Here is a 57,671-nt window from a genome sequence, read left to right as displayed (position 1 = left end):
GGAGCAAGGGTAAAAAGCTGACAAACCTCGGAAAAACAGGCTTTACACTCGGGCTACCAGTCGCAGAAGACGCAAGCGAAAAGCTTCAAGCCTACGTGTTCCGAAGCAATATGTGGAGACCAGCTATGGGACTTAAGGGAAAACCGATCAAAGTGGTAAAAGAAGACGATGTAGGAATCTTTACAGTGGCGACGGCTTCCTCTTATGTTGTCGGTGAGACTGCCCTGAAAAGGATCGAGATCAAACCGAAGTCTCTCAAACTAGCACAGGGTGAGGAAGCACAGCTCGAGGTTACAGCTATTCTCGGAAACGATGCAGAAGAAGACGTTACGGATGCAGAAGGAATCGAGTTCACATCGAGCAAGCCCGATCAGGTAGAGGTAGATGAAACAGGCCGGATTCTCGTTTTGGAGGATGCCAAACCAAAGACGAGAGTAACCATCACGATCAGCTATGCTGGCAAGACGGCCAAGGTAACCGTTACAGTTAAGTAGCAACGAGTAAAAAACGGGGTGGGAGATAAGCTTCCCAGCCCGTTTTGTTGTGGAAATGGATTAGATACGTGCCATCCCCATCGCTTTTTCAACCTTGTACAGCATCTCGTTCGCGACCTTATTCGCTTTGTCTGCCCCGGCAGTCAGGATATCATCCAGCTCAGAGGAGTGGAATAGCTGCTCGAAGCGTTCTTGAATCGGACGGAGTGTTTCTACCACAACTTCAGCCAGCTCGGTTTTGAATGCGCCGTAGCCCTTACCCTCATACATCGCTTCGATCTCATCCAGTGTTTTTCCGGAGCAGAGGGAGTAGATGGTCATGAGGTTAGAGACAGCAGGCTTTTCTGCTTTGTCATATCGCACAACGCTGTCGGAATCCGTTTGCGCGCGCTTGATTTTTTTCGTGATGGTGTCTGCGTCATCCAGCATGGAGATGAAGGCGCCTTGGTTTGGATCGGATTTGCTCATTTTCTTGGTGCCTTCAGCAAGAGACATGATGCGTGCGCCAGTCTCCGGCAGGCGAACTTCTGGAATGGTGAAAATATCGCCATAACGGTTGTTAAAACGAGCGGCTAAATCACGAGTCAGCTCCAGATGCTGCTTCTGGTCCTCACCTACAGGGACGAAATCAGTGCCATACAGCAAAATATCAGCAGCCATCAATGGAGGATAAGCCAGCAGACCGCCTGGAATGGATTCGCCGCGACCATCGGATTTGTCCTTGAATTGAGTCATGCGCTCCAATTCACCCAAGTAAGAGGTACACAGCATGATCCAGCCGAGCTTGGCATGGGCCGGTACTTCCGATTGGACGAACAGCGTCATTTTGTTCGGATCGAGGCCAACGGACAAATAGAGAGCCGCGAGACGACGGATGTTCTCGCGCAGGACAGCAGGCTCCTGTGGAACGGTGATCGCATGCTGGTCTACGATGCAGTAAAAGCAGTTGAACTGATCTTGAAGCGGAACGAAGTGCTTCATTGCGCCCAAGTAGTTGCCGAGTGTCATAATGCCGCTCGGTTGAATGCCGGAAAAGATGGTTTTCATGAGAAAGCTGCTCCTTTCAATCGTGAAATATGAATCTTGAATGTCCGCTTTAAAATACAAAAAGGTCCATCCGCCCTGGACAGGGACGAATGAACCGTGGTGCCACCCTTGTTATTTCACGCAAGGAATCATCCATACGCAAAATCTCTTTGATCCGTACCGTTTCTGTGTAAGACAGCTTGATACGGTGTCCATTGTAACGTACGGACGTAACGCCAAAGCCTACTGCCGCCATGAGAGCGGGTTCGGTTTGGAGCTCGGAAGCCCATTCATCATTTCCTTAACACTGATTCGCACCAACCATCAGCTCTCTGAAGTCTCGCAAAATGACTACTCTTCTTCCTCATTGCCATCAAATGATACCCTTTGAGCAAACATTTTACCCACTGTCGAAAGAAAAAGCAAGTGGGTCTTGACAAGAAAAACCAAAAGTTGTAAAAGTAACTCAATAGTTATATAACTGATGAGTTACTTTTGGGGTGAAAAAATGACCAATGACAAATTGTCAAAAGGGGAGCTGAGTCGCAGTCGGTTGCTTGCGGCGGCAGCTTCTGAGTTCGCGGCAAAAGGCTTTCATCGTACGCGGGTGAGTGACATCGTGAAAGCAGCAGGCCTGACACAGGCGTCGTTTTATCAGTACTTCGACAGCAAGGAAGGTCTGTACCAGCAGTTGACGGACACATTCGTCACCAAGCTGTGGGAATTGGCGGACAGCGGTCAAAAGGTAACGGCTTTGACGAAGGCAGATGCCTTCCATCAGGTACGGGAGAATCTGCTCGCTTTGTTCCGATTTTTTCAGGAACAGCCTGACTTGACCCGGATCGTGCTGTATCAGGCAGAAAAGGGCGAAGAGCTGCATCGTAAGCTGGCTTCGATTGTTGCTGTCAACTTGCGACAAAATCAGAATGCCGGGCATGTCCGTATCGAGTTGTCTGTGGAGGTGGCGGCAGAGGCAATGATCGCAGTCGTAGACCGTATGACGACGCGGTATTTGCTGACGGGGGAGAAAACGGCGGAGCAGCTTGCGGACGATGCAGTATCTTTTTTGGCATATGGAATTTTGCAGGCAAACGAATAGGAGGAGGGTGCGTGTATGCTGGAGTTGTCCCATCTGATTTGGCTGTTTTTAGTCGTTTTCATGTTTCATGATTTCGAGGAGATCGTGATGGTCGAAGGGTGGGTGCGAGCTAAAAAAGACATCATTAGACAGACCGTGCCAGAACGGCTTATAAAGCTCATAGAGCCGTCACTTTCGATGAACACGGCGCAATTTGCCGTCGCAGTCTCTTGTATTTTCGCGGTTTTATCGGCAGCGGTCATTCTGACTGTCACGACACTTTCGGCTGGAACGTACCTCCCGTTTTTTCTGGTTTGTCTGCACGTGATGTTTCTCCATGTGTTCATGCATGTTGGGCATACCGTTGTCCTTCGCATGTACACACCAGGTGTAGTGACGGCTGTGACATTGGTTTTGCCGTATAGTTTGTATACGTATGATCGATTGCTTGAGGCTGGGATTGTGACGTGGTCGATGCTATGGAGCACGTTGCCGTACAGCTTGCTGATCGTACCTGTTTTGTACGTGGCACACCGGATTGGGGAGGCAGCAGGTAATATGATCCCTCGATGAGAAAAAGAGAGGGAGTATGTTATCCTAGTAGGAAGAGATTGGTGTGAAAGAGGGAATTTTGTTGAAGCTGCGACTAGGCGTAATAGGCGCGGATGATTCACTTGCCATCATCGAATCAGTCATGCGAGAGTTTCCCGAAATTGAATACTTGCCGATTGTCTATTGGAAAGAAGAAGAAATCCTCGATCTGATCTTGCCGCATGTGGATGAGGTGGACATGTGGCTTTTCTCCGGACAGGTCCCTTATGCCATGGTGAGCGAGTCAGGCAAGGTCCAAGTGCCGATGGCTTATGTGCCTCATCTCGGTGCGAGCTTGTACAGAACCTTGCTTCACCTGTCTCATCAATTGGGAATCCGGGTGGATGAAGTGAGCTTTGATACATTTTCACCAGAAGAACTGGAGCATTTTATGGACGAGGCGGGTATCGCTGGTGGATACAAATGGCTCAAGCATTACGAGGGAGCAATTTCAGCCGATGAACTGGCCGATTACCACGAACAGCTTTGGAGGGCAGGCAAGACAAAGATGGCTGTCACCTGCTTGCGGACAGCAGATGTAGAACTGGCACGGAGAGGTGTCCCTGTACATCGGGTCGTGCCAACACGTGCAGGCGTGATTTCGGTCATTCACATGCTTTTGCGAACGCACGAAATGCTTCACTTCAAAGATACCCAAATTGCCGTGCAGATGATGGAGATCGATCCATTTCGCGAGCTTGCCGGTGGCAACTTTTCCACAGATGAATGGCAAAATGCCGAGATCAAGACGATGGAAAAGCTGTTGCGCTACGCGAAGCATTTGCAAGGCTCACTGAAGACAGCGGGTCCCGGACGCTACGTCATTTTTACAACGCGGGGCAACCTGCAAGAAGTGACCCGTGACTATGTGACCATGCCGAATTTGGAAGAGCTGTTTGGCATTCGCGCTGATCTGGTGACGTGCGGAATCGGGATCGGCAAGACCGCTTATGAAGCAGAAATCCACGGTGGCGCGGCTTTGCTGCACGCCAAAGAGCGCGGGACAGGTAATTGGATGGTCTTCTTTGATGACAAAAGCGTCGTAGGGCCGCTTGGTCGTGATGAACAGATCACCTATCGGTACGACTCAGAAAAGCTGCAAGAGCTCAGCCAGCTAACCTCTTTGAGTGTCATGACGCTCGCCAAGCTTTACTCCATACTCAAAAAGCGAGGCTCTCAGGAAATTCATGCGACAGAATTAGCCTCATATCTGCAAATTCTGCCACGAAGCGCCAGACGAATCCTGATTGAACTGGAGTCAAAGGGACTAGCGCAAGTGATCAGAGAAGAAAACCCGCACCCGCGCGGGAGACCGCGAAAGGTGTATCGGATCGTATGGCAATCGCAATTGTAATAAATTTACCAATTAATCATTTCTTTCGGGAAATGATTTTTTTGTCGTTAAAAAATTGTTCTCAAATTCACATTTATGACAAATAATAAGAGATGTAAACAACTATGAACTTACATAAAAAACAATATTTTCCAAGGAGGAGTTAACGAGTATGAAGAAATCGGTTTTTGCAGTAACACTCAGCTTCGCATTGGGTACTTCTACATTCCTGCCGCTTGCTGCGCAGGCAGAATCCGAAAGCATCGTCTATAGCGCTGAGTGGGATACCCCCGAATTTATCGGAGAAGAGTTCGAGGCAGAAGACCTGGATGGCGAAGACAAAGTTTGGGGATTCCTGGAGCAACATCAAGATTCCTTCCGCATTGATGGAGATGTGAAAGATCACTTTAAAGTGCTAGATGAAGTGACAGACAAAGAGACAGACATGACTCACTACCGCGTACAAGAAATGTACGAGGGCATCCCGGTCTATGGTTATCAGCAGACGATTCACGTAAATGAGGATGGAAATGTAACAGCATTCCTCGGAAACTACGCGCCTGACCTGTCAGACAATGATAAGCTGACGAAAAAACCAAAACTCAAGGCAGATAAGGCGGTCAAAGAGGCCATCAAGGATTTGGAGGATGAGATTGACGAAAAAGTGGAGAAGTTCGAGGTGAAGCCAAAAGGGAACCTCTACGTATACATCCACGAAGATGAATCGTACTTGGCTTACGAAGTGGAGCTGAATTTCCTCGATCCGCTGCCAGGCCGTTGGAAGTATTTCATCGATGCTAATTCTGGTGACGTGATCAACAAATACAATATGCTCCATGAGATTACAGGAACTGGTACGGGGGTACTTGGTGACTCTAAGTCCTTCGAAGTAACGAAAGTAAGCAATACAAACTACACGGCGAAAGATACGACGCGCGGTAAGGGAATTGAGACGTACACGGCACGGAACAGATATACCCTCCCAGGCACTCTTGGCTCTGATACAGATAACAAATGGACAGATGGCGCACTTGTTGACGCGCATGCCTATGCACAGAAAACCTACGATTACTACAAAAACGCACATAACCGCAACAGCTATGACAACAACGGTGCGAAATTGATCTCCACTGTCCATTACGGTAGCAACTATAACAACGCATTCTGGAACGGCGTACAAATGGTATACGGTGATGGAGATGGAAGCGTATTCCGTCCACTGTCTGCTGGCTTGGATGTCGTCGCACATGAATTAACACATGCTGTTACAGAAAAAACTGCCAATCTGATCTATCAAAATGAGTCCGGTGCGCTAAATGAATCCATCTCTGATATCTTCGGGGCAATGATTGACGACGACGATTGGCTCATGGGTGAAGATGTATACACGCCAGGAACTCCAGGAGATGCTCTGCGCTCTCTCGAAGATCCAACCATTGCTGGTGATCCTGACCACTACAGCGATCGATATACAGGTCCAAATGACAACGGAGGCGTACACACGAACAGCGGTATCAACAACAAAGCGGCATACCTCCTCGCAGAGGGTGGCTCACACCACGGTGTAACGGTTACAGGCATTGGTCGCAATGACACAGCAAAAATCTACTACTACGCTCTAACTAACTACCTCAATCCAAACTCTAATTTCTCCGCTATGCGACAAGCAGCTATTCAATCCGCAACAGTTCTTTTCGGTGCTAATTCCCAACAAGTAGAATCTGTAAGAGATGCGTATGATGCAATTGGTGTGCAATAATCACTAAGATATTTCGTGTCACGAAATATTTGTCATACTATTAAAAATTGTCTTGCTCCTATTGTGGGGCAAGGCAATTTTTTGTATGTTGATGGTTAACCGCGTGTATATATGAAGTTAGAAAGGGAGTACCCCATGGATCATTTCAAAACCATATTGAGACACCAGTATGATATAGAGGCTGTTGATGTTATTCCTCAGCAAGGAGGATGGTCGGCGCTTGCTTATAAAGTCAACAGCGACCAGCATTCCTATTTCTTGAAAGTCTATGAAAAAAGCAGAGCATCTACGCCCAAGTGGACAGCGTTGATTGAGAAGTATGTTCCCATTATTCAGTGGCTATCACGCGAGACCAGACTACAAGGCAAACTTCCAGTTCCACTACTGACTAGAAACGCAGCGTATAAACATGAAGACGACATGGGCATCTACCAACTGTTTGCATATATTGAGGGAAAAACCATTGGGAGCCAACCGTTAAACTCGATGCAAGTTCGCCAGCTAGCAGAAATCATAGCGGAGTTGCATTTGTACGGGGAAGAAATACCGGTTAGTACGTCTGCAATCAAGGAAGACTTCCTCATTCCATTTGCCGAGCAGTTTAGAGAAATGCTGAATGACGATATCCATCGTCTGCCTGATGATGTGAATGAAATCGTCAAACCTTTTGCCAATATACTGGCTACCCGCATGAATGATTTGGAGATGATTGCCGAGGAATTGCGAGGCAGTGAGGTTATAATGAAGCTTTGCCATACGGACATTCACAACTGGAACCTGATGCAATCTGGTCAAGAGCTCATTCTCATAGATTGGGAAGGGTTGAAGCTGGCGCCGGTAGAAGCCGATCTGATGTTCTTGGTAGAGCAGCCTTTTTTGGAGGAGTTTATGGCTACCTATCGGAAGACACATATAAATTATGTGGTCAATCGACGAGCGCTGGAATTCTATCAAATCCGGCGTAGGCTGGAAGATATATGTGAACTGTTAGAGCAGCTTTTGTTTGATGAGCAAGAGGAGAAGGATCGAGTAGAGACGATCGGGCATTTGAAAGGGGAATTGAGTAAGTTGATAGGAGGTTAACATGATCGACGTTGCTTACCTGAAAGGGTTATTCCTAAATAGAAGGGAAGATCTACATCTCAGATTGGGTGATATTGGTGATTTGCTCGAGTATGGAAATCCTAATCGGAATGACGTTATAACATTTACAAAGTATGCCCTAGAACTTGCGATTGCAGAAGAAAACTTTGATATAAAGGAAAGTTTGTTTTATCTACTCATGAATGCAGTAACATTTCAAGGAGTCGCAAGAAATGTAGAATGGGATCCATTAGCAGATGTTCTGCCAACACTAGACGACGCTATCCTTGACTATGCATTAACTATCCTCGGGTGTTCAAAAAACCGAAAATTTATAAAAGTAATTGAGCCGTACTTACAATCTCCGAACGATTCTATTAGGGAAACTGCGGAGGAAGCATTGGAGGAAATCAATGATAACGTAGAAGGATCTTCATAAGGAAATCAGCGAAGTAGACGAGTAAATCTGAACCTAAAATCGAACAGCTCTTGAGAGAAGCTGGCTTTACGAATATAGGCAGGTTTCAGTCTACGGGACTTTTTGGGGGATGGATTTGCCATGTGGAATGAATGGCGGCGGCAGTCTTGGACTTTATTTCGGGGTCCGTGGTTGCCGCCTTTTCAAAATAGACAGACTATTATACAATTAAGGACATAACCGTTAATCAACCGATATTGGCTCTGCATAGAAGGAGGAGTGGCGCGTCATGATCAATTCGGATCGATTGTGGGATCGATTGGGACAGCTTGGCAACATTGGGAAGCAAGAGGCGGGCGGCATCACGCGGTTGTCTTTTACGCCTGAGGAACGTGCGGCAAAAGATCTCGTCACAGGCTTTATGAAGGAAGCGGGTCTCTCCGTTCGCGAAGATGAGGTTGGGAACTTGATTGGGCGAAAAGAAGGGAAAAATCCGGCCGCTCCTGTCGTTTTGGTTGGCTCGCATATCGACTCTGTACCAAATGGCGGCGATTATGACGGCCCACTTGGCGTACTGGCTGGCGTAGAAGTTTTACAGACGATGCAGGAACTTGGGATCGAAACAGAGCATTCGATCGAAGTGATCGCGTTCACGGATGAAGAAGGAACGCGTTTTGGTTACGGGATGATCGGGAGTCGTGGTATCGCGGGTCTGATCAAGCGGGATGAGCTGGAACAAGCAGACAAGAATGGGGTCTCGATTGCCGAAGCAATGCGGCAAACGGGGCTTGATCCGGACCGCACCAGTCTCGCCGCGAGAACTCCTGGAAGTGTGAAGGCATATGTGGAGCTACATATCGAGCAAGGCAAGGTACTGGAGAGCCGCGGGCTATCTGTTGGGATCGTGACAGGCGTGGCGGGCCCACTCTGGTTAAATTTCGTGCTAGAGGGAGAAGCCGGTCATGCCGGGGCAACGCCGATGAATTTGCGCCGTGATCCGATGGCAGCAGCCGCTCAGGTGATGCTCGCCATTGAGGAAGAAGCCGGACGGACAGGAACCAGTGTAGGGACGGTTGGAAGGCTGCAAGCATTCCCAGGCGGAGTGAACGTCATCCCTGGACGAGTCGAGTTTTCTCTTGATTTGCGTGACGTGGACGAAGCGATCCGCGATGAAGTGGAACATCGCATTTACGAACGGGCAAAAGCGATTTGTGCCCAGCGCAATGTGAGGTTGAAAGTAGAGCTGCTGCAACGCATAGCTCCTGCTGTATGCTCGGATGATATCCAGAATGCAGTAGCCGAAGCGTGTGAGGCAGAAGGCTTGGAAGCATTTAGACTGCCGAGTGGGGCAGGGCATGATTGCATGCAGCTAGTTGAGCTGTGCCCGGTTGGCATGATTTTCGCTCGATCCAAGGATGGCATTAGTCACAACCCGGCAGAATTCACGACAAAAGAGGATTGTGCGAACGGAGCGCAAGTACTGTACCGCACCGTTTTATCCTTAGCAAAATAGGCATAAGAGATAGTAAGTGGGGGAGCCACGTAAATCAGGAGGAGAGCGGCATGACAGCAACGGCGGTGGTAACGCTTAATAAGGCGGTCGAAGAAATCAAGGATCAGGTAATCGCGTGGAGACGTTATTTGCACGAGAACCCTGAATTATCCTTCCATGAAGAAAAAACAGCACAGTTTGTGTATGAGACACTGCTTACCTTTGGGAATCTGGAAGTGTCCAGACCGACGAAAAACAGTGTAATGGCCAGATTGATTGGTTCCGAGCCTGGGAAAGTGCTCGCCATGCGCGCTGACATGGATGCATTGCCGATTACAGAAGAGAATACGTTTGAATTCGTATCGAAAAATCCGGGCGTTATGCATGCGTGCGGACACGACGGACATACTTCCATGCTGCTCGGAACGGCAAAGCTGCTGTCCGGGATGAAGGATCAGATCAAGGGAGAGGTTCGTTTCTTCTTCCAGCACGCAGAGGAAGTATACCCAGGCGGAGCGGAGGAAATGGTACAGGCAGGCGTCATGGACGGCGTAGACATGGTGATTGGTACACATCTGTGGTCGACGATGGAGTTTGGGACAGTGGGTATCTGCCCAGGTCCAATGATGGCAGCGCCTGATACATTCTGGATCACCGTTCTTGGAAAAGGCGGACATGCGGCGCTCCCGCATGAAACGATCGACAGCATCGCGATTGCGGCACAAGTGGTGACTAATCTCCAGCACGTCGTATCCCGCAATGCCGATCCGCTCGATAATCTGGTTCTCTCTGTCACACAATTTGTGGGAGGAACGACACATAATGTCATTCCGGGTGCTGTAGAGATTTGCGGGACAGTCCGCAGCTTTGACAAAAATCTGCGCGAGTCCGTTCCGGGACTCATGGAACGCGTGATCAAAGGCATTACAGAAGCACACGGCGCGGGGTACAAGTTCAAGTACGAATTTGGTTATCGCCCGGTTATCAACGATGCCGAAGTGACGAAGTTGATGGAAGAGGTCGTGGAAGAATCACTGGGAGCAGAGTGGGTAGAGCATATGCGTCCAACCATGGGTGGCGAGGATTTCTCCGCCTTCCAGCAAAAAGCACCAGGCTGCTTCTTCTATGTCGCTGCCGGAAACAAAGAAAAAGGCATCACATATCCGCACCACCATCCACGCTTTACGATCGACGAGGATGCGCTCGAAGTTGGCGTAAAAATGTTCGTCAACGCAGCAAGAAAAATCGTGATGTAACCAGAGTGGCACACATGCAAAAAGAGCTTCCAGTCAAGAGAGACGGGAAGCTCTTTTTGGTGTGCGAAAGGCGGTATCAGACCTTAGTGGGTGAGCTCTTTTTCTTTGGTGTGAAATGATTTTTGAATCTGCGAAATTTGTCCGGCATGGATACCCGTGTGATACATGAGGCGACCCAATGCTTCTAATGGAGTAGAAGACCCCAATGGCGTTTCAACGGGCTTGTGCCAAGCGCCCTCAGGTAAGTCACGCATCGCATCGATCAAGTGTTGGTTGGAAGCGGTCATAAAATCAGCGAGCTCTTGCACGTTGGTAAAGGCAACTTTGGTTCCGGCAGGACCGTTTTTCGTCAACAGCTCTACGTCCGCTGGGATGCTCCGACCGAAAAACCATTCGGCAAACATGTACTCGACCTCAGCGCTATGGCGCAGCATATACCCGATGGAGACTGCATTCATGCTCAAATGCAAATCTTGTTCGGGCAAGTTTTTCGCAGTCTTGTGAAAACGTTCCTGGATGGTGAGCCAAAGTGTCAATGCGGCTGAATAGGTCATGAAAGATGCCCCTCCGTTAAGTGAAAAACGTCTCGACGTTTTTCATAGAAATTGGATGTGACCGCTTGCGGTCAGACAAACCGGTCAAGACCGGTTTGTTGATGTGTGACCATCTCGGTTAACGTGGACAAATTTATCGGCTGTCAGGTCAATGTCGTAAGCCTGACCGAACCCAGCTACATAGCGTCCCTCTGATGGTGTCAATTCGAACAAGGAAAAATCAAGGCCGCGCAGCATATCCATCATGCTTTTTCCAAATGACTGTGCAAACAGCTCGAAAATCTCATCGTAACCGGCGTTACCCAAATTCAGGGCTGAACACACGAAGCGAGCGCGTTGGCGAGCAAATAGATTGGTGGCTTTCGACTCGTCTTCAATGAGCATGACATAGACTGCTGGATTTTCTTCCATGTAGCGATAGTGATTCGCAATTTTACTAATGTAGATGTAGAACTTTCCATCGTATTTGACGAACGGGGCGTAGGAGAGAAACGGTTTTCCATGCTCGTCGATCGTGCTTAACATGAGTGTCTTCATGTTCGCAGCAAACGATTGGTACTGGGCCTTCATCGCTTCCTTATCCATCGCTTTCATACGAGCACCTCACTTGTTTAATTTGCTTTTTTCAAAATGTGAATCCGCGGGCTACCGCTGTCTGACGTGTACTGAATCTCGGTTTCGACACCGTACACGCTTCGAATCATCTCCATCGTTAGCACATCTTGAGGTTTTCCGAAAACACGCAGGCCTCCGTCTTTGATCACACAAATTTTATCGCTGTAGGCGCTGGCGTGATTCAAATCATGCAGCACCATGACAACCGTCAGCTTCAAATCATGATTCAGCTTACGAACGAGCTCAAGCACATCCAGTTGATGGGCGATGTCCAAATAGGTAGTTGGCTCATCAAGTAACAAGATTTTCGGTTTTTGAGCCAAAGCCATCGTGATCCAGGCACGCTGTGCTTCCCCGCCAGACAGAGAGACGAGGTAGCGGTCCTTGTAGCTGAGCATACCGGTTTGTTCCAAAGCCCACCTAACGATCTCATAGTCTTCGCCACTCAGGCGCTCAAACCATTTTTTATGGGGAACGCGGCCGTATCCGACTAGCTCTCCTACGGTTACGTCTGACGGGCACGTGTTGGATTGGCAAAGCATGCACATGATGCGAGAGATTTGCTTCATACTCAGGCTATTCAATTCTTGATCCGCAATACATACACGGCCGCTTTCACAAGGAATCAGCCGTGAAATCGCTTTGAGAATCGATGATTTTCCTGAACCATTTGGACCAATGATCGAAACAACCTCTCCTTCTTGGATATCGAGAGAAAAGTCATGGACGATTGTACGTGAACCGTAGCTGATGTTCAACGATTGCACCTGTAACATGTCACATGCCCCCTTTTCGCATTAAGTAAAGGAAATAAGGTCCTCCCACGATTGCCATCACAATCCCGGCAGGAATCTCCAAAGGAGCGAATGCCGTTCGACCAAACGTATCGGCCACAAGCAAGACAAGAGAGCCAAGCACGAGGCTAAATGGCAAGCCCAGACGGTAATCAGAGCCGACGAGCATGCGAGCCATGTGCGGCACGACTAGTCCGATAAACCCAACAAGGCCGACAGTCGATACCGAAACGGCTGCCAGATAGACCGCGATGATCGAAAGAGAGAGGCGCAAGCGATGCAAGTTCTGCCCTAAATTGTGAGCGACTTGTTCTCCAAGGCGTAAAATGTTTGCCTGCCTGATCGATAACAGCGCTGCGATCCACCCGACGATCGAGTAGGGAAGCATCATCATGACATCGCCCATGCCTTTTCCAGACAGACTGCCATTCATCCATTGCAGCGCACTAGGCAGCTTGTCACTGTACAGGATGGACCATAACCCGATTGCTCCACCGAAGACAGCGTTGACGGCAACCCCCGATAATATGATGCGCACAGGTGTTAATCCGCCCTGTTTTTTCCAAGCCATGGAGTAGACCATGCCTGCGGCTACTCCGCCGCCAATGATGGCAGCTAAGGGTATCAAGTAAGAATAGTCGGGCACGACCAGCATGATGAACAACACCGTAACGGCTGCCCCGCTGGATACCCCCGTCAAACCTGGATCGGCAAGCGGATTTTGCATGACTGCTTGCAGCAGGGCACCCGATGCAGCGAGATTGGCCCCAATCAATAGAGCAAGAAAAACACGCGGAATCCGGATATCCCACAGGATGGTTTGACTTGCGGCATCGCCGTGTCCGAGGATGGTTTCTATTGTTTCGGCAAGCGTGAGGCGTACGCTCCCCAGACCAATGGAGAGCAGTACAGCTACACCGAGCATGATGCAAGCTGTCACCAAGAGAGCTGCTTTCCTGTTCGGAATGTGCTGGGTCACAGAAAAAACTCCTTAATCGTTATACAGGATGTTTGCGAGCTCCTCGTAGGCAGCCGGAACTTTTACCAGTGAGGCGATCCCGAATGTGCTGTAATCGAGTGCTTTCATTTTGCCATTTTTGAATGCGCTCAGCTTTTCCCATGCGCCGTTTTTCTTCACGTCTTCTTCGAACTTTTTGGTCACTGCGCTCGGATCGCCATGCGCTACCAGTAAAATGACATCGGGATTGGCAGCTACGATCGATTCCATGTTGAGCGGCACGTATGTTTCGGTTTGTTTCAGAACATCGGAAGCGACGTTGGATGCGCCGAGATTACGGGCAAGGCTTCCGACAAATGTATTTTCATTCATGACCATAAGGGCTTCGGCAGAACCGAACAAGAACAATACTTTGGGGGCGGGCTTCCCTTTGGTTGCGTCTATAATCGTTTGTTCTTTTTCCATGATGGATTGGAGAAACGCTGTTGCTTTCTCTTCCTGCTTGAACAGGCGTCCGAGTGCGACAGTAGACAGTTTGAGCTCGTCGATTGAGTCTACAGGCAAGTACGCGGTAGGCAGTGCTGCGGGTTTTAATTTTTTATCGATGCTCGCTTGGATTGAGGTAGGACCGAGAATCACGTCAGGCTGAAGCTTCGCGACCTGCTCCAAATCAGGCTGGTGAGAAGTGCCGATACGCGGAACATTGTCAAGGGAGGCTGGCAGCTTGCTGCTTGTCGTCGGTACGCCTACCGGAGTGACACCCAGTTCGTTCAGTAACTCGGTAATCGCTACGGAAACGGTCACGACTTTTGTAGGTGGCTGGGCTTTGAATTGGGTGAGTAGCTCTTCTACCTTTTTTTCATCTACGCTGATTGTATGGACGGCTTGTTTGCTTGATGTCGACGAGTCCGACTGTGAGCTGCTAGCAGCTTGTTGTGTGACAGCTTCAGGGGACGCGGAATTGCTGCATCCAACTACACCTGTCAATAGCAAAGCAATCATCCCGGTTTTCCATCCTGCATGTTTCAATGTACGAAGCCTCCTGAGAATTTATGATAATGAGAATCAATCTCTTTTGAGTCGATTATGATTATATAGAGAATGATTACTATTATCAATAAAAAATTTCCATAGAAAGGAATGGCGAAAACAGGAGGAAAACCGGGGGAAAAAGAGGAAAGTAGAGGTGTTTTGTGCTAAGAGAGAAGGTTGCCCGGAGTAATTGAATGGAGCGTATATCATGCGGAAGTGGCCATTTCGTAAGCGAGGCGTCCGGGCATCCCAAGTCGCTGGCTGCGAGAAAAAAGAAGGCAACAATGTAAATCTTGCAGCCGTCTAGCGAATCCGAAAAAGCTTCTGCCAGATCGAAGTTTTCCGTTCAGCGTCCCTGATTTTGGCTAACTCGATTTTGGCATCCATAATGTCATTCATTGCCTTGGTCAAGCGGCGATCACGTTCCTTCAGGTTGTTGGTAATATAGGTTTCCTGCTTTTCTACACGAGCTAGCAGCGCTAAGTAGGCGGCGTCTTGTTGCTGGACATGAGAAGCCAAGGCATGCAGCTTTTCATCCAGCTCTTCAAGGGCAGCAGTATGATTCAAAGCCGGATGTGAGGAAACAGGGGGGAATGCAACCGCAACGGCCGTTTCCTTACGAGCGGGTTCAGGGGAGCTTTGCGTAGCCACCATTTGGGCAGCTTCATCTTGCGGAATGAGTTGATCTTTTGTTAAACTATAAAACCGCTGAAGACACGTAATATCTGTCTGCCTGTACTCCCGACGATTCTGATTATCCCGCAAAAACCAGTAGCCGTGCTGTTCCAAGAGCATGCTCCACTTGCGCAAGGTGCTCGCTCCGATGCCTAACAGTCCCGCAACTTCTCTGCCACTGTATGTTCTCTCCCGTGCCAATAACTCGATAACTTCTCCCATGGAAATCCCTCCTCTGGCGTAAGTCCGCTCATCTCTTGCTATACCGTTTCTGTACGTGAAAATGGTTTTCCTCTTGGAATCGTGCGACAAAATCTCACAGTGTTCGTAAGCAGTGTGCTGATTTGGCGTCAATTTGTCACCAGACGACAAAGTTGTTGGCAAAATGAGGACAAATGACGGACGGGTACAAGTACATTTTCTCTTTAACTCCGCATGTGCTCAGTAGGGCTATGCCAAATGTTCATAGGATGCATGAGAAGGAGGGATTAACCATGGCATTCAAAGATCAGGTAAAAAAATTCGAAGGAAGAAATGTTAGGGTTGCCACTGTAGACGGCACTTTTTTTGGTCGTCTAGTACAAGTAAAATCGACCACCATTATTTTGGAAGAGCGCAATGGTAATCGCCGCACCATTATTCGTGATTCGAAAATTGTTGCCGTTACAGAGCATGACGGCGACGATTGCTAAGTACTGATTGTAGAAAAATAGGATTTGTTTCTCAGGCTGTCGAGTGATCGACGGCCTTTTCTATTCTTTACACCCTGCGGCGTGGTAACATTAAAGGGACTGAAAAAACGCTGCGAATAGAGGAGGTACCACTATGTTGGATATTCGGTATCACGGACATTCTTCCGTGCAGGTAACGAGTGAAGGGCATTCGATCATGATTGATCCATTTATTTCAGGAAGCCCAGTGGCAGCAACCAAGCTGGAAGACATCTCTGTTCAGTACATTCTTCTAACACATGGACACCAGGATCATATTTTGGATGCGGTAGAGTTGGCCAAGAAAAACGATGCGACAATCGTTGCAACCCATGAGCTTGCTACCTATTTGAGCTGGCAGGGAGTCAAGACCATCTCGATGAATCTGGGAGGCTCTATCAAACTGCCATTTGGAAAAGTGAAAATGACACAGGCGTTCCACAGCTCCGGTGTCGTGCTGGATGATGAGAAACAAATCGTGTACATGGGAATGCCAGGGGGCTTTGTGATCGAGCTAGGTGGAAAAACGCTCTATCACGCAGGGGATACAGGACTGTTCGGTGACATGAAGCTAATCGGAGAGCGTCATAACATCGATTTGGCGTTCCTGCCGATTGGAGATGTGTTCACAATGGGACCTGAGGATGCACTCGTTGCTGCCGAGTGGGTACAAGCCGATTTTGTTGTCCCAATTCATTACGATACATTCCCGCCGATCAAACAGGATGGGGAAGCGTTCGTAGCCGAGCTGGCTGAAAAAGACATCAGAGGCAAGGCATTGAAGCCAGGGGAGACATTGCGTTTGCCATAACACGATCTTGATACATAGAACCGCTAATCTACCGAGGGTGAGATTAGCGGTTTTTTTATGGGGGTTCTAGGTATGTGGCTGCGGTGGGGAGAAGAATATTTCCAGACTAGGCTCCAGGCTCCGTCCCGCTGGGGGTTGGGACTGTCCGCTCCGAAGGGATTTGCGGGGAAACGCAAAAGTGGTAGCCGCTTCGTCCTATGGGCACGTTGCGTTTCTTTTGCCCGCAAATCCCTTCTCCGCTAGGTCAGGACTCCACAAGTCGCTACGTCTGGAAATATTCTTCTCTGTCGGAACTGATTATGTTCTTCCATCTTTTAAAAAATCGGATCACACGGAAAGCTCGTAGAGGAAACAGGAGAAAAAAGCGAAGATCTTAGGGACACCGACCGAGGCGCAATGAAAAAAAGAGAAACAAGCTCTTAGCGTCCACCTCTGAGACGCCTCCTGAACGGACGACTTTGGACGCGGGTTTCGCTTTTTTTCATGGAGCCGGGCAGTCAATCCCACAGGGGGTGGACCTAGAAGCTGAGCGTTTTCTCCTGTTTCCTCCCCAGCACTACAGCAACGTACCAAAAAGTTTTTTATACCAAAAAAGAAATCTCTGAAACTAGCATGAAAAGAACAGGACCACTCATAGATATAAAAGAGTAACGAAGAGTAAAGAAGAAAGGGTGACTTCCTGGATGAGATTGGTGCACAATAGTCTTCTATTTCTTGCGGGAGTGGTCCTCTATTCACTGGGTGGTCTTGCTTTTCCATACGGTGGGGACTGGTATAATTCCCTGGCCAAGCCCGATGGGACACCGCCAATTTACTTGTTCCGTATCATCTGGCTCATTTTATATGCACTCATAGCATGGTCGCTCCTGATCTTGATTCGAACCAGGCAGATAGACCGCGAGCTTTTGCTTCTATATGGAATCAATTGGTTTTTTCATCAACTTTTTTTCGTATTGTTTATCGGCTATCAACTGCTCGTGTTGGCTGCGCTGGATACCATTCTGGTGATGTATTCCACATGGGTGCTGATTCGCGCCATTCGTCCCCACCACAAAATTGCATCCTCACTGCTCATTCCCTCTTTCATGTGGAGCTTGTTTGCGATGTGTCTCGCGGTTGGCTTCTGCCTGCTCAACCTGTGAGAGCACAAAATAATTACAGGCCCTCTACGAGTCGGCTGGCTCGCGCTGTCGCTTCTCTCTTTATTTCCTCCCAATGAAGAGTTTGGAATTGGCGCTGATGCATCAAAATTTCTCCGTTCACAATAGTTGTATCCACATCGGCTCCTGTTGCGCTGTATGCAAGCAGGGCAGGGATGTCATGGACAGGCTGCAGGTGCGGTTTATCCAGATCGATCAGGATGAGATCAGCTCTCTTCCCGGCTTCCAGAGTTCCGACCTCGTGATCGATCGCAAGCAGCTTTGCACTTTCGATGGTAGCCATGCGCAAGGCTGCTTGGGCAGGAAGAACCGTCGGATCGCCGTGCTTGAGCTTTTGCATCCAAGTTGCGGCTTTGATCTCGGCAAACATATCGAGAGTCGTAGCACTGCCAGCACCATCTGTTCCCATCCCGACAGTGACCCCAGCCTCGATCAGCTCTCTGACAGGGGCGATGCCGCAGCCGAGCTTCAAATTGCTAACAGGATTATGTGCGACACCGCCTCTCATCCTGCGAAGAAGTGAGACATCGGATTCATTCAGATGAACAGCATGCGCGAGCAAGACGTGGGTGTCGTGGAACATGCCCAGTTCATGCAAATACTCCGTGGGAGTCTGATTGTACTTGGTCCGGATTTTTTCTCCTTCCTCAATCGTTTCAGCCAGATGGATGTGGAGCGGGATTTTGCGCTTGCGGGCAAGCTCGATGACTCCTTGCAAAGGCTTCGGAGGGCACGTATAAGGAGCGTGCGGACCGAGCATCGTCGTGATTCTGCCATCGCCGGCCCCCGTCCAGTTGTCGATGAGGTCTAAGGCTTCAGCCATTCGTCGTCCTCCGTCATCCTCTAAAAAGACCATGCCGCGAGTCAAGGAAGCGCGTATCCCGGAATCAAGTACCGCTTGGGCAACCGCATCCATATGCACGTACATATCGGCAAAAGCTGTCGTGCCAGAAGCGATCATTTCCGCGATTCCCAGTGTCGTTCCCCAGTAGACATCTTCTCTTGTCATCCGGGCTTCAGCAGGAAGCATCTTTTTGTCCAACCAATCCATCAGCTTGAGGTCATCGGAAAAAGCACGTAGCAAGGACATGCTGGCATGGTTGTGCGCGTTGATGAGACCAGGTATTGCTACCTTATTTTTAGCCAGTATGACACGGTCTGCTTCCTCTTCAAGGGATGGCCCGATTTTGGCGATTCGACCATCCACGATCCAAATATCCCCGAGAAATGGCTTCTCTCCCTCAACCATCGTCAATAACATGCAGTCTTTAATCAGTAACGTTTTCATGGGAAAATCCTCCTTTTTATTCCTGGTAGCGATGCAAGCGTAAAGCTTGACGCCGCGAGAAAGTCAAGGAGGGAATTTTTAGAAAAGGAGAGAACAAATTCAGAAGAGTTGTGCTGAGCTTCGTGATTTTGAAATATTGTTTATTAGATAACAATTGACTAGAGAAATAATGCTACATAAAATGTAGATAAGATTTGGGGGAAGAAAGCGATGTCACATATGTTAAATGGAGGGCTTGTCGGCCTACAAGCAATCTTGGATCAATTGAAGCCTTCAGAGCGAAAAGTCGCTGATTATATCCTGGCTCACCCGGAAGATGTCGTGAAGCTTTCTGTCCAAAAACTGGCGGAATATAGTGGGGTTTCCGAGGCGACGATTATCCGTTTGGCTCGCTCTCTTAATATGAAGGGATATCAGGAGCTGAAGCTGCGCGTCGCGGGAGATTTGACGAAACAGACGGCGATGGGCAGCTATCAGGAGATTATGATGGAGGGTTCAGTTGAATCGATTATGCAAGCGGTCAGTTGGAACAACATTCAATCCATCCAGGATACGCTCTCCGTCTTGTCCAACGAAGAAGTAAAGAAAGCAGTCGACGTGTTGTCGGTAGCCAGGAAGATCGATGTCTACGGGGTCGGTGCATCCGCAGTCATTGCTGACGATATCCGGCAAAAATTTTCGCGGATTAACTTGTGGTGTGAGGCTTATTCGGATTTTCACGCACAATTGACGTCGGCAGTCACTTTAACGGAAAAAGACGTGGTTATCGGCATATCTTATTCAGGACAGACCGAAGACATTATTCAATCGCTGACGGAGGCCAAGCAGCAGGGAGCGACCATCATTACCCTGACCAAATTCGGACCCTCGCCAGTAGCCGAACTAGCCAACATTCGGCTGTTCACCAGCTCGGTAGAAAAAAGCATTCGCAGCGGAGCCATGGCTTCACGCATTGCTCAATTGAACGTCATCGATATTTTATTTATTACCATGATCAGCAGGATGCAAGAGCAAGTCATTCCCCTGTTGGAAAAATCAAGGCTTGCTGTCAGCCGAACGAAACGCTCATCGACGTAGGAGAAGGGAGGGAAGACGTGGACGATTTGGAGCTGCTATTGCAAGGATGGGTGGACAACGGTTTGCTGCCGGGAGCTGCCTTGCGAATCGTGCGTGATCGTCGTATCTGGTATGCGTGTGATGTCGGAACGACGAGTATTGCCAAAGACCAGCGGGTGACGCCGGATACCATGTTTGACCTGGCGTCGCTCACCAAAGTGACGGCGACGCTGCCGGCTATCCTTTTGCTCGTGCAGGAGAGAGTGATAGCGCTAGATGATCAGATTGGTCGATTTTTCCCCGATTGTCCCGCTGATAAAAAGCGGATCACACTCGCACAACTGCTCGCACATACCTCAGGAATGCCGGCAGATTTGGCAGAGAGAAGGCGCGATAGCGAGATCGATTTGCCAGAGCTATTGTATGCGCAAGAATTGATTCACGAGCCAGGGGCCCAGGTAGTTTACAGTGATTTGGGCATGATCTGGTTGGGCCTCGTTATCGAACAAGTAACCGGAGAGCGCTTGGACCAGTTTGTTACCCGGCGCCTCTTCACCCCATTGGGCATGGCACAAACCGTTTACTGTCCAAATCAGCAAATTTATCGGAATATTGCGTCTACTGAGTATTGCCGTCTCACTCACTCCTACATTACAGGCGAGGTTCATGATGAGAAAGCATTTGCGATGGGAGGGGTTGCCGGACATGCTGGACTATTTTCAACGGCTGACGATCTGTGCCGATACGCGATGAGCTGGTTGTACCAAGATCCTCGAATACTTGCGAGCGAATGGTATGAACTGGCGATTCGTAACCATACAGAGCAAGCAGGGGGGAATAGAGGGTATGGCTGGGAGCTCAATCAAGCTTCGACCACCTTGAGCTGTGGAAACGGCTTGCATCGTAAGAGCTTCGGGCATACGGGCTTTACTGGAACCAGTATGTGGATCGACCCGGAGCAACAGTTTGCTGTCATCTTTCTTACCAACGCCGTTCATCTAGGCCGCAATCATCAGCTTCGGCAATTACGACCAATTTTGCACGATGCGGTTACGGCTCAGCTTTTGCAGACCTAAGGGAAGAAAAAGGGGAGGGTTTCGCATGAAGCAATTTCGTTTTCGCTATGTAGCTTCAATCGTGTTGGCTGCAGTTATGGTAGTGACTGGATGTAGCAGTGGAGGAACCGAAACAGAGTCTGGCGGCGGGCAGGGTGGAGGACAGCAGGTAACACTCTCGATGCATAGCTGGCGTGTAGAAGACACAGAGGGCTACAAAGCCATCATCAAAGCTTTTGAGGCAGACAATCCGAATATCAAGATCGACTTCAAACCATTCAAAGCAACGGAGTACAATACCATCCTGAACACGGCGCTCCAAAGCGACAGTGGTCCAGATATTTTGCAACTGCGTCCCTACGCTCCAGGGATTACTCTGGCTGAAGCTGGACATCTGGAGCCTCTCGACAATGTGCCAGGTATATCTACCATACCAAAAGACGTGCTCGCAGCAGCCACAGGTAAAGACGGTAAAGTCTACGGTGTCCCACTATCCCTGAACTCCACGCAATTTTACTACAACAAGAAAATCTTCGAGCAAAATGGTCTCCAGGCACCGAAAAGCTGGGATGAGTTGATCGCGACAGCCAAAGCATTGAAAGAGAAAGGAATCGTCCCGATCTCTTTCGGAGCAAAGGAAGGCTGGCTCCTCTCTCTCAGTCATGGTGTGATTGCCCCTGCTAGCTACAGCGGAACGGATTATCTCGACAAGCTGCTAAAAGGAGAAAGTGACCTGAAAAGCGCCGAGTTCCTCCAATCTGTGCAGCGTATGCAAGAACTTATTCCTTATTTCCCGGAAAATTATGTAGGTCTCGAATTGAATGATATGCGGACGTTGTTCGCCACGGAAAAAGCAGCGATGTTCATCAATGGCAGCTTTGAACTGGAAGGAATCAAAAAGCTCAACCCCGATTTGCCACTTGATTTCTTTCCAATGCCAACCAATGACGGAAAACAAGTCCTGACAACCTGGGTCGATGGTTCCTATGCCGTCAATGCCAAGTCCAAACACAAAGCAGAGGCATTGAAGTTCATGGAATTCATGGCGACGAAAAAGTTCGGGGAGCTATTCGCAAATCAGTTCAAACGAATCAGCGCGGTGCCAGGTGTATCGACTGACGATCCGTTGGTAAACAAGATGGCAGAGCTGTCCCAATCAAGCGCCACGCCCTACTTGATGGTCGTCAGCTTCGCGGAAGGAAAACCGACCACGAAGCAAACATTAGAAAATGCCCTCCAAGGCATGTATTTAGGCAAGCTCACCCCTGAGCAGGTCGTAGAAGAAGTCCAAAAGTCGGCGGCTACCTGGTTCGCTCCCTTTAAAAAGTAGAAAATAGCAAACGAAAAGGGGAGTGGACCTGAGTTGGGTTCACTCCCGGCTTCTAAACAGACCGCGATGATTTTCATAAGAAGGGGTGGGTATCATCGAGACGGTAAACCGGAAAAGCATTCGAACAAAGGGGCAGGTGCGCTGGCTGATTCACTTGTTTCCGCTGCCCGCGCTTGTTATTTATACGTTGTTTGTCGTGTACCCGATCTTTTCGGCATTTTTGTACAGTCTGTACGACTGGAATGGCATCAAGCGCGGGGTTTTTGTCGGACTGCAAAATTTCATTACGTTGTTTACGGTAGAGCCTTTCAACGAAATGTTCTGGAATGCTTTACGGCATAACGTCTTCTACTTTGTGGTCGAAATGATTGTGCAAAATGGGATTGCCTTCGGACTGGCTTTTCTCATCTATCGCAAAATACGAGGTTCCGGGTTTCTCAAGATCGCTTATTTCATGCCAAGGCTGTTGTCTGTCATTGTGATTGGGTTTTTATGGAAATTGATTTTAAATCCGAATTACGGTGCACTCAATACCGTTTTGGGGAAAATTGGTCTCGAAGAGTGGGCCAGACCATGGCTCGGTGATCCGGATACAGCGCTTCTCGCGATTATTTTGATTAACTGCTGGTTTGGCATAGGCTTTGCCATGCTGATCTTTTTGGCGGGACTTCAGTCGATCCCGGAGGATTTGATCGAGGCGGCGAGGTTGGATGGGGCAACAGGCTGGCGGATGTTGTGGAAAATGATTTTGCCGCTGTGCATGCCAGCAATCACGATTATGACCATATTCACGTTCATTCAGGCCTTTGAAGCGTTCGAGCTCGTCTACGCCATGCAAGGCTCGATGGGTGAGCCGTTTTATTCGACGGATACGCTGGCTGTTTACTTTTATCGCATGGCATTTAGCAGCGGAGCTGGGGATGTCACACTTGGACTCGGTTCGGCATTGGCTGTCGTGTTGTTTTTCATCGTCGGATCTGTGTCGGCGCTGTCACTCTATTTGATGAGGAAACGAGAAGTCCAACACTAGTTGCGTGTTCCTGAGTGGAAAGGAGGATGCGATGTGAAGATGACTATGGGTGGGAGAGCTGTATCTTATGTGCTGGCGTATTTCTTTGCGTTAATCGCGTTATATCCGATCGTACTGATGATTTCTTCTTCCCTGAAAACGAATATGGAGATTTTTGCGAGTCCGCTCTCCCTTCCGAAGACGTTTAGCCTGGATACGTATAAAAAGCTATGGGAAGCGGTGCCTTTTGCTGACTTTTTGTGGAACAGTGTATTCGTCAGTGCCATGTCTGTCTTGTTGATTACGGTTTTTTCAGCGATGGCGGCCTTTTACCTGTCGCGCTTTTCCTTTAAATGGACAGGAGGGTTATACTTCTTTTTCATTGTTGGCCTGATGATTCCGATCAAGCTGGGGATCGTTCCCTTGTTTCTGCTGATGAAGAATCTCGGGCTCTTGAATTCACTGTGGTCGCTGATTTTGATTTATACGGCGAGTGGCATTCCGATCTCCGTTTTTATTTTGACGGGCTTCTTTCGGACGTTGCCGATTGAGCTGGAGGAAGCGGCGCGGATCGATGGGTGCAGCCATTTTCAGGTGTTTTGGCGTGTGCTTTTGCCACTGATTCGTCCGGCCTTGGCTACGGTGATTATTATTAATTTCATCCATGCGTGGAACGACTTTTTCTTCCCGTTGATTTTCATTCAAGAGGAAGCGCTCAAGACGATTCCGGTAGGCATGATGGTGCTTTTTGGAGAATATGAAACAGACTGGAGCCTGTTGTTTGCTGGGCTCACGTTGTCTGCCTTACCGATGATCGTCGTGTTTTTGATGGCATCGAGGCAGTTTATGGAGGGGTTGACGGCAGGTGCAGTCAAGTAATGGGGAAAAGTGGTTCATCGGGATCGATGGAGGCGGAAGCAAAACCAGAGCAGCGATCTGCAATGAGACGGGACAGGTTCGAGCAATTGTGGTGGGCGAATCATCCAACCCGCTCTCCAGGAGCTGGGGAGACGTGGAAGCTACTCTGCGCCAACTCATTGAGGCTGTAAGGATAAAAGCAGGTGCCAAAGAAGAGGAAGTAGCCAGCCTGTTTATCGGGCTTGGCGGTGCAGATCGTCCGCAGATCAGGGAGAGAATTCAGCATGCCTTTGTCGAAGAGTGGGGAGAACGGCTGTTGATTGATAACGATGTCATCGCAGCTCTTTACGCGGGAACATGGGGGCAGCCAGGCGTCGTTCTGCTTGCTGGTACGGGCTCGATTGCCTGTGCTTTTTCAAAAGAGGGGGCGCGGCACCGTGTAGGCGGATGGGGGTATCTGGTAGGAGATGAGGGCAGCGGGTTTGATTTGGGTAAAAAAGCGGCAATCGCCGTATTGCGCGAATACGATGGGCGCGGTGAATCGACCGTACTGACGGGACTGTTTATGGACCACTATGGCGTAGAACGTCCTGATGAGCTGATCAACCTGATCTACGGGGGAAGTAATCCGCGAATGGAGCTGGCAAAAACGAGCCAACTCGTGGAACAAGCCGCAACACTAGGCGATCCTGTGGCAAATGCATTGATCATGCAAGCAGTGGAGGATTTGCTAGAATTGGCCGATGCTTGCTTAAAACAGGTCCAGGAGCCTGTACCGGTCGTTTTGGCAGGAGGATTGTTAACTGCCGGTACAATCCTTCGGGAACAACTGGTTGCGAGCGCTTCGTTTCAAACGGTGATTCCCACAGTTTCACCTGTCGTCGGAGCACTTGTCGCGGCAATTACGAGGCTAGGCTTGGCTGTTGACGAAAAAATGGCTGAGCAATTGCGTGTCAGCGCAGCGATACTGGAAAAATCGCACATTTAAATTTTTCGGGGGATGGAAACAACAGAGCGAATAGGGTAAAATTGGGTGAGAATAGGATTTGAGAACGTTGCAGGCTATTTCCGTAATTTGGAGTAGCCGTTTTCTCGTCCCAGGAGGGAGGGGCACGATGAAAAACTTATTGGACAGTGGATGGAGAAGTGGTCATCTCTATCGTTCCTTCTTTGATCAAATGATTCAGGCTACTTTTCTGCTCGATCAATTTGGTAGAGTTTTTAAAGGCAATCCTGCCTGCCAAGTGTTGAATGGGTATGCCGTAGAAGAATGGGAAGGGTCCTCATTTTGGAAGCTGGCTGTTTCGGAAGAACAGGAAATGGTACGCCTTCAAACACAATTTGCGATGAATGGCGATCCGAGACCTTATTACTCCGCTTTTCGTCATAAGGATGGGGCAAGTATTCCCGTGTATATTACATATGGAACCTTTTGGGAGGAAGGCACGTCTATTGGGTATTATGCGATGGTGCAGAAGCTTCCGGCCTCGTTTGGGAACAGCTATGGTTCCGAACAGTGCAGAGTATTGGATATTTCGGGTGAAGGTGCGTTCGTCTACCATGCTGGGGAGCTTCAATACGTCAATCAAGCAGGGATGCAACTAGTTGGGGCTTCCGGCTTGGACGAGCTGTTATGGTATCCTTTTCAGTCGTTTTTCCATCCCCGTGATGTACCGAAGATCAAGGGGCTACTCCGCATTTTGGAGGAAGGGGAAACGGCCGCGCAGATTGAGGTTGAGCTGATCCGCTTGGATGGCAGTCGGACGGAGGTAGAAGTGTGTGGAACATCCGTGCCGATGCAGGACAAGCCCTCCATATACATACTGATCCGAGATATTACGGAACGCAAACGGGCGCAAGAATTTTTGCAAAACTCGGAAAAACTCGCGCTCGTCGGGCAATTGGCGGCAGGGATCGCACATGAGATACGCAATCCGCTTACCTCGTTAAAAGGCTTTGTGCAATTAATGCAAAAGGATGGCATGAGGAAGCCAGAATACTTCTCGATCATGAGCTCGGAATTGGCGCGGATCGAGATGATTGTTACAGAGCTGTTGGTCTTGGCGAAGCCGCATACGGCAGTGTTTGAAGCCCGCGATCTGTCCAACCTGATCACGCATGTGGTGACTCTCTTGGAGACGGAGGCAATTTTGAAAAAGGTCATGATTCAGGTCGTTTTCGAATCGGAAGTCCCCATGATCCATTGCGATGAGAACCAGTTGAAACAAGCCTTCATTAACTTTTTGAAAAATGGGATCGAAGCGACCTCAGGGAATGGAGAAATTGTGATTCGGCTGCGGTGTGAAGATGACCGAGTCGTCATTCGGTTCGAAGATAATGGAGTAGGTATCCCGGCTCATCAGTTGGCGAGATTGGGAGAGGCTTTTTTCACGACGAAGGAAACGGGGACGGGCCTGGGATTGATGGTGAGCCGCAAAATCATCGAGAACCATCGGGGGACTCTGCGGTTGATAAGCACCCCAGGTAACGGAACGGCAGTCGAGGTATGCTTGCCGATCAGCAGCTAGGAGGACGACTGGATGAACAAAAATACGGTACTGACAGCAGGCTTCGCCCAAATCCCCAAGGGAACTACCTTGTACGAGGTTTCTACCATGGTTGGCTGTGTACTCATCATTGATGTAGACGCCGAAGTGATTTGCGACGCCAGCTTTACCTTTGTCATGGACAAGACGAGCGAGTTTTTGGTGAGCTTGCTGGTAGGCAAGACAGTTGCAGATGGCATGCAGGAGATCACAAAGGCGATCCAAGAACGTTTTTTAGCACCTGGTCAGGGAGCTGTCTTGCAAGCCATCCGTGCAGCTATTGAGCGATATCATGAAAAAAAAGCGTAAAGCTACCCAATAGCCGGAGGGTTAAATATGCATGAGAAGCAAGACGTTAGAGAAGCGTATGCAAGACAGTTGTTGGAGCGTTATAGCCAATGGCTCGGCAACATAGAAGCAGTCGAGCTTGGCGAGGTCGAAGCGTTTTCTCGTGAGGTGGACAGTATGCTGGCGGAGCAGGACAGTGTCTTGCATGCAGAACTGCTGAAGCAGATTGTGGAGCTGCGAAATAAGGTAACCGAAATGATGTGGATCTCCGAGCACATGAAGATTTTACATGACCTCAGCCACATTTTTGCGAAAACGTTTGAGGAAAGTAAAATTTTGTGGAAAGCATTCGAGCTGGTCTCGCGCGTGATGCGTGCAGATGCTTTCTTTATTGCCTTTTATGATGAAGGCGACAGTGAGATCAAAATTCCGATCAGCATCGATAATGGGGTCAATTACGGTCCGCTCACGATTCCCTATGGGCAAGCAATGGTATCCAAAGTGATTGATACGCGGGAAACTATCCACATCAAGACGATGAAGAACGAGCCAAGCGAGCCAGAAATGATTCGCTGGGGAAGCCCGGAAATTGATACGAATACATGCATTTTCGTTCCACTCATGCTGGGGAATCAGATCAAGGGCGTTATTTCTGCCCAGTCTTATCGCGAATTCGCTTATAAAAAAGAGCACGAGGAACTACTGAAAATCATTGGTTTTCAGGTAGCAAGTGCTATCGAAACGGCGCGTTTGTATGAGCGAATGTACCAGATGTCGTTTCAGGATGAGCTGACAGGGATTGCGAACTATCGTGCATTCCATCGTGATTTGGAAAAGCTGCTGAGTGAAGAGGATGCGTCTGTCTCTTTGATCATGCTGGATTCCGACAGCTTAAAAGCGGTGAACGACCATTATGGTCATCATGCAGGGGACGCACTGATTAAGCAAATTGCCGAAGCGATGAAAGAAGTGGCCGGGCCGGAGGATACTGCGTATCGTTATGCGGGAGACGAGTTCATGCTGCTCTGCCCAGGATCGTCCAAGGAGATGGCGGAGGAAAAAGCGCATGCCATTCGGGAGTATTTGCGCTTGCGCCCCTTAACACAGGACGATTGCTGCATCTTGATTGCGGTCAGTGTTGGAATTGCGCGCTACCCTCAAGACGCAAACACGGCTGATGGCTTGAAGCGGGCAGCAGATGAGGCACTGTACCGCTCCAAGCGCAAAGGAAAAAACTGTACGACCGTGTATGCAGCCGGCTAAGCTTTCTGCTGACGCATGGCGAATAGAAACGTCAAAATTGGCGAGATCCACAGGTAGATGACATAAGGTAAGTATTCCAGTGTAGATACATGCAAGGTGGCGGTAAAGAATGCACCGCTTACCCCCCATGGAATGAGTGGGTTGACGAGTGTCCCGCAGTCTTCTAGAGTACGAGACAGTCGTCTGCCCGCCATTCCGCGAGCTGCAAATGCTTCACGAAACATCTGTCCAGGGAGCAGGATGGACAAGTATTGTTCTCCTGTCAGCAGATTCACGAGTATAGAAGAAGATCCGGCAAGACCGACCATCTCGGCGTCTCGTTTGATTCGATTGATGAATCCGGAAAAGAGAGAATGAAACACACCGCTGTATTGCAGGATGCCCCCTAAAGACAGGGCAATCAAAATCAAGGCGAGGGACCAGGTCATCGACAACAGTCCACCGCGGTCCACAATGGATGCAACGGCTTCATTGGCGATATTGCTGACGAAGCCTTTTTGCATGACAGTCATCCATTCGACCGGAGAAGTAACTCCTTCGGAAAGAGCAGCAGTAACAATCCCGCTCAAAATCCCGAATACCAATGTAGGCAAAATTGGTTTTCGCAGCGCAGAGCATAACAGGACGACGAATGCTGGCAGTAGCGATAAAAGGCCAAGCGAGAAGTTTTGTTCCAAAGCAAGCTGGATTTCTTGAATCGCATCTAGATTCACATTGGCACTTTGTCCTTGAATTCCGAAGAAAATCGCGGTAATGACAAGGGCAGGAACGGCAGTGCGTGACATGAACTTGACGTGCTCCGACAAGGAAACGCCTGCAATAGCTGCCGCAAAGTTGGTCGTGTCGGAGAGCGGCGACATTTTATCCCCGAAGCATGCTCCACAAATAATGGCTCCGGCTGTAATCAATGGATCAAGTCCGAGAGCAGTCGAGACCCCCATCATAGCGACCCCTACCGTACTGATCGTGGTAAAAGAGCTTCCTGTAACAGTCGAGACGATCACCGTCAGAAACAGGGCGGAGAGTGTGAAGTACTCCGGTGAGATGAGCGAAATGCCGAGGTGCAAAATCATCGGTACGGTTCCACTCATCATCCATACCCCGATCAAAATGCCGATTAAGGAAAGAATCAGCATGGGGGCGATCGCGGTTTGAATGCCTTTGATCAAGCCCTCCTCCATTTGCTTCCACGGAACGCCGAACAGAAAGAGAAGAGTGGCAGCGCCAATGGTTGCGAGGAAGAGCGGCATATGCGGCTCAACTTTGCCCCAGAAAAGGGCAGGAAACAAGATTCCGAATACGGTGACAAGCACCCAAATACTTTGCGAAAAAGATAATGGCTTGTTCATAATGGCAACTCCTTGTTAAATCAGGCTGAAGCAGTGAGAAGGGACGTTTTTACTTTCGTACTTTTGTGCTTTCTTGCTTCTTTGCTTTTGTGCGTTCAAGTGTTAGTGGTACTTTATCCTGAATTACTTGTTTCGTCAACGAAATCGGGTGAATTCGGAATCGTAAAATAATTCAGGGCAGCGAGATGCAAAAATAGGTTGTCTAAACGGCAGTGATCAGTCACGTCCGCTACTCCTCAGAGGGGCGGACTTTTTCGTGCGCTTTTTTATAATAAGACCTTATTTAAAATTATTATAAAAAGATATTGACTTTCAAATTATATCAAGTACAATGATAATTGTTCCTAGTTGATAATAATTATAATTTGATAATAAGGAAAGGGGGAGCCGCCCATGTATGATGTCATCATCATCGGTGGAGGACCAGCTGGTGCTTCCGCTGCCATTTATACAGCTCGTGGAAATCTAAAGACGCTCGTCATTGATAAGGCACCCGGAACCGGGGCGCTTGCCCTGACACATAAAATCGCCAACTACCCAGGGGTGGAGGGCGAGATGACTGGGAAAGAACTGTTGGATAAAATGCGCAGACAAGCGGAGGGCTTCGGTGCAGAATTCATTCAGACTACGATTTCTGCGGTAGATGTAGAGGATGAGGAAAAAAGCATCTTCACGGCTCATGGTACTTTCCAAGCGAAGGCAGTGATCGTAGCGACTGGTTCCAAAGGACGTAACCGTATGCTCCCAGGCGAAGAGCAATTACTCGGGCGAGGCGTGAGCACTTGCGCGACATGCGACGGAGCTTTTTATGAAGGCAAGCACGTTGCAGTCATCGGTGATACGGAGGAAGCATTGGAAGAAGCGCATGCACTGACCAAATTTACAGACAAAATCACTTTCTTGGTGCCTCGCGCTGATCTTCAAGGGGTAGAAGGACTACCAGAGCTGCCAAACACGGAAATGCGTTTCCGTACACGCCCATTGGAAATCGTGGGAGAGAAGGCGGTCGAAGGGTTACGCATTCGCACGGCAGAAGGAACAGAAGAAATGCTGTCCGTTGATGGAGTCTTCGTCTTCCTTTCTGGCAGCAAGCCGGGTACCGATTTCTTGGATGGACAAGTTCCCCTCGATGAGGAAGGATTTATGATTCTGGATGAGTTCATGCAGTCTTCTGTTCCAGGCGTATTTGGAGCGGGTGAGGTACGCAAAACACCTGTGAAGCAAGCAGTAGTCGCTGCGGCAGACGGTGCCATTGCAGCTATGGCTGTAGACAAATACATCAACAAGCGTTCCAAAGTTGTCCCCCAATACAAATAGAAGAAAAGGAGAGAAACAAACATGGCACAAGCAATCGTATACTCCAGCACAAATTGCAACTTCTGCAAGCAATTAAAGTCGTATTTGACAGAACAAAACATTTCTTTCGAAGAGCGCAACATTGATGAAAAAGACGAGTATGGCCAGGAGCTGAGCCGTTTAGGCGTGATGTCTGTTCCTTTGACAGTCATTGGTGAAAAGCAAATTTTGGGCTTCAACCCGACACGTATCAAAAAAGCACTGGCAGCATTGGAAGAGGCTGCGAAGTAATTTTTATCAGACACCATATAAAAGGAGAGATTTATCATGACAATACAGCAAACGATTCAGCTTCAAGTAGGAAAACCAGCACCTGACTTTAACATGCTTACAACGAAAAACATCGAGACACTGGAAGAACGTGTGTCGCTGGCTGATTACAAAGGAAAATGGCTGATTTTGTTCTTCTGGCCGTTCGACTTTACATTCGTTTGCCCGACAGAAGTAACTTCGTTTAGTGACAACATGGAAGAGTTCGAGGATTTGGATTGCGAAGTGCTGGGCGTATCCACGGATAGTGTACATACGCACCGGGCATGGATCAAAACACCACGCGATGAAAACGGCATCGGGGAAGTAAACTTTCCGCTCGCGAGCGACTTCAAAAAAGAGACGGCACGCGCTTATGGTGTCCTGGACGAAGAGACCGGTGCAGCTCACCGTGGTTTGTTCATCATCGATCCAGACGGCATTCTGCGCTACCAAGTGGTAACAGACATGAACGTAGGTCGCAGCGTGGCAGAGACGACTCGTATTTTGCAAGCCCTGCAAGCTGGCGGTCTGTGCCCGGCGAACTGGAAGCCAGGGCAGAAGACGCTGTAATCAATTGCTTCTATATATAAAAGAAGAGGGACAATCCCCAGTCTTTTGCACAGACGGAGGGATTGTCCTTTTTCAATGGAAGGAACACGATGGAGCTAACGTTGACGATTCCATTCCTCTACAAGCAGTTCGTTGTTGATACTCATGCCAGCGGCAGAGCCAAGAGCCGCGGCAGTAATCACTTGGTAGTGTGTAGATGCTGCATCGCCTGCACTGTAGACGCCCGGTACGCTCGTTTTCCCAAAGCTGTCGACAATGACCGTACCTGCTTCCGTTACCTGGCAGCCTAATGCTTGCGGCAAGTCAGATCCAGCCACGAGCTTGGGAGCAAAAAAGATCCCTGTGCACGAAATGCTGTTGCCATCTGTAAGCGCAACGTGCTGAACCATCCCATCGGCAGATGCAATTCGCTCGATCGGAGAGTCAAAGACAGGAACGCGATGCTGCAACAGCTCCAACCTTTGTTCTTCCGTGAATTCATCTGGTCCATTGGTGCAGATTGTGTATTGATTGGTCCAACCAGACAACATTTTTGCCAAGTGCAATGCCTTCTCTCCATTGGCGATTAAGACGAGTGGCTGGTCACGTAATTCCCATCCATCGCAATAAGGGCAGACAAAAGCACTTTTTCCATAGACTTTCTCTAATCCGTTAACAGGCAACGGGAGGTCCTTCATTCCCACTGCGAATAGCAGCTTTTTGCTTTGATAGGTTGTTCCCTGTGCAGTCGTAATGAGAAAATTTCCATCGTGTCCCGTGATTGTTGCCGCTGTATCCTCCACGAAATGGACGGAGGGATAGGCGCTGATTTGCTCCCTGGCAATATGACGAAATTCGCCCGGAGTGATGCCGTCTCTCGTAAGAAAGCCATGCGACTCACGAGTAACACGATTCCGTGGACGGCCTTCATCGATAACGACCACACTTTTTCTTGCCCTGCCAAGAGCGAGAGCGGCACTCATACCTGCTGGTCCTCCACCAATAATCCCTACATCGATAAGTTGATTCATGTTTGTATACCACCTTTATAGATTATTTATATCTGTAATATCATATTAAAACATCTATTATAGACCTTTAATATCTATTATAAACGAACCTTCCTGATAATCAAGCCGAGAAACCCTTTGTATTCTTTTTGTAAATAATCCCTTATATCGGCAAAATCCAACGCCTTCCAAATAGTAGCAACCTACCATTTTCACAAGCGAAAAGGAAAAAAAAGGAAGAGTAAATATACCTAATTGAGAAAATGTGTGGGCCAGAAGACCGTCCCGGTTGCAGGACTTCCCTCCAAAAAACGTAGGACGATGGAGGCGAATCCGTCCCAACATTACAATTTCATGACAAATCTGAAAAAGACACAATAGTGAATTTTGTCTATGGGAACGATTTGCTCCCTATGTTTACAATGACTGTGACGTGGCAACATATCGGAGGTTGACGAGGAATGGAGCCAACAAAAAAGAGAAGATGGCGCTGGATGAGCCTGACCATGCTGATCGTGGTGGGGGCAAGTGCCTTCTGGTGGTTTTGGGCAGCAGACCGTGTCGAAAGCATGGAGACGACTACAGGTGCCCAATTAAAATTTCGCGCGAATGGCGAGCTGTTCGAAGTCTATCAGAATCAAAAATGGCAGCCCTTTTTCGCGAAAGGGGTCAATCTGGGGGCATCGTTACCGGGTCATTATCCGGGTGAGCTTCCCATCACAAGAGAGGATTACATGCGCTGGTTCGCGATGATCGACGAGATGGGAGCGAACGTCATTCGTGTGTATACCATCCATGCTCCTGTCTTTTATGAAGCGCTGGTCGACTACAATCAGCGAAAAGAAGGGGACCCTCTCTACTTGATGCAAGGCATTTGGAGTCCAGAAGAGCTGTTGATTGAAAAGAAAGACGCCTATTTGCCAGAGATTCGCGAGGAGTTTCGACAGGAAATCAAAGATGCAGTCGGCGCTGTCTACGGGGATATCACCCTGCCGGAAAAATCGGGAAAGGCAAGTGGTACATACCGTGCCAATGCGGGCAAATACTTGATCGGCTGGCACACAGGGACTGAGTGGGACCCTGTAATGGTGCGCAACACCAACCGCCTGCATCAAAAAGTTGCACCCTATCAAGGGAAGTACTTCCACGCGACATCGAATGCAACTGCTTTTGAAACATGGATTGCTGAAATGGTGGATACCGTCGCAATGGAGGAGAGCAAATACGGTTGGCAGCATCCGATGACTTTCACCAATTGGGTGACAACAGACCCCTTATCGCATCCAGGAGAGCCGATTCATCATGAGGATTTGGTCAGTGTCGATCCTACCCATATAGAGCCAACGCAGTGGGAGGCAGGCTACTTCGCTTCCTATCACGTGTACCCGTATTATCCGGATTTCTTCCGCTACGACACTACCCTGCAACAGTTGAAGAACGATGCAGGGCAGATCGATACGTACAAAGCGTATTTACGACAACTGAAGCAGTATCACAAAAACATGCCGATCATGGTGACGGAATTCGGGGTCCCGGCATCGGTGGGAGTCGCCCATCTGGGAAATTTGGGGCGCAATCAAGGTGGTCATTCAGAAAAGCAGCAGGGAGAGATCGATGTCGAGCTTTTGCAAGAAATTCATCAGGAAGGGTATGCGGGAGCAATTGTATTCGTTTGGCAGGACGAGTGGTTCAAAAAAACGTGGAACACGATGCGCTTTGAGTTGCCGGAAGATCGGCGCTCCCTGTGGATCAACGTGTTGACCAATGAGTCTCTGTTTGGAGTCCTCGGCATGTACCCGAACAAAGAAGGCGTGCTGACCATCGATGGGAATCGTACAGATTGGGATCAGCTCGTGCCAGAAGAGAAGCAACGCCTCGATGTTCAAGTCCCGGGTGTTGACGAAATCTGGATGACACATGATGAAGGGTACGTTTATTTCCTTGCTCAGTTGAAGGAAGAGTTTGACCCGGCTAAACAACAGCTTTATGTGGGCGTTGATACACTTCCTGGCGGGAACAAGCATGCGGCACAGCTTCCCGGCCTGACACTGGATGAGGGGCTAGAGACGCTGATCGCGTTGGGAAAAGCAGACGAGAGCCAGATTCAAATCGCCGCCAATTACGATTTTCATGCACGCTTATACGGAAAACGCTACGGCATGCTTACGGTTAAAGAAGCGGAGAAAAAAGACAATTCCGGGATATTCAAGCCGTGGAAGCTGGCCGTTAGCCTGGAGATGGAGCCGCCAGACAGCAAGAAGTACTATCCGTTGGAGGAAGTCGAGGTCGGCAAGCTGATCCGGGGAACGACAAATGCCCAAGACCCGCAGTACGACTCACGAACCGCATGGCAAGCGAAGGGCAAAGTGGTAGAGCTGAGAGTACCGTGGATGCTGCTTGGATTTACAGACCCGAGCTCCTTGTCCGTCATGAGCTATGAGGATGATGGCAAAAGCTTCACGACGAAGACGACGAAAGGCATTCGCATCCTGCCGCTCCTGGTGGATACAGCGACGAAACAAATCGTCGGGCAAAACGCTTATGCAGTGACACAGCTCCCGATGTATACATGGCAAGGCTGGGAGCAGGTCGGCTATCACGAACGCAAAAAACAGAGCTATTCCATACTAAAAAAAGCATTCCATGAGATTGAGGCTCCGGTGAAGGTCGGGACTCAGCCTTAATTGGATAGGAGAGTGGCAAACGTGCAAACACCATTGGCGACGGCAATTGTTTTTCTGTACGCGCTATGTGGATTGACAGTACTAGGCTTGCTTGTCTTGTTCGCACTGAAGCTGCGCAACATTTCGGTGGAGAAACAGACCATGCGTTGTCTGGAAAAATATCGCGACTACTTCGTTTACCTGCAAGCACACGGGGAAGAGGAGGAGCGCTTGCAAGTGCCTTATGGCGATGTGACGCAAAAAGAAAAGCAAATCATTCAGAAAAAGCTGTTTGAGCTGATGGAGCGAGTCACAGGCATTCATCGGGACAAGCTGATCTGGCTCTGCGAGGATATGGGACTCGTAGAGCTGGACATGCAAAGACTAAATGGCTGGTGGAAATGGACGAGAGTGGATGCCGCTTACAATTTGGGGATCATGCGCTCCAAGCTGGCCGTGCCTGCTCTCTTAACACTCCTGCATAAAAACACGAATGACATCAGTGTTTTTATCATTGCGCGCTCCGTCGCCAAATGTGCACGCAACACAGAAGATTTGCGGGAAATGGTGACCCACGTTGTCAGAGCGAAGAAAAATGTCCATCAGCTTATCGTGGACATCATCAGTGATTCGCAGGTGGATACGGCACCTCTTTTTGCACAATTTTTACAAGAATCCGATGCTGAACTGGTCCAAATCGGACTGATTGGCTATGCCGTGCATGTCCAGCCTGGCATTGAGCCTGCGCTATACCAGCTCATTCAATCGCCTGACAAGGAAGTCCGAATTAAGGCAGTCAAGCTCATGTGCCGGGATATCCGCTATATGAATGAGCAGACAGTCACTGATTTTATGAATCACAAGGATTGGGAAATTCGGGCAATGGCAGCGAAGGCAATTGGCTCACTGAAATTGCATTCGTACATTTCCTCGCTGAAAAAGGCGGTGGGTGATGCGAACTGGTGGGTTCGTCATCACAGTGCACGCAGCCTGGCGCAGCTAGAGGTCGAAGGCTTTGCTGCCCTGTGTGAAATTTTGCAGGAAGAGAGAAACGGTCATAAGAGCGAGATGGCTCATCAAGTGATCCAGGAGGAGCTGGAAAAAGAGAAGCTTGTTCTACAGGGTGCGACAGCGACAGAGAAGCTCGTGCAATACAACGAAAAGCTGCATCTGTATCGCAAGTCGTATCGCAAAACGATCTCCACGGTTCAGGCACTGGAAAGATAGAGCGAAAGGAGGCTGCCATGAGAGAGTTTCTACTTTACTACGGAGTATTTGCGGTCTATTACGTCATTGCGATCAACTCTTTGTACTTCATCATCATGCTGTTCTCGTTCAAGAGCATCATGGGAATCTTAAAAAGCTCCATCTATTCGAGATTCCAGACACTTTCAGGCTCTGAGCACGTTCCGCCGATTTCGATTCTCGTGCCAGCATACAACGAGGAGCTGACGATTATTGAAAATGTAAGGTCGCTCTTATCCTTGAACTATCCACGCTATGAGGTACTCGTGGTCAACGATGGATCGAAGGATGCTACCTTGCAGGTATTGATTAACGAGTTTTCACTGGTTTACTCCGAGCACATGCCAGTACAGCCGCTTCTTCATACGTCGAAGATCAGGGGAGTCTACCACAATCCGGCTTTTCCGAATCTGTATTTGATCGACAAAGAGAACGGAGGAAAAGCTGACTCGCTCAATGCGGGGATCAACCTCTCCCACTATCCGTTGATCGCTTCTATCGATGCAGATTCCTTGCTGGAAAAAGACGCGCTGATTCGCATTGCGAAGGTGTATATGGAAAACCCGGATGAAACAGTAGCCATCGGTGGAGATATCCGCATTGCCAACGGCTGCAAGATCGAAGACGGTGTCGTGAAAGACATTCGTTTGCCAGATAAGTTTTTGCCGATGATGCAATCCGTCGAATACCTCAAGGCGTTTCTCGGGGGACGGATCGGCTGGAGCGCGATCAACGGATTGATTATCGTCTCAGGCGCGTTCGGTGTTTTTCGCAAGGATTACATCATCAAGGTAGGCGGCTATCGCGAGGGGTATCCGGGTGAAGACATGAACATCATCATCAAGTTGCACAAGTACATGCTGGAAAACAAGCTGCCCTACCGTGTGGCATTTTGCCCCGATGCGGTCTGCTGGACGCAAGCGCCGGATACACTCAAAATTTTGGGCAGTCAACGGCGCAGATGGGGACGCGGGAATCTGAAGAACATGATTGAGTACGGCAGACACATGGCGTTTCGCCCCAAGTACAAGCTGTTCGGGATGCTCACGCTGCCGTTCAATATCTTGTTTGAAACCTTGAATCCGTACTTCCGCATCACGGGTCTATTGGCCCTCATCGGTTACACCATGCTGGATATGACCAATGGCTACGTCCTTTTCATCTACGGCTTGCTCAATGTGCTGTATGGCATGCTGCTTGGCATTGGCTCCTTATTGCTGGAGGAAATCGCGTTTCGACGGTATCCGCGTTTTCGGGACATCGTCAAAATGCTTTTCTATACGATTCTGATGTTCTTCGGCTATCGGCAAATCGGTGTCATCTGGAGATTCCTCGGTCATATTGAATATTTACGCAACAACAACTCTTGGGGAACGATGACGCGGACGAGCTGGCAGACGAAGGGCAGCGAAAACATTTCAAGTTTGGAGGCTAGATCATGAGTAATCTCGTACCTGTTTTTTACGAGCATCTGAGCAAGATGGAAGAGAAACAATTGGCGTGTGGGGTTATTCTTGCGGCTTGCAAAACCCTAACGAAAGAGTCAATGGAGCTGATCAAGCAAGACCTGGGCACTCGTTCAGGAGACGGCTCCGAGATGGCTTTACATTACGCGTATGACAAAAACAAGCAGCTTTTCGGAATACTGCTCGAAGGACAGAAGCTTTCGAGTACCCATTTCTATGCTTTGCGTGTAAAAGACTATTTGCAAGAGCATAAACTGCTAGCAGGTAGCCTCTTCATTGCGAGTTTTCCCGAAAGCTCTCGCTCGTCCGGTCAAATGCTGATGCGGATGATCCAAGAGATGAGAGAGCCAGGCACGCATGGGGAGATCAAGATTTACGAGCAGAATCCCGCTCAAAAAGAGGAGCCGGCAAGTATTTTGCTGGTTAACCATGATGAGACTGTCAACGAATTTTTGAGCATCTACTTTCAACGCAAAGGGTATCTCGTTACGGTAGCCAATGACGGGATGGACGGCATGGAAAAATATCAGGAGGTCGCCCCTGATCTTGTCATTACCGACCTGAATCTCCCTATCCTCAATGGATACCAGCTCATGGAAAAAATCAAGCATATCAGCGCTTCCATGAGCAAGATTATGGTGCTCACTGACAAACGACTGGAAGAAGATGTGCAAAAATCGTTTGCGATGGGAGCATCTGACTACATTACCAAACCATTCTCCCCGGTAGAACTGGAAGCCAGGGTGAAAAGGCTGATTTCATAATTCTAGAAAGAGAAAGGGAGAGAAACGAGGATGGCGAGATACGAGGAACTGCAACAGAAGATTCAACGAAAGACAGCAAAAGTGGGTGTCATTGGGCTTGGGTATGTAGGGCTGCCGCTGGCGGTAGAGACGATCAAGAGCGGTTATACCGTAATCGGAATCGATCTGCATGGCGGAAAAATCGAGAGCCTGAAAAGAGGGGAGTCTTACGTTCAGGATATTTCCAATGAAACCTTGCAGGAATGCCTCGCGACCAACCGCTTTTTTCCGACGACCGATTATAGCGTAATCGAGGAGCTGGATGCGATCAGCATTTGCGTTCCGACGCCACTCAGTCCCAATCAGGACCCGGACACCTCTTACATTACAAACGTTGTCGAGCAAATCAAGCGATTCATGAAAAGAGGAATGCTCATTACGCTGGAGAGTACAACCTATCCGGGAACGACGGAAGAGCTGATCCAGCGGGAATTTGAAAAGCTAGGTTATCGGGCTGGCATCGACTTTTTCCTCTGCTACTCGCCGGAGAGGGTCGATCCGGGCAATCGCAAATACAGTACGTACAATACGCCAAAGGTGATCGGCGGAACGACAGAACGTTGCATAGAGTTAGGCACACTCTTGTACGGTAGCCTGGTCAAAACCGTCGTGCCGGTCTCTTCGCCAAAGGTGGCGGAGATGTCCAAGCTTTTGGAAAACACCTTCCGTAGCGTCAATATTGCCTTCATGAATGAGATGGCGATGATGTGCGACAGAATGGGCATCAATGTTTGGGAAGTAATCAAGGCCGCATCGACCAAGCCTTTCGGGTTCATGCCGTTTTACCCGGGACCCGGAATCGGTGGGCATTGCATACCGCTCGATCCGATGTATTTGTCGTGGAAGGCCAAGGGCTTTCGTTTTCACAGCCAATTTATTGAGATCGCCCAATCGATTAATGACAACATGCCGGACTATGTGCGCAATAAGACAGCACAGGTGCTCAACATTTACGCAAAAGCGATCAACAGCTCGCGCATCTTGATTCTCGGCATGGCCTACAAGCCGGAAGTTGATGACCTGCGTGAATCACCAGGTCTGGAAATTTACGAGCTGTTCACCAATAGCGGAGCAACTGTCGACTATTACGACCCGTATGCGCAGAGCTTTGTGAATAAAAAAGGCGAGATCGTCCATTCCATCGCCAATGACTACGAGGCGTTCAAGACTTACGATTGCATGGTGCTCATTACGAATCACCAATGCTTTGCTTATCAGGAGCTGGCGGATTTGGGAGTGGCCATTATCGATACGCGAAATGCGTTTGAGGGCATCACGAATCCGAATGTATATCGCATCGGAACCTCCGTCGCTATCAGGCAGGAGAAGGAAGTCGTTAGCTTGCTCGCATAATACAAAGTCCGAACAGTATACGCAACAAGGGAGGAACCGATGATATGTGCGGAATTATGGGATATATCGGGAACAAGGAAGCGCAGCCGATTCTAATCAATGGGCTGCGAAAGCTGGAATACAGAGGCTATGATTCGGCTGGCATTGCGATTTGTGACGGAGCAACCATCGGCATTCGCAAAGCAAAAGGCAGAATTGACGTACTGGAGAGCCAAACCCAAAAGTCCGGCTTGCAGGGCTCCATCGGCATTGGTCATACGCGCTGGGCGACCCACGGACGACCGTCTGATGAAAACTCTCATCCTCATTTTGATCAATCCGGCAAGTTCTCGATCGTGCATAACGGCATTATCGAGAACTATCTGGATCTCAAGCAGGAGTTGATTGAAAAAGGCGTGACGTTTACTTCGGAGACGGATACGGAGGTCATCGTGCACCTTTTGGCGCAGGAATACGATGACAACCTGGTTGCGGCAGTGCAGAAGGTCGCTGGCAAAATTCGCGGAGCATTTGCTCTCGGTGTGATAACAGAGCATGAGCCTGACAAGCTGATTGCAGTTCGTATGGCAAGCCCGTTGATTATCGGGGTAGGGGAGAATGAGAATTTTATCGGTTCTGATATCCCGGCGATCCTGGAGCATACGCGCGATGTGTACGTTCTCGAAGACGGAGACCTGGCGATTCTGACCAAAGATTCAGTTCACCTCATGCGTCTGGATACGACTGAGCCAATCGAGCGAGAGCTGGTGCGTATTGAGTGGGACAAGGAGCAAGCGGAAAAAGACGGCTTTGCTCACTATATGCAAAAGGAAATTTACGAGCAGCCGCGAGCCCTGCGCAATACCATGACAGGTCGAATCGATGCTACCCAGCAAAAGGTTGTTTTCCCCAATCTTCAGCTATCGGAAGCGAGTGCCAAGAATGTGGAGAAAATCTACATTGTCGCATGCGGTACCGCTTATCATGCTGGCTTGATCGGCAAGCATGTGATCGAACGACTGGCACAGATTCCGGTAGAAGTAGATGTAGCGTCGGAGTTTCGTTACCGTCGCCCGCTCTTTCAGCCCAATACGCTTACGATTGCCGTCAGTCAATCAGGGGAGACAGCAGATACATTGGCAGCCATGCGGGAAGCCAAACGAAACGGCTCAGCAGTACTCGCTATTACGAATGTAGTCGGTAGCTCGATTGCCCGTGATGCCGATGATGTGATTACGACAAATGCAGGTCCGGAAATCGCGGTTGCTTCGACGAAGGCATATACCTCGCAGCTGATTGCGTTTTACTTGTTCGGCATTTATTTGGCACAAGCGAAGGGGACGCTGGACGCTGACACCCGTGCTTCACTGCTTCACCAACTGACCAGTCTTCCGGATCAAGTCGAGCATATACTCGCGCATGCAGATGAGATACGTCATTTTGCTGAATCGATCAAGGACGAGCAGCATCTGTTTTTCATCGGACGAGGACTCGATCATGCGGTATCTATGGAAGGCTCGCTCAAGCTGAAGGAAATCTCGTATATTCACTCGGAGGCGTATGCGGCAGGAGAGCTAAAGCACGGCACGCTGGCGCTGATCGAAGAGGGAACGAGAGTCATCGCCCTGGCTACACAGGATGAGCTGCATGAAAAAATGATCAGTAATATTACAGAAGTGAAAGCCCGTGGAGCAAAAGTTCTCGGTATTACCTTGGAAGGACATGTAGAGCTGCATCGCTCGGTTGATGATGTTTGCCTGATTCCGCAGACAGATGCCTTGCTTACACCTGTTCTAGCCGTTATCCCCCTTCAGCTCATTTCCTATTACACTTCTGTTGCGCTCGGCAATGACGTAGATCGTCCACGAAATTTGGCCAAAAGTGTAACAGTTGAGTAAACACAAACGTCAGTCGTAAAGAAAGGTAGAGCATTCAAGAAGGGGGAAAGATGAATGAACACCTCGAATCGGACGTTGAATCAGGAGAAATTACTGGAGATTATGCTTCAGGCCTATCAGCTGGGCGTGCAGAGGAAAGACATTAATTTGACCATGATGATTGACACACTGACCTACGAATTGAAACCATACTTCGATCAGCAAATCCAACAAGGTCAGCTTGCAAAAGGGGAGCTGACCAAGACGGAGGCGATAGGATGAACATACATGCAGTAGTACTCGCAGCAGGAAAAGGAACCAGAATGAAATCTTCGCTCTACAAGGTCATGCATCCAATTTGCGGGAAGCCGATGATTGAACATGTCGTAGAGACATTGGAAGCATTGTCACTTCGCCACTTGGTCGTCGTTGTCGGCCACGGAGCCGAAGTGGTCAAAGAGCAGTTGAAAAACCGCGTTCAGTATGCGTATCAACCGGAACAACTCGGTACTGCTCATGCTGTTTGGATGAGCCAGGAAATTCTTGGAGCGCAGGATGGCGTGACGATTGTCATGAATGGCGATACCCCGCTCGTACAAGAACAGACGCTGCGTAGTTTGCTCGAATATCACCAGTTGAAACAGGCAGCAGCCACGGTTTTGACCGCCATTGTGGACGAGCCTACAGGCTATGGCAGGATCATTCGCGACGAGAACGGCGATGTCCGTAAAATTATCGAGGAAAAAGACGCGACCTTGGGCCAAAAAAAGGTGAACGAGATCAGCACCGGAATCTTTTGCTTCGACAATCAAAAGCTGTTTTCAATGCTGCCGATGGTCTCCAACGAAAACGCGCAAGGGGAGTTTTACTTGCCGGACGTTCTGGGGCTTTTGCAAGAGCAAGGTCATTTGGTAACGGCGTTTGCAACGGATGATCCCGAAGAAGGCAATGGCGTCAATGATCGTGTGCAGCTCGCTGATTTGGAACAGCTGATGCGCAAGCGAATCAACGATTTCCATATGCGAAACGGAGTTACGATGATAGACCCGAACTCGACTTACATCGATGCGGGCGTAATGATCGGGCGTGATACGGTGCTCTATCCGGGAACCTGCCTTTTTGGCGACACACAGATCGGTGAAGGCTGCCAGATCGGGCCACACGCGCTGGTCAAAAACAAGAGTATCGAGGATTATACCAGAATTCAGCCGTTTTCAGCGGTTGACGGCAGTACGTTTGGTGAGCGGGCTTTTGCTAGAGTGGGAGCGACGACACAACTGTACGGTATCGACCAGCGCTGATGCAGGTAATTCGTCGATATAGCTGGCTTTGGATAGCGCTGCTCCTTGTGACAGTGGCTTCGATCATCATGCTGTCGTTGGCAAACACCCGCTCCGCCCTGACAAAAGCAACCTGGATATGGGATGCCAAGCAAATAGAGACCCAAACCGAGGAAATGATCGCGTTTGCCGAGAAAAACGATATCAACCTGATCTATCTTCACGTTGAACCAGCAGCTGTTGCGCCTCAGACGTATCGTACCTTCATTGAAAAAGCCAACCAGGCAGGTATTAAGGTAGAGGCGCTTGGCGGTGACCCCAATTGGGCGTTAACAGCGAATCGCCAGAGCATCGACGATCTGATCTCCTGGGTGAAGGCGTTCAATCGCAGTGCCAAGTCAGATGAACAATTCTCGGGGATTCACGTCGATATCGAGCCGTATCTGTTGCCTGCATGGAAGGAAGACCAGGGAGAAATCGTCCGGCAATGGCTGGAAAACGTCAGCTATCTGGCGGCAGAGACGAAGAAGGATACGGATCTCGCTGTCGGTGCCGACTTGCCTTTTTGGATCGACTCCGTAAACGTTCCTGACAGTGATGAAAAAGTGAGCAACTGGATGGTGCAGCGACTCGACAGTATTACGTTAATGGCCTACCGCAATCAAGCCCTTGGGCAAAATGGGATCGTCGAAATCGTAGAAAAGATCGTCGATGATGCCAATGTACGCAAAAAAGGGTCGGTCATCGTAGGCGTCAACATCATGGAAACGATGGAAGGCGCTCATGTGAGCTTTTATGAAGAAGGCACAAAAGAGATGAACAACCAGTTGGCCATTTTACAGGAGGAGCTGTCTAGCAATCCGGCGTTTGCAGGAAGTGCGATCCATGATTACGAGAGCTGGAAGCACGCAAGTCAACGAGAGGAGCAACTTTGACGAATGAAAGCTGCGCGCATCTATTTGAGTGTTCTCTGCCTGACGGTCGGCTTTCTGTTCGGCTTTTCCCCCGCGGAGAAGAAGAGTAAAGCAACGTGGATCTGGCAGTCCGAAATGATCGGGAGAGAGAAACAAGAGATTCTCGATTTCTGCAAAAGTAACGATATTAATCTCGTCTACTTGCGAATCGAAATGAACAAGCCCTATGATTACTACCGCGATTTTATCCGCGAAGCGACAGAGATGGGGATCGAAGTTCATGCGGTTGCTGGCCATCCGGCATGGGCACTCAAAAGCAATGAAAAGCGGATGATGAATATCGTCCACTGGGTAAAAAGCTACAACCGTGAAGCGCAGAAGAATGAGCGAATTCGCGGGATTCAGTTAGACATCGAGCCGTATCTCCTGCCTTTTTGGGAGGCCGATCAGAAGCGGATTATCCGTGAATGGCAAGCCAATGTGCAGGCGTTCACAGCCGAGGTGTCAAAAGATGAGGATTTGGTTGCCAGTGCAGCCATTCCATTTTGGCTGGACGATATTCCCGTTCCGGGACAAGAAGAGATGTCCTTGTCCAAATGGATGATCAGCCAGTTTGATACGGTATGTATCATGGCGTATCGTGACACACTTTCCGGTCAGAACGGCATTCTGAATTTGATTGATCAGGAAATGAAGGAAGCGGATGAATTAGAGTCGCGTGTCTTGGTTGCTGTGAATATGAAGCCGCTGGATGAAGACCACACTTCTTTTGCAGAGGAAGGTCCGGCTCTCATGAAACAGCAAGTAGAGCAATTGCCTGCACATTTGGCACAGCATCCGTCCTTCTCTGGTGTCGCGATTCATGATTATCGCAACTGGAAGGAGGCGATTCCACTGCCCCCGGAAACGAAGCAACGCTACAAAGGCACCTACATATGGCGTGCAGAATTGCTTGGCACGGAAAAGGAGGAAATTCTCTCCTTTGCGGAACAAAACGGGGTGAATCTCCTCTATGTTCGTCTCGATTTGGAGCAGCCGATTTCCTATTACCGCGATTTTGTGAGAGAGGCCCGTGAAGCGGGGATCGAAGTTCATGCGATGGGCGGTCATCCGATTTGGGCGATGTCTGAAAGTCGGAGCAAGATCATAAAGCTCGTGAATTGGGTGAAAGCCTACAATGAGTCTGTCTCGACAAAAGAGCAATTTCACGGCATTCACTTAGATATTGAGCCGTACGTCCTTCCTGCCTGGCGTGAGGATAAAGAGGCAGTTTTACGCCAGTGGATGGGTAACATCGAAGCTTTTGTCGAAGAGACCAAGAACGGAACTTCCTTGGAAGCAAGCGTCGACCTCGCGGCGTGGCTGGACAAGACACCGACTCCAGGTCAGCCCGAGTTGCCGTTTTCGCACTGGATGATCAAACAGCTTGATCATACGACTTTGATGGCTTTTCGTGATCGAGCTCCCGGCATCATCGGCTTGGTCGAAAATCAGATGAAGTACGCAGAGAGCCTCCAGAAAAAGCTGGTCGTCGCTGTGGAGACGAAAGAGAGCCACGAAGGGAACGGGATCACCTTTTACGAGGAAGGTATGGGCGAAATGGATCGACAGCTAGATCTGGTGACAAAAGTGCTGGATCGATACTCCTCTTATTGGGGGATCGCCATTCATGCGTATGACTACTGGAAAAACGGGAAAGAGTAGGCTGCCTGGATCGTGCACCTTTGTTGTAAAATAGAAGAAAACGAGCGTCGGAAAGAGGAGAACAAGCCATGCGAGATGTGCAAAACCGACATCGAAATCTTCCGCAGCGTACGCCAGAGATGCTGTACAACGTGGTGCGCAAGTTTTACCGTGGAGCAGTCAGTCATTTTGACCTGATTCAGGAGAAAAAACAGGAAGCACGTGCAGCCTTGGAAGCTGGTGACCACGACAAAATCCGTGCAGCCGTGCACACGTTATTCTTGGAGTTCCATTTTTATGTGACCTGCTGGCTCCAGATTGAGCTTGCCCTGTATCGGCTGGCGCGTCAGGATGAGCGTCTTGCACAAGTGATGGAAAGATATCGATCATCGATGGAAAAGCATGTAGCGGTACGGCAACTGCTGGAACAGACGGAGGCGTGTGTGGAGGCGCAGTTTCAACCAAACGGGGATGGATGGTCCTGCGTGCAGAAGGATGCCTACGTGTTTGGCAGCATCATTTTTACAGTGGATGAAGAGAGTCTGCAAGATTTGCATGCTGTGTATCAGGCGATTTGGGGAAATGTAGACTGCTAAACGATCACTCATAACAAAAAGCGTGACCGTCGCGATGGATGGTCACGCTTTTTGCATTTAGAAAGTTCCTGGGAAGATTGACCCTGTGTGTGGAGCAGCCTGACCTGGAGCGTTCAATTGGCGCACCTCTTGCACATTCGTGCCAGCAAAACCCGGATTGAAGACAGATTGTGCTCCCATGCCGAGTGTATTAGCATAAGCCTGCTGTTGCTGTAGAGGCTGCTGTTGCTGTAGAGGCTGCTGTGCTTGCAGACCGAAGCCCGTGTTGTTCAATTGGCGTACTTCTTGAACATTGGTTCCGGCAAAGCCTGGGGAAAAGATGCTGCCAGCATTTCCAGCTTGGTTTACAAAGCCCGTTTGTCCAGGGAAGCCAGTTTGACCTGCGAAGCCAGTTTGACCCGCAAAGTTGTTATAGCCAGCTTGATTTCGCGCCTGAACCTCTTGAACATTGGTTCCAGCAAAGCCGGGAGAAAAGACCGAGTTCGCTCCGCCACCAAATGCTGGTTGATACGATGGCTGCGCCTGGATGTACTGGGATGCCTGATTTTGCCCAAAACCAAATTGTTGTTGCTGCTGTTGTACTGGGTAGCCAGCATTTTGCTGTCTTACTTCTTGAGCATTGGTATTTGCAAAGCCTGGGGAAAAGATGGATTGGGCACCACCGACTCCGCCACTGAAGGATGCAGCAGATGAAGGCGCTCCGATGGATGGTGCATGACCACCTTGGTTCCAATACTGTACTTCTTGTACGTTGGTTCCAGCGAAGCCTGGTTGGAACATAGAACCTGCAGGGCTTACTGCACCGAAAAATTGAGGTTGTTGCTGGGATTGCATCATATTGTTATTTGTGTAGGTCATGGTTAAGACCACCTCCATGGAGTATTTTTTCCAAGCTTGGTTTTGTCATGCATCCGATAACGAAAAAAACATGCCGGAGTCTAAACGGCATGTTCCTTTAAAGCAAAACGTGAGACTTGCCTCATTGTTCAGTGCTACTCGCATGTACAACCAGCATACTCAATGCGGTAGCGTTTATCTACAACCAGGAAGGATTGACCCCATTTCCAATAGGAAACGGCGAATGTTTTCTCGTTTCTGGACCTTATGAGCCAGCAGTCTGAGGGTCAATCGCGTCAGCCAGTCGTTCGTTGGGTGATGCGCAGTTCCCCTTCCTGACGGGCAAATCGCACCAAGGACGTCTGTGAATCAGCTAATGCTGCTTGACTCCCTTATCCTGCGGCACTCCCTCGCTTGCTCTGCAAGTGAGAGACATGCTGTGCGTAGTGGATCAAATTCGCTAACGATAATCGTCGAATCGATGGTTCATCGAATTTCTCCGGCTTTGCATTCGCTTCAAAGAGCCATAGCTTTCCTTCTTCTGTCAAGCCAAGGTCCATCGACATCTCAGCTAAATCTGTCCATTCTGCATTTAATGACCGTGCGATGGCGAGCGCCGTATCGTGAATGTGTCTTTCCATTTGCTCGTGATTATTATGAAACAAGGCTTGCATAACGGTAGATAACGAGTGGATCGAGCCACCGCGTGGCACATGAGTGGTGATGCTTTGCGAGCCAGACCTTCTAATGCCAACTCCGGTTACGCTCCACTCGCCCTCGCCATCTTTCTGCACGAGGACGCGCACATCAAAAGGTTTGCCGTTGTAACGGGCACGACGAATACCTTGCTGCATGATGTACTTCTGCTGTTTGACATGAAGTCTAATATGCTTCCATACGTCATTCAAATTGGAAAAGCGGCGAGTAATGGCCTTTTGCTCCTTTAACCGTTGCAGGAACCACTTATCGTTTCTGAAATCAATGCGCATAATTCCCTGACCAGCTCTACCGCGCACGGGTTTCAAGTAGACAAAGCGATGTTCTGTGCAAAAGCTTCGAAACCGAGCCAAGGTGTCCAATTGTTTTGTCTCCGGTAGAAAAGCTTGCACTTCCAAGTGGGACTCAAGCATCGTAAAGAGCTGTTGCTTGTCAAAAAAGCCGCGATTAAACAATGTGACATTTGGCATCTCATGTATGCGGTTCAATGCTCTGCGGACTTCAGGTCGCCGTTCTGCTTTTCTCGTCGGTATTCGGTTGTAAACCACATGGGGGAAAGGTAGAATCACCTCTTGCCACGAGTTTAGACGACTGTTGTACAAATAGCCGCGCACCTTTTTCTTCTCCCAATTGATTCCTTGTGGAGTGAACACAAATACGAGTGCACCCCATTGCTTCCCCGATTGAGTAATATCCTTGAAGTTCTCGCGATTTCCTAAAAATGTTGCCCCTTCACCAACGGTCAATATGCCAAATAATGGGCCAAGCTTCAGGGAGTCGCCCGCCATTTTCCAGTTAATGCGTGTACGAATACGGCTTGCTTGCACGCGGGGTAAACCAGCGTATATCCGTTTCGTATGAGAAAAGGGACCGAGACTGGCGACCAGTGGCTTTGGCGAGCGTTTAAGGACTAGCCGAGGTAACTGTACGAACCATCTACCGCTAGGGAGGATCGTCAGCCACCCGGAGCGCTGCTGAAGCATGGTGTTCCTCCTTCCTGAAAAACGGTACAGATCGCGTGCGACTAGAAATTGGCCAAATAACAGCTATAATCGACGAGCAGCTTGCGTGATTCGTGATCAGCCTGCCTGAGACGAGCGTGCTTGAATATAGAACGGCCAGGCTTGGAATTCGCTTCGAACATCCAGACATGGCCTTGCGTATCGATTCCCATGTCCAGCCCTAATTCGCCTAAATCAATCCCTTTGGCCAGTTCAATTGCGGTAGCCAGTCGGATCGACGCTTCTGAAATGCGCTGGGTCATGAGGGCTTTTTGTCTGCCAAACAGGTGCTGCAACAGGTCATCGCCGGGGATGACAGTTCCACCTGTACGTACGTGGGTAGTTACGCTGCCAGAACCGGCAACCTTGGCTGCCGTGCAGGAGACAACCCACTCGTTTTGCTGATTTTTATGCAAGTGAACACGAAAATCAAACGGACGTCCATGGAATGTCATGAGCGGAATGCCCTGTTGTGCCAGATACGCACTGACTCGCCGGCTGCGGAAGACATGCTGATAAAGGCTGGACAGCTTGGAAAATTGCCTTTTTACATTGCCGCTGCTTGTATGATAGGAGGCAGTAAAGCCACCCCCTGCCTGGCGAACAACTTTGACAATACCGTACCCGAGACTTCCATTTTTGGGCTTCAAATAAACGATAGGGTATTTACGCAGCAAGTTTCGAACAGTCATAAGGGAAGGAGAGGTGTAAGTCTCCGGGATATGCTCATTCACTTCTGGATTCGGATACAGCAGTTGATGTACGCCCCATTTGTTAAAAAAGCCCTGATTGAACATCGGTAAATTGGGGTAACTGGCGAGTCGATACTTGAATTCCTGAACGGCTTCATGCTTTTCTGCCGAACGAGAGGGAATACGATCATAGACGACATCGGGCATGGCGGTAACATGCTTTTTCCAAAAGTAGCCGCCTGACTTGTTTCTGCGCAAAAACCACGCTTTGACCGTATTGGATTCCCAGTCTACATCGGTTGGGGAAAATATATAGTAGAAAACACCCTTCCCTTCTTGAGCCTGTAACAGATTGTAAAAAAACGAGGTGCGAGAGCCAATTGGCTGCTTGGGATCTCGTCTTATGCCAGTCGTAACGATCCCGATTGAAGGACCGATCCGGAGTGCGGAGCCCTCTAGCTTGAGCTGGATCAAGCCAGGGTGTGGAATGCCCAGCTCTGCTTGCAAGAGCGTCGTCACTTTCAGGACGTTCGTATCCGGATTGCGTTTATCTTGTAAGACAGTTGCGACTACTTCCTTTTTGCCCAGTAAGACTTTAATTTTTTGGCGTTGTCGTAGCTGTAGCTGTTGGAAGAGAGTAGCTGGCAGGATAATCCCACTGATACGGGGGTTGGAAAGGAAGCGAAGCCGCATTCTGAACGTTTCCATGCTTTAACCTCCTACACGCTCTTTCATAAGATAGTGGGCGTAGCGAACAGGCTGAGTAATCGAATGCAGTTGTGCAGTCGGGTCGTCAATCATGCGAAAAACGGTTCGCCCTGGTCTGCTGTTTACCTCGATGATCCAAACATTACCTGCGGTGTCGATGCCAATATCGATTCCCAGCTCAACGAGTCTGCCGTGTGACTCTTCCAAAAAACGGGGAAGTTCTTCTGCCACTCGGTTGATTGTTTGCTCGATGCGTGCCGCTTTTGTGGATGTGAAGTGAAGGGGCAGGAAAGAGGCCAGAGGTGTTGCTTTCCCTCCTCCGTGCAAATTGGAGGTGATACTGCGTTTGTCTCCCAGGCGCACAGCTTTGCCAGTTGTCCCCCATTTACCCAGCCCGTTTTTTTGAACCAGAACACGGACATCGAATGGGGTACCATCCGGGGTATGCAGCTCCAAATAGGGCTGTACCAGGAACTTACGGCCGGCAGTAAAGACAGACACAAAACTTTTTAACCCGGCAGTGTCACGAATTCGCCTGGTGAAAGGCGTATTGTCTCGGTTTCGTCCGGAAGCTTCATAGCCACTGCGCATTTCTTTGATTCTCACAACGCCAATACCGTGAGTTCCCGCCATCGGCTTGATAATGGCTGCCCCGTATTTTTGCAAGGTTGCATGGAGCACAGGATATGAGAATATTTCAGTAGGCGGGAGCAGCGGGGCGAGGAGAGGGGACTTAACGAGCATCTGGTGCACCTGCCATTTTCCAGACAGACCATGCCCCAAAAACGTAATGTTGCGATCGTTTTGCAACTTTTCCACAAATGGTTTATAGTGGCGATAAGATGGGCCCACAAAGCAACGATCATAGATAAAGGCGGGAATTGGGAAGTCTTTCGCGTGCCAGGACCCATTGCGATATTCGAAGCCTTTTACCATACGGGTGGAAAAGTTAACCTGACGTGGTGAAAAAACGAAGACGCGAATACCGTGCTTGCGTCCATAGAGCGTAAGCTTTTTGTAGTACCCTTTGTCTACAAAGTGGGAGCCTTGGCACCGGGCCATGATGCCAAGACTTCTCTTGGATGCTGTCATGTAGGTCACCTTCGCCTGTTTTTGTTGCGCTTCGGTTTTCTTTTTATCGTCTTTTGTGGTTGTATGGTCCGGGGAAAACCACTTAGAAAGGCGGAATAATCCAGCATGCGAATGACAGAAGGGCGAGCACGCCGAGGCAGCTCTTCGGCACCTTCAGGCAGCGGAACAGTTTTGGCTGACTTGGATGGCTTGCTGTTGACCTCCAATAGCCACACCCGTCCATGAACATCGACTCCCAGGTCAATTCCGAATTCTGCATACTGCCCAGGCAGGGATTCCTCTAAAAGGATCGCGAGCTTAAGTGCTACTGCGTGTAACGTTTGAGGAGATGGTCGAATCGCGCTCGCCCGTGGTCCACAAACTCGCAGCGCCTGAAGGGGAGTCATCATCTGCCCGCCTCTGGATATATTGGAAACAATGTGGTTTAATCCCAGTCGAGCTACCATGGAAGTGATGGACCATTCGCCTTTTCGGTCTTTTTGAACCAATACACGAAAATCTGTCGGTCGTCCTTGGATGCCGATTAACGCTAACCCTTGTTGCAGCAAATAGGATGTGCCTTTTATCCTTTTTTGCAAATACTGATGTAAGCCCTGAATGCTAGCAAATGATTTGCGCAATCCTCCAGGGAACGCGAGCTGGTATCCCTCGGGCGAACTGCGAATTCGAATGATCCCGCGCCCCATGCTGCCGTTAGCTGGTTTTGCATAAACGGTGCGATACGTAGATAGCATTTTCTGCAGGTCTTCCTGTTTCAAATACCGAACCATACTGGGAAGATGCTCGGAGGCTGTCGGTTGATTCTCGAGAGCGGTGTGTACATGCCACTTATTCAAAAAACGCTCGTTAAAAAAGGGAATGGAAGCGTCCTTGCAGCGTTGGACCCAGTTGGCCATCTGTTCACTTCGTTCGCGTTGGCGGGATATGAGCCGGTTGTAAATGCATTGTGGAAGCGGAAGTAAGGTTTGTCTCCAGACGCCTCCTCTTCTAACGAGGCCACGAACGATTCCCGTATCCCAGTTGACATCCTGAAGCCGAAATGTGCAAAGGATACCTCCGCGTTTACGGGTGATATCGGACATCTCCTGGAAGAAAGAGTTTAGGTGTCCAAACGGTGCTTTCGGGAACGCTGCATTGTAGGTCGAAACAAGAACACCTACATACGGTCCGAAAACGATTGTTTTCTGACTCGCATCATAACGGACTAAGAGTGGAACGCCCCTGGGTAGATATAGGGATTGAGCTAAAGATGGTCGTATGAAGGTTTTACCCGAGGTTTTGCCTCCCCGTTCCGAACCGCCTACGCGTGCGGAAACGGTTTTGCTCCCAAATTGAACCGCAATGGTGGACGGTGTTGAAAGATTCCATTTGCGCAAGTGCGCCTGGGGCAGGTAAAGGTCTACTTCCGATATTATCTCGTTTTCGACAACGATTGTTGGAACGTAAGACATGAGTATCCCCTTCCCATCAGGCAAAGTTAGTCTATGGTATGAGCATCCAAAACGTTTGGTGCCATGTAGAGAAGAGAGGTTGTTAGTATTTATGAACGCTTGGGTACTATTAGTGAACATTGCAGTAGGCTCTGTCATCGGTGGGGTGACGAATGAGTTAGCCATCCGAATGCTGTTTAAACCAGTAAAACCGTGGTATATAGGCAGGTGGAAAGTGCCTTTTACCCCAGGATTGATCCCGAGGAGACGGGACGATATCGCGATACAAATGGGCAGACTCGTCGAAGAACATTTGCTGACGACAGAGGGAATCAAGCGTGCGCTGAATCAGAGTGGTTTGGAGAGCACACTGACAGGATGGATGAACACGATTGCTCGCGACTGGATGACAGATGAGCGTAGTCTACGTCAAGCATTGCTCACAGTGATGCCACAGTTATTTCAGGAAGACGGAACGTGGAGTGAGGGTGTCCGCGCGCCTATCGAGACGAAATGGGGTACTTTTGTCGAACAGGTTCTGGCACAATATGAAGAGAAAAAACTGCGAGAGTTGGTTACGGACAACGGACGCGAGCGTCTGGATGCTGCACTTGGCAGTGTGAGCGAACTGCTCTTGAAACGTTTCCGCGAATATTTACATTCCCCGGAAGGCCAGCAAACCTTGCAAAACATGGTGCGTGGATTGCTCGGTGGAGGCGGAGGCATGTTTGGCGGCTTGGTCGGGATGTTTCTGGGGGATGACAAGATTTTGGGCAAGATTCTCCCGTATCTTGATGAGCTTTTGCAAAGCAGAGAGCTTTCGGAGCGCGTGCACTACTTTTTGCATAAGGAAGCGGACAAGCTCTTGGACAAAAATGTGGGCGAAGTAGTTGCTTGGATTGGGCGAGATCAAGTGGACGATTGGGCGCGGAAGCTTTTTACCAAGTTGGAGGAGCAAAGCCTGCGCATCGTAGACGAGCCTCTATCTCGTTTGACAGCGCCTATTTCCGAAACGGTGACAACGGAACTCGTTCCTCGTTTAGCAAAGTGGATGGTGGACACGCTGCAACAAAACATAGAGAGAATATTTTCGCGTCTGGCCATCCGGGATATTGTTACCCGGCAAGTAGAGGGGTTCCCAATTGAAAGAATTGAAGAGATGGTAGTCGGGATCTCAGGGAAGGAATTCCGCATGATTACCGTGCTCGGATTCATCCTTGGCGGGATTATTGGGCTTGTCCAAGGGATATTGGCAAATTTGCTCAGTTAAACAAAACTGAAAAGAAACTGTAACTGTGTTGTAATAATCCTGTAATATTCCTTGGGTATGATAAAAGCACGATGAAAACCCCCTTAATGATATACTTTCTGGTCGGTAGCTTTCGAAAAAGCTACCCTTTTTTTTTGCCCCGCCTTCGGGTATATTGTTCGAAGGAGCGCACGTACATGGAACGGGTGGGAGAAAAGGAAGGGGGAATAGCAATATGGCAACGAAACATGAACAAATCTTGCAACATATTGATCGCCTTCCGATCGGTTCGAAGATTTCCGTGCGGCAGATCGCAAAAGACCTGGATGTGAGTGAAGGGACTGCATACCGCGCGATCAAGGAAGCGGAAACGCAAGGATACGTCAGCACGATTGAGCGTGTCGGTACGGTGAGAATCGAGAAGAAGCAAAAGGAAAATATTGAACGATTGACCTTTGCGGAGGTTGTGAACATCGTTGATGGTCATGTGCAAGCCGGACGTGAAGGCTTACACAAGACCTTGAATAAATTTGTAATAGGGGCCATGCAGCTCGAAGCCATGATGCGCTATATTGATGCGGGAAGTCTCTTGATTGTCGGTAACCGCTATCAGGCGCACAAAATCGCTTTGCAGCAAGGGGCTGCCGTATTAATTACCGGGGGATTCGATACAAGCGAGGAAATCAAGCAGCTGGCTGACCGCTTAGCGCTGCCAATCATCTCGTCTAGCTACGACTCCTTTACGGTAGCCTCGATGATTAACCGAGCCATTTACGATCGCCTGATCAAAAAAGAAATCGTAATGGTAGAGGATATTTTGAAGCCGCTTGCAGAAACGCCTGTATTACTGACATCAGATTCTGTTGCCAAGTGGCACCAGTATACGGAGCTGTATCAGGACACGAGATTTCCCGTCGTTGACGAGCAGATGCGCCTGATCGGGATTGTTACCTCCAAAGACATCATCGGTCATGAGGAAACGGCGACGATCGACAAGGTTATGACGAAGAACCCGATTACGACCTCGCCAAGAGTATCCGTAGCGTCATCTGCGCACACCATGGTGTGGGAAGGAATCGAGCTATTGCCTGTCGTAGACAACCATCGCAAGCTCGTAGGGGTCTTGAGCCGCAATGACGTGTTAAAAGCACTGCAATTTACAGCCAAGCAACCACAGATGAGTGAAACGTTCCCGAATCTGATCATGTCCCATTTCCGTGAGGAGCGACAATCAGATGAGATGGTCTATCTAGGCGATGTGAGCCCTCAGATGACGAATCATCTCGGAACGATTGCCAGCGGAATCATGACGACAGTCATGGTGGAGGCTGCTTGTAACCTGCTGCGCCACCATCGTCGAGGCGACATGGTACCGGAAAATATCACGGTCTATTTCCTAAAGCCAGTCCAGATGGAAAGTCATATCGAAGTTAAACCGCGCCTATTGGACATTAGCCGCCGCTTCGGAAAAGTCGAAGTATCCGTATTCCATGGGGAACAGCTCGTGGGGCAGGCCATGATTACTGCGCAAATTATTGAACGTTAAATGAAAGGAACAGTCTCTTAGGGACTGTTCTTTTTTGTGTTGGTGAAAAAGTGGCTGTAGTGGGGAGAAGAAGCGCATTTCCAGTCTACGCTTCGGCCTCCGCCCCGCAAGGGATGAAGACTGTCCGCTCCGGGCTGAATGGCGGGAGCCGCTTCAAAAGTAGAAGTTTCGATGAGGGATTCGCAGAGTTGAAGCTAAAACCACTCCCTCCATTCAGTACTCCACTTTGTCGGGCTCCAGAGGCGCTTGGACTGGAAATGCGCTTCTTCCACGCAGCTTTTGTAAAAAGCATCTTTTTAGTTCATTTATGAAGTTATAAACTTCCTTGATTCACTGACAGTACAAATTCCAAAAAAGACAATAGCCGCTTCAAGGAAAAAGGAGAAATAAGCGAGGCTCTTTGGGACGCGGTTTCCCTTTTTCCACGGAGACGTGCAGGAATGACCCCATGCAGGGGGCCCAAGAAGCTCGAGCGTTTTCTCCTTTTTCCGCTGCCGCCAACAGCAACGGCTAAGGGTATTTTAAACGCCCTAGAATTGACAGGCAAAGCAATGCAACTTATCATCTAATTAGAACATTATCTAATCGAAACGAATAGACTAGACTAGGAAAGGAGTGCCCCATTTTGCAATTAGACCAACTCGTCACCTTTTACAAAGCACTCGGAGACCCGACGCGCGTACGCATCCTCGCGATTTTGGCCAATGGTCCCCTGCACGGACAGGCGTTGGCAGGCAAGCTCGGCGTAACACCTCCCACCATCACCCACCATATGGCAAAGCTTCGAGAAGCAGGTGTCGTTTACGAACGTCGTGATAAAAACACCATTTACTTTTACCTGCACGAAGCCAATGTAAAACGTCAATCGCAAGAAATCGTGAACGTCATGGAAAAAGCAAAGGATTCCACAGCAGAGGACATTTTTGCGCAAGACAACTCACATGTTCAGAGGAGGCACCAGATGGCAGCGGAAAAAATGCAGGTCATTCGCAGCTTTATTACGCCAGATGGCAGGCTGAAACAAATCCCGTCCCAGCGTAAGAAAAAGCTGATCGTCTTTGAATACATGGTCCGTGGATTAGAAAAAGGCCGCAAATACAAGGAACCGGAGATTAACGAATACATTCGCCAATTCCACGAGGATTATGCTACGATTCGCAGAGAATTTATCATGAATCATTATATGTATCGAGAAGAAGGCATCTATGAGCTGAACCCAGAGGAAATGTGGGCAAAAGCCGAAGACCTGCAATAGCAGGAAATCGTTTCCTTCTGAATTGAACAGAAAAAAGGACAACCTTCGGCACTGCCGCTCAGGTTGTCGAAGCAATAGAATGTCACACAAACTCATTATAGCGAGAGCGCTATCAGGTTTGTATGATAAACAGCTGGGAATAGAGGAAAAGTATTTCCAGTCATCGTTTTCCCAAAAATGAAAAAGGCATGCAGAACGTAATTTGTTCTCATGCCCTTTTTTTATACCCCTTTTTTC

General features: G+C 49.1%; 53 protein-coding genes and 1 other annotated feature (1 of these 54 running past the window's edge). Of the genes, 38 read left to right on the top strand and 15 right to left on the bottom strand.

All coding sequences use genetic code 11. The annotated features are described in order from the left end of the window. On the top strand, positions 1 to 494 hold the end of the coding sequence (locus HP568_RS16000) for a chitobiase/beta-hexosaminidase C-terminal domain-containing protein (protein ID WP_173629600.1). It extends 4,990 nt beyond the left edge of the window; 494 of the gene's 5,484 nt are visible here — the last part of the coding sequence; its start codon lies off the left edge, out of view; it ends in the stop codon at positions 492 to 494. Positions 495 to 554: 60 nt separating this feature from the next. Here HP568_RS16000 and trpS read toward each other — a convergent pair whose 3' ends face one another. Next, entirely contained in the window at positions 555 to 1,541 is a 987-nt protein-coding gene (gene trpS / locus HP568_RS15995; RefSeq protein WP_048031645.1) for a tryptophan--tRNA ligase, read from the bottom strand. A gap of 78 nt (positions 1,542 to 1,619) precedes the next feature. Continuing rightward, positions 1,620 to 1,897, bottom strand: a binding site (T-box leader). Positions 1,898 to 2,004: 107 nt separating this feature from the next. Between trpS and HP568_RS15990 the strand changes: the two genes are divergently transcribed. From HP568_RS15990 to HP568_RS15955, 8 genes are all read left to right on the top strand, one after another. Then, positions 2,005 to 2,619 (top strand): TetR/AcrR family transcriptional regulator, encoded by a 615-nt coding sequence (locus HP568_RS15990; RefSeq protein ID WP_173629599.1) that lies wholly within the window; start codon positions 2,005 to 2,007, stop codon positions 2,617 to 2,619. Between the two features lie 15 nt (positions 2,620 to 2,634). After that, positions 2,635 to 3,171 carry an HXXEE domain-containing protein gene (locus HP568_RS15985; RefSeq protein WP_173629598.1) on the top strand — a complete coding sequence of 179 codons (537 nt, stop codon included), beginning with the start codon at positions 2,635 to 2,637 and terminating at the stop codon, positions 3,169 to 3,171. A 43-nt stretch (positions 3,172 to 3,214) separates the two neighbouring features. Further along, on the top strand, positions 3,215 to 4,543 hold the full coding sequence (locus tag HP568_RS15980) for a helix-turn-helix domain-containing protein (protein ID WP_235617634.1): 1,329 nt from the start codon (positions 3,215 to 3,217) through the stop codon (positions 4,541 to 4,543). Positions 4,544 to 4,694: 151 nt separating this feature from the next. Next, a complete protein-coding gene (locus tag HP568_RS15975) occupies positions 4,695 to 6,281 on the top strand; it encodes a M4 family metallopeptidase (protein WP_048031648.1) in 1,587 nt (528 codons plus the stop codon). A 135-nt stretch (positions 6,282 to 6,416) separates the two neighbouring features. Continuing rightward, positions 6,417 to 7,364, top strand: coding sequence for an aminoglycoside phosphotransferase family protein (locus tag HP568_RS15970; protein ID WP_173629597.1), 948 nt, complete (start codon positions 6,417 to 6,419; stop codon positions 7,362 to 7,364). A gap of 1 nt (position 7,365) precedes the next feature. Then, entirely contained in the window at positions 7,366 to 7,803 is a 438-nt protein-coding gene (locus tag HP568_RS15965; RefSeq protein WP_173629596.1) for a hypothetical protein, read from the top strand. A 268-nt stretch (positions 7,804 to 8,071) separates the two neighbouring features. Then, positions 8,072 to 9,295 (top strand): Zn-dependent hydrolase, encoded by a 1,224-nt coding sequence (locus HP568_RS15960; protein WP_173629595.1) that lies wholly within the window; start codon positions 8,072 to 8,074, stop codon positions 9,293 to 9,295. A gap of 50 nt (positions 9,296 to 9,345) precedes the next feature. Continuing rightward, positions 9,346 to 10,530, top strand: coding sequence for a M20 family metallopeptidase (locus tag HP568_RS15955; RefSeq protein ID WP_048031651.1), 1,185 nt, complete (start codon positions 9,346 to 9,348; stop codon positions 10,528 to 10,530). Between the two features lie 83 nt (positions 10,531 to 10,613). Here HP568_RS15955 and HP568_RS15950 read toward each other — a convergent pair whose 3' ends face one another. The 6 genes from HP568_RS15950 to HP568_RS15925 form a co-directional block, all read right to left on the bottom strand. Beyond that, positions 10,614 to 11,084 carry a DinB family protein gene (locus tag HP568_RS15950; RefSeq protein WP_173629594.1) on the bottom strand — a complete coding sequence of 157 codons (471 nt, stop codon included), beginning with the start codon at positions 11,082 to 11,084 and terminating at the stop codon, positions 10,614 to 10,616. 84 nt (positions 11,085 to 11,168) lie between these two features. After that, positions 11,169 to 11,678 (bottom strand): HugZ family pyridoxamine 5'-phosphate oxidase, encoded by a 510-nt coding sequence (locus tag HP568_RS15945; RefSeq protein WP_173629593.1) that lies wholly within the window; start codon positions 11,676 to 11,678, stop codon positions 11,169 to 11,171. Positions 11,679 to 11,695: 17 nt separating this feature from the next. Further along, entirely contained in the window at positions 11,696 to 12,475 is a 780-nt protein-coding gene (locus HP568_RS15940) for an ABC transporter ATP-binding protein (protein ID WP_173629592.1), read from the bottom strand. 1 nt (position 12,476) lies between these two features. Next, positions 12,477 to 13,472, bottom strand: coding sequence for a FecCD family ABC transporter permease (locus tag HP568_RS15935; RefSeq protein WP_173629591.1), 996 nt, complete (start codon positions 13,470 to 13,472; stop codon positions 12,477 to 12,479). A 12-nt stretch (positions 13,473 to 13,484) separates the two neighbouring features. After that, a complete protein-coding gene (locus HP568_RS15930) occupies positions 13,485 to 14,480 on the bottom strand; it encodes a helical backbone metal receptor (protein WP_173629590.1) in 996 nt (331 codons plus the stop codon). Positions 14,481 to 14,786: 306 nt separating this feature from the next. Further along, entirely contained in the window at positions 14,787 to 15,380 is a 594-nt protein-coding gene (locus HP568_RS15925) for a MerR family transcriptional regulator (protein ID WP_173629589.1), read from the bottom strand. 272 nt (positions 15,381 to 15,652) lie between these two features. Here HP568_RS15925 and HP568_RS15920 point away from each other — a divergent pair, with 272 nt between their 5' ends. The 3 genes from HP568_RS15920 to HP568_RS15910 all read left to right on the top strand — a co-directional run bounded on the left by HP568_RS15920 (position 15,653) and on the right by HP568_RS15910 (position 17,821). Then, positions 15,653 to 15,850: a hypothetical protein gene (locus HP568_RS15920; protein ID WP_048031656.1), complete on the top strand. Its 198-nt coding sequence runs from the start codon at positions 15,653 to 15,655 to the stop codon at positions 15,848 to 15,850. A gap of 133 nt (positions 15,851 to 15,983) precedes the next feature. After that, the gene (locus HP568_RS15915) at positions 15,984 to 16,679 is read left to right on the top strand and encodes a metal-dependent hydrolase (protein WP_173629588.1); all 696 of its coding nucleotides are present in this window, start codon (positions 15,984 to 15,986) and stop codon (positions 16,677 to 16,679) included. Positions 16,680 to 17,362: 683 nt separating this feature from the next. Then, entirely contained in the window at positions 17,363 to 17,821 is a 459-nt protein-coding gene (locus HP568_RS15910; protein ID WP_173629587.1) for a TspO/MBR family protein, read from the top strand. 13 nt (positions 17,822 to 17,834) lie between these two features. Here the strand turns inward: HP568_RS15910 and HP568_RS15905 are convergent, their stop codons facing one another. Beyond that, on the bottom strand, positions 17,835 to 19,127 hold the full coding sequence (locus HP568_RS15905) for an amidohydrolase (protein ID WP_173629586.1): 1,293 nt from the start codon (positions 19,125 to 19,127) through the stop codon (positions 17,835 to 17,837). Between the two features lie 219 nt (positions 19,128 to 19,346). Between HP568_RS15905 and HP568_RS15900 the strand changes: the two genes are divergently transcribed. The 9 genes from HP568_RS15900 to HP568_RS15860 all read left to right on the top strand — a co-directional run bounded on the left by HP568_RS15900 (position 19,347) and on the right by HP568_RS15860 (position 28,532). Next, positions 19,347 to 20,204 carry a MurR/RpiR family transcriptional regulator gene (locus HP568_RS15900; RefSeq protein ID WP_483296478.1) on the top strand — a complete coding sequence of 286 codons (858 nt, stop codon included), beginning with the start codon at positions 19,347 to 19,349 and terminating at the stop codon, positions 20,202 to 20,204. Between the two features lie 17 nt (positions 20,205 to 20,221). After that, positions 20,222 to 21,259, top strand: coding sequence for a serine hydrolase domain-containing protein (locus tag HP568_RS15895; RefSeq protein WP_173629585.1), 1,038 nt, complete (start codon positions 20,222 to 20,224; stop codon positions 21,257 to 21,259). 25 nt (positions 21,260 to 21,284) lie between these two features. After that, a complete protein-coding gene (locus HP568_RS15890; protein ID WP_173629584.1) occupies positions 21,285 to 22,568 on the top strand; it encodes an ABC transporter substrate-binding protein in 1,284 nt (427 codons plus the stop codon). A gap of 136 nt (positions 22,569 to 22,704) precedes the next feature. Beyond that, the gene (locus HP568_RS15885) at positions 22,705 to 23,598 is read left to right on the top strand and encodes a carbohydrate ABC transporter permease (protein ID WP_082196037.1); all 894 of its coding nucleotides are present in this window, start codon (positions 22,705 to 22,707) and stop codon (positions 23,596 to 23,598) included. Between the two features lie 33 nt (positions 23,599 to 23,631). Then, entirely contained in the window at positions 23,632 to 24,456 is an 825-nt protein-coding gene (locus HP568_RS15880) for a carbohydrate ABC transporter permease (RefSeq protein ID WP_173629583.1), read from the top strand. Then, entirely contained in the window at positions 24,443 to 25,423 is a 981-nt protein-coding gene (locus HP568_RS15875) for an N-acetylglucosamine kinase (RefSeq protein WP_173629582.1), read from the top strand. Before HP568_RS15880 ends, HP568_RS15875 begins: the two co-directional genes overlap by 14 nt. Positions 25,424 to 25,550: 127 nt before the next feature. After that, entirely contained in the window at positions 25,551 to 26,963 is a 1,413-nt protein-coding gene (locus tag HP568_RS15870) for an ATP-binding protein (protein WP_173629581.1), read from the top strand. Between the two features lie 12 nt (positions 26,964 to 26,975). After that, positions 26,976 to 27,290: a DUF3870 domain-containing protein gene (locus tag HP568_RS15865; RefSeq protein WP_007725309.1), complete on the top strand. Its 315-nt coding sequence runs from the start codon at positions 26,976 to 26,978 to the stop codon at positions 27,288 to 27,290. Between the two features lie 27 nt (positions 27,291 to 27,317). Beyond that, positions 27,318 to 28,532, top strand: a complete 1,215-nt coding sequence (locus HP568_RS15860) for a sensor domain-containing diguanylate cyclase (protein WP_173629579.1) — start codon at positions 27,318 to 27,320, stop codon at positions 28,530 to 28,532. Here the strand turns inward: HP568_RS15860 and nhaC are convergent. After that, positions 28,529 to 29,881, bottom strand: a complete 1,353-nt coding sequence (nhaC, locus tag HP568_RS15855; protein WP_056496834.1) for a Na+/H+ antiporter NhaC — start codon at positions 29,879 to 29,881, stop codon at positions 28,529 to 28,531. The genes HP568_RS15860 and nhaC overlap by 4 nt on opposite strands. A 393-nt stretch (positions 29,882 to 30,274) precedes the next feature. Here nhaC and HP568_RS15850 point away from each other — a divergent pair, with 393 nt between their 5' ends. The 3 genes from HP568_RS15850 to HP568_RS15840 are packed head-to-tail and all read left to right on the top strand — an operon-like array spanning position 30,275 to position 32,059. Beyond that, on the top strand, positions 30,275 to 31,198 hold the full coding sequence (locus HP568_RS15850; RefSeq protein ID WP_048031669.1) for an NAD(P)/FAD-dependent oxidoreductase: 924 nt from the start codon (positions 30,275 to 30,277) through the stop codon (positions 31,196 to 31,198). A 21-nt stretch (positions 31,199 to 31,219) separates the two neighbouring features. Beyond that, positions 31,220 to 31,468, top strand: coding sequence for a glutaredoxin family protein (locus HP568_RS15845; RefSeq protein WP_173629577.1), 249 nt, complete (start codon positions 31,220 to 31,222; stop codon positions 31,466 to 31,468). Between the two features lie 36 nt (positions 31,469 to 31,504). Then, a complete protein-coding gene (locus tag HP568_RS15840) occupies positions 31,505 to 32,059 on the top strand; it encodes a peroxiredoxin (RefSeq protein WP_048031671.1) in 555 nt (184 codons plus the stop codon). 95 nt (positions 32,060 to 32,154) lie between these two features. Here the strand turns inward: HP568_RS15840 and HP568_RS15835 are convergent, their stop codons facing one another. Beyond that, positions 32,155 to 33,069: an NAD(P)/FAD-dependent oxidoreductase gene (locus tag HP568_RS15835; protein WP_173629576.1), complete on the bottom strand. Its 915-nt coding sequence runs from the start codon at positions 33,067 to 33,069 to the stop codon at positions 32,155 to 32,157. Positions 33,070 to 33,509: 440 nt separating this feature from the next. Here HP568_RS15835 and HP568_RS15830 point away from each other — a divergent pair, with 440 nt between their 5' ends. The 11 genes from HP568_RS15830 (at position 33,510) to HP568_RS15780 (ending at position 46,907) form a co-directional block, all read left to right on the top strand. Next, the gene (locus HP568_RS15830; protein ID WP_173629574.1) at positions 33,510 to 35,732 is read left to right on the top strand and encodes a hypothetical protein; all 2,223 of its coding nucleotides are present in this window, start codon (positions 33,510 to 33,512) and stop codon (positions 35,730 to 35,732) included. Positions 35,733 to 35,753: 21 nt separating this feature from the next. After that, complete coding sequence (locus HP568_RS15825) at positions 35,754 to 36,938, top strand: HEAT repeat domain-containing protein (protein ID WP_173629572.1); 1,185 nt, start codon at positions 35,754 to 35,756, stop codon at positions 36,936 to 36,938. 17 nt (positions 36,939 to 36,955) lie between these two features. Next, a complete protein-coding gene (locus HP568_RS15820) occupies positions 36,956 to 38,398 on the top strand; it encodes a glycosyltransferase family 2 protein (RefSeq protein WP_048031675.1) in 1,443 nt (480 codons plus the stop codon). Then, the gene (locus tag HP568_RS15815; protein WP_048031676.1) at positions 38,395 to 39,186 is read left to right on the top strand and encodes a response regulator transcription factor; all 792 of its coding nucleotides are present in this window, start codon (positions 38,395 to 38,397) and stop codon (positions 39,184 to 39,186) included. Before HP568_RS15820 ends, HP568_RS15815 begins: the two co-directional genes overlap by 4 nt. A 30-nt stretch (positions 39,187 to 39,216) precedes the next feature. Beyond that, a complete protein-coding gene (locus tag HP568_RS15810) occupies positions 39,217 to 40,578 on the top strand; it encodes a nucleotide sugar dehydrogenase (RefSeq protein ID WP_048031677.1) in 1,362 nt (453 codons plus the stop codon). A gap of 44 nt (positions 40,579 to 40,622) precedes the next feature. Then, positions 40,623 to 42,455: a glutamine--fructose-6-phosphate transaminase (isomerizing) gene (gene glmS / locus HP568_RS15805; RefSeq protein ID WP_048031678.1), complete on the top strand. Its 1,833-nt coding sequence runs from the start codon at positions 40,623 to 40,625 to the stop codon at positions 42,453 to 42,455. Positions 42,456 to 42,509: 54 nt separating this feature from the next. Then, positions 42,510 to 42,716, top strand: a complete 207-nt coding sequence (locus tag HP568_RS15800) for a hypothetical protein (protein ID WP_048031679.1) — start codon at positions 42,510 to 42,512, stop codon at positions 42,714 to 42,716. Continuing rightward, positions 42,713 to 43,735: a bifunctional UDP-N-acetylglucosamine diphosphorylase/glucosamine-1-phosphate N-acetyltransferase GlmU gene (glmU, locus tag HP568_RS15795; protein WP_048031680.1), complete on the top strand. Its 1,023-nt coding sequence runs from the start codon at positions 42,713 to 42,715 to the stop codon at positions 43,733 to 43,735. Before HP568_RS15800 ends, glmU begins: the two co-directional genes overlap by 4 nt. Next, positions 43,735 to 44,649, top strand: coding sequence for a hypothetical protein (locus tag HP568_RS15790; RefSeq protein WP_048031681.1), 915 nt, complete (start codon positions 43,735 to 43,737; stop codon positions 44,647 to 44,649). The genes glmU and HP568_RS15790 overlap by 1 nt, the downstream gene beginning before the upstream one ends. Positions 44,650 to 44,652: 3 nt before the next feature. After that, on the top strand, positions 44,653 to 46,332 hold the full coding sequence (locus HP568_RS15785; RefSeq protein WP_173629571.1) for a hypothetical protein: 1,680 nt from the start codon (positions 44,653 to 44,655) through the stop codon (positions 46,330 to 46,332). Positions 46,333 to 46,400: 68 nt separating this feature from the next. Beyond that, positions 46,401 to 46,907, top strand: a complete 507-nt coding sequence (locus HP568_RS15780) for a hypothetical protein (RefSeq protein ID WP_048031683.1) — start codon at positions 46,401 to 46,403, stop codon at positions 46,905 to 46,907. A 57-nt stretch (positions 46,908 to 46,964) separates the two neighbouring features. Here the strand turns inward: HP568_RS15780 and HP568_RS15775 are convergent, their stop codons facing one another. The 5 genes from HP568_RS15775 to HP568_RS15755 all read right to left on the bottom strand — a co-directional run bounded on the left by HP568_RS15775 (position 46,965) and on the right by HP568_RS15755 (position 53,405). Further along, on the bottom strand, positions 46,965 to 47,765 hold the full coding sequence (locus HP568_RS15775; RefSeq protein ID WP_048031684.1) for a hypothetical protein: 801 nt from the start codon (positions 47,763 to 47,765) through the stop codon (positions 46,965 to 46,967). A 371-nt stretch (positions 47,766 to 48,136) separates the two neighbouring features. Then, positions 48,137 to 49,444: a YheC/YheD family endospore coat-associated protein gene (locus HP568_RS15770; protein ID WP_048031685.1), complete on the bottom strand. Its 1,308-nt coding sequence runs from the start codon at positions 49,442 to 49,444 to the stop codon at positions 48,137 to 48,139. Positions 49,445 to 49,485: 41 nt separating this feature from the next. Then, complete coding sequence (locus HP568_RS15765) at positions 49,486 to 50,862, bottom strand: YheC/YheD family endospore coat-associated protein (protein ID WP_173629569.1); 1,377 nt, start codon at positions 50,860 to 50,862, stop codon at positions 49,486 to 49,488. 3 nt (positions 50,863 to 50,865) lie between these two features. Then, complete coding sequence (locus HP568_RS15760; protein ID WP_048031687.1) at positions 50,866 to 51,954, bottom strand: YheC/YheD family endospore coat-associated protein; 1,089 nt, start codon at positions 51,952 to 51,954, stop codon at positions 50,866 to 50,868. Positions 51,955 to 51,959: 5 nt separating this feature from the next. Beyond that, on the bottom strand, positions 51,960 to 53,405 hold the full coding sequence (locus HP568_RS15755) for a YheC/YheD family endospore coat-associated protein (RefSeq protein ID WP_048031688.1): 1,446 nt from the start codon (positions 53,403 to 53,405) through the stop codon (positions 51,960 to 51,962). A gap of 91 nt (positions 53,406 to 53,496) precedes the next feature. Between HP568_RS15755 and HP568_RS15750 the strand changes: the two genes are divergently transcribed. The 3 genes from HP568_RS15750 (at position 53,497) to HP568_RS15740 (ending at position 57,434) form a co-directional block, all read left to right on the top strand. Beyond that, positions 53,497 to 54,654: a DUF445 domain-containing protein gene (locus tag HP568_RS15750; RefSeq protein ID WP_048031689.1), complete on the top strand. Its 1,158-nt coding sequence runs from the start codon at positions 53,497 to 53,499 to the stop codon at positions 54,652 to 54,654. A gap of 214 nt (positions 54,655 to 54,868) precedes the next feature. Beyond that, a complete protein-coding gene (locus tag HP568_RS15745; protein ID WP_048031690.1) occupies positions 54,869 to 56,179 on the top strand; it encodes a DRTGG domain-containing protein in 1,311 nt (436 codons plus the stop codon). A 625-nt stretch (positions 56,180 to 56,804) separates the two neighbouring features. Beyond that, the gene (locus HP568_RS15740; protein WP_048031692.1) at positions 56,805 to 57,434 is read left to right on the top strand and encodes a DUF2087 domain-containing protein; all 630 of its coding nucleotides are present in this window, start codon (positions 56,805 to 56,807) and stop codon (positions 57,432 to 57,434) included. Positions 57,435 to 57,671: the final 237 nt, after the last annotated feature.

Origin of the sequence: Brevibacillus sp. MS2.2, from assembly GCF_013284345.1 — a bacterium.
In the GTDB taxonomy this organism is placed as follows: domain Bacteria; phylum Bacillota; class Bacilli; order Brevibacillales; family Brevibacillaceae; genus Brevibacillus; species Brevibacillus brevis_C.
Note: the sequence above shows the minus strand (reverse complement) of the source record. Positions and strands in the feature narration are given on the sequence as shown.

Excerpts from the sequence above, each read along its gene's own strand:
- HP568_RS15900 (WP_483296478.1), top strand. The coding sequence starts at position 19,347 with ATGTTAAATGGAGGGCTTGTCGGCCTACAAGCAATCTTGGATCAATTG.
- HP568_RS15840 (WP_048031671.1), top strand. The coding sequence starts at position 31,505 with ATGACAATACAGCAAACGATTCAGCTTCAAGTAGGAAAACCAGCACCT.
- HP568_RS15985 (WP_173629598.1), top strand. The coding sequence starts at position 2,635 with ATGCTGGAGTTGTCCCATCTGATTTGGCTGTTTTTAGTCGTTTTCATG.
- HP568_RS15820 (WP_048031675.1), top strand. The coding sequence starts at position 36,956 with ATGAGAGAGTTTCTACTTTACTACGGAGTATTTGCGGTCTATTACGTC.
- HP568_RS15870 (WP_173629581.1), top strand. The coding sequence starts at position 25,551 with ATGAAAAACTTATTGGACAGTGGATGGAGAAGTGGTCATCTCTATCGT.
- HP568_RS15910 (WP_173629587.1), top strand. The coding sequence starts at position 17,363 with ATGAGATTGGTGCACAATAGTCTTCTATTTCTTGCGGGAGTGGTCCTC.
- HP568_RS15760 (WP_048031687.1), bottom strand. The coding sequence starts at position 51,954 with ATGACAGCATCCAAGAGAAGTCTTGGCATCATGGCCCGGTGCCAAGGC.
- HP568_RS15915 (WP_173629588.1), top strand. The coding sequence starts at position 15,984 with ATGTTGGATATTCGGTATCACGGACATTCTTCCGTGCAGGTAACGAGT.
- HP568_RS15970 (WP_173629597.1), top strand. The coding sequence starts at position 6,417 with ATGGATCATTTCAAAACCATATTGAGACACCAGTATGATATAGAGGCT.
- HP568_RS15865 (WP_007725309.1), top strand. The coding sequence starts at position 26,976 with ATGAACAAAAATACGGTACTGACAGCAGGCTTCGCCCAAATCCCCAAG.
- HP568_RS15940 (WP_173629592.1), bottom strand. The coding sequence starts at position 12,475 with ATGTTACAGGTGCAATCGTTGAACATCAGCTACGGTTCACGTACAATC.
- HP568_RS15850 (WP_048031669.1), top strand. The coding sequence starts at position 30,275 with ATGTATGATGTCATCATCATCGGTGGAGGACCAGCTGGTGCTTCCGCT.
- HP568_RS15810 (WP_048031677.1), top strand. The coding sequence starts at position 39,217 with ATGGCGAGATACGAGGAACTGCAACAGAAGATTCAACGAAAGACAGCA.
- glmS (WP_048031678.1), top strand. The coding sequence starts at position 40,623 with ATGTGCGGAATTATGGGATATATCGGGAACAAGGAAGCGCAGCCGATT.
- HP568_RS15945 (WP_173629593.1), bottom strand. The coding sequence starts at position 11,678 with ATGAAAGCGATGGATAAGGAAGCGATGAAGGCCCAGTACCAATCGTTT.
- HP568_RS15890 (WP_173629584.1), top strand. The coding sequence starts at position 21,285 with ATGAAGCAATTTCGTTTTCGCTATGTAGCTTCAATCGTGTTGGCTGCA.
- HP568_RS15770 (WP_048031685.1), bottom strand. The coding sequence starts at position 49,444 with ATGCTTCAGCAGCGCTCCGGGTGGCTGACGATCCTCCCTAGCGGTAGA.
- HP568_RS15830 (WP_173629574.1), top strand. The coding sequence starts at position 33,510 with ATGGAGCCAACAAAAAAGAGAAGATGGCGCTGGATGAGCCTGACCATG.
- nhaC (WP_056496834.1), bottom strand. The coding sequence starts at position 29,881 with ATGAACAAGCCATTATCTTTTTCGCAAAGTATTTGGGTGCTTGTCACC.
- HP568_RS15780 (WP_048031683.1), top strand. The coding sequence starts at position 46,401 with ATGCGAGATGTGCAAAACCGACATCGAAATCTTCCGCAGCGTACGCCA.
- HP568_RS15905 (WP_173629586.1), bottom strand. The coding sequence starts at position 19,127 with ATGAAAACGTTACTGATTAAAGACTGCATGTTATTGACGATGGTTGAG.
- HP568_RS15815 (WP_048031676.1), top strand. The coding sequence starts at position 38,395 with ATGAGTAATCTCGTACCTGTTTTTTACGAGCATCTGAGCAAGATGGAA.
- glmU (WP_048031680.1), top strand. The coding sequence starts at position 42,713 with ATGAACATACATGCAGTAGTACTCGCAGCAGGAAAAGGAACCAGAATG.
- HP568_RS15860 (WP_173629579.1), top strand. The coding sequence starts at position 27,318 with ATGCATGAGAAGCAAGACGTTAGAGAAGCGTATGCAAGACAGTTGTTG.
- HP568_RS15845 (WP_173629577.1), top strand. The coding sequence starts at position 31,220 with ATGGCACAAGCAATCGTATACTCCAGCACAAATTGCAACTTCTGCAAG.
- trpS (WP_048031645.1), bottom strand. The coding sequence starts at position 1,541 with ATGAAAACCATCTTTTCCGGCATTCAACCGAGCGGCATTATGACACTC.
- HP568_RS15975 (WP_048031648.1), top strand. The coding sequence starts at position 4,695 with ATGAAGAAATCGGTTTTTGCAGTAACACTCAGCTTCGCATTGGGTACT.
- HP568_RS15955 (WP_048031651.1), top strand. The coding sequence starts at position 9,346 with ATGACAGCAACGGCGGTGGTAACGCTTAATAAGGCGGTCGAAGAAATC.
- HP568_RS15790 (WP_048031681.1), top strand. The coding sequence starts at position 43,735 with ATGCAGGTAATTCGTCGATATAGCTGGCTTTGGATAGCGCTGCTCCTT.
- HP568_RS15750 (WP_048031689.1), top strand. The coding sequence starts at position 53,497 with ATGAACGCTTGGGTACTATTAGTGAACATTGCAGTAGGCTCTGTCATC.
- HP568_RS15755 (WP_048031688.1), bottom strand. The coding sequence starts at position 53,405 with ATGTCTTACGTTCCAACAATCGTTGTCGAAAACGAGATAATATCGGAA.
- HP568_RS15745 (WP_048031690.1), top strand. The coding sequence starts at position 54,869 with ATGGCAACGAAACATGAACAAATCTTGCAACATATTGATCGCCTTCCG.
- HP568_RS15920 (WP_048031656.1), top strand. The coding sequence starts at position 15,653 with ATGGCATTCAAAGATCAGGTAAAAAAATTCGAAGGAAGAAATGTTAGG.
- HP568_RS15800 (WP_048031679.1), top strand. The coding sequence starts at position 42,510 with ATGAACACCTCGAATCGGACGTTGAATCAGGAGAAATTACTGGAGATT.
- HP568_RS15960 (WP_173629595.1), top strand. The coding sequence starts at position 8,072 with ATGATCAATTCGGATCGATTGTGGGATCGATTGGGACAGCTTGGCAAC.
- HP568_RS15990 (WP_173629599.1), top strand. The coding sequence starts at position 2,005 with ATGAGTTACTTTTGGGGTGAAAAAATGACCAATGACAAATTGTCAAAA.
- HP568_RS15950 (WP_173629594.1), bottom strand. The coding sequence starts at position 11,084 with ATGACCTATTCAGCCGCATTGACACTTTGGCTCACCATCCAGGAACGT.
- HP568_RS15785 (WP_173629571.1), top strand. The coding sequence starts at position 44,653 with ATGAAAGCTGCGCGCATCTATTTGAGTGTTCTCTGCCTGACGGTCGGC.
- HP568_RS15835 (WP_173629576.1), bottom strand. The coding sequence starts at position 33,069 with ATGAATCAACTTATCGATGTAGGGATTATTGGTGGAGGACCAGCAGGT.
- HP568_RS15775 (WP_048031684.1), bottom strand. The coding sequence starts at position 47,765 with ATGACCTACACAAATAACAATATGATGCAATCCCAGCAACAACCTCAA.
- HP568_RS15925 (WP_173629589.1), bottom strand. The coding sequence starts at position 15,380 with ATGGGAGAAGTTATCGAGTTATTGGCACGGGAGAGAACATACAGTGGC.
- HP568_RS15965 (WP_173629596.1), top strand. The coding sequence starts at position 7,366 with ATGATCGACGTTGCTTACCTGAAAGGGTTATTCCTAAATAGAAGGGAA.
- HP568_RS15765 (WP_173629569.1), bottom strand. The coding sequence starts at position 50,862 with ATGGAAACGTTCAGAATGCGGCTTCGCTTCCTTTCCAACCCCCGTATC.